The sequence below is a fragment of the Nocardiopsis flavescens genome (assembly GCF_900141985.1).
Classification (GTDB): domain Bacteria; phylum Actinomycetota; class Actinomycetes; order Streptosporangiales; family Streptosporangiaceae; genus Nocardiopsis; species Nocardiopsis flavescens.
The window spans coordinates 1-53,888 of record NZ_FQZK01000012.1 but is presented as its reverse complement, the minus strand read 5'-3'; the positions used below and the strand labels follow the sequence as shown (position 1 = coordinate 53,888).

58 protein-coding genes and 1 tRNA gene (1 of these 59 running past the window's edge) are annotated in these 53,888 nt (G+C 72.8%); 32 read left to right on the top strand and 27 right to left on the bottom strand.

Annotated elements, in window-relative coordinates; all coding sequences use genetic code 11:
- Positions 1 to 985: the 3' portion of a winged helix DNA-binding domain-containing protein gene (locus BUE45_RS19225; protein ID WP_073380751.1), read on the top strand. It extends 107 nt beyond the left edge of the window; 985 of the gene's 1,092 nt are visible here — the last part of the coding sequence; its start codon lies off the left edge, out of view; it ends in the stop codon at positions 983 to 985.
- Between the two features lie 3 nt (positions 986 to 988).
- Here the strand turns inward: BUE45_RS19225 and BUE45_RS19220 are convergent, their stop codons facing one another.
- Both BUE45_RS19220 and BUE45_RS19215 read right to left on the bottom strand, forming a co-directional pair.
- Positions 989 to 2,248, bottom strand: a complete 1,260-nt coding sequence (locus BUE45_RS19220; RefSeq protein ID WP_073380750.1) for an FAD-binding protein — start codon at positions 2,246 to 2,248, stop codon at positions 989 to 991.
- 258 nt (positions 2,249 to 2,506) lie between these two features.
- A complete protein-coding gene (locus tag BUE45_RS19215) occupies positions 2,507 to 3,157 on the bottom strand; it encodes a DUF6928 family protein (protein WP_073380749.1) in 651 nt (216 codons plus the stop codon).
- 170 nt (positions 3,158 to 3,327) lie between these two features.
- Here BUE45_RS19215 and BUE45_RS19210 point away from each other — a divergent pair, with 170 nt between their 5' ends.
- Both BUE45_RS19210 and BUE45_RS19205 read left to right on the top strand, forming a co-directional pair.
- On the top strand, positions 3,328 to 3,990 hold the full coding sequence (locus BUE45_RS19210; protein ID WP_073380748.1) for a TetR/AcrR family transcriptional regulator: 663 nt from the start codon (positions 3,328 to 3,330) through the stop codon (positions 3,988 to 3,990).
- A 64-nt stretch (positions 3,991 to 4,054) separates the two neighbouring features.
- Entirely contained in the window at positions 4,055 to 6,508 is a 2,454-nt protein-coding gene (locus tag BUE45_RS19205) for an MMPL family transporter (RefSeq protein WP_073380747.1), read from the top strand.
- A gap of 73 nt (positions 6,509 to 6,581) precedes the next feature.
- Here the strand turns inward: BUE45_RS19205 and BUE45_RS19200 are convergent, their stop codons facing one another.
- Complete coding sequence (locus BUE45_RS19200) at positions 6,582 to 6,824, bottom strand: PLD nuclease N-terminal domain-containing protein (protein ID WP_073380746.1); 243 nt, start codon at positions 6,822 to 6,824, stop codon at positions 6,582 to 6,584.
- Positions 6,825 to 7,216: 392 nt separating this feature from the next.
- Positions 7,217 to 8,074, bottom strand: a complete 858-nt coding sequence (locus BUE45_RS19195) for a Rieske (2Fe-2S) protein (protein ID WP_073380745.1) — start codon at positions 8,072 to 8,074, stop codon at positions 7,217 to 7,219.
- Positions 8,075 to 8,275: 201 nt separating this feature from the next.
- Here BUE45_RS19195 and BUE45_RS19190 point away from each other — a divergent pair, with 201 nt between their 5' ends.
- On the top strand, positions 8,276 to 8,761 hold the full coding sequence (locus tag BUE45_RS19190; RefSeq protein ID WP_073380744.1) for a YciE/YciF ferroxidase family protein: 486 nt from the start codon (positions 8,276 to 8,278) through the stop codon (positions 8,759 to 8,761).
- 124 nt (positions 8,762 to 8,885) lie between these two features.
- Here the strand turns inward: BUE45_RS19190 and BUE45_RS19185 are convergent, their stop codons facing one another.
- Together BUE45_RS19185 and BUE45_RS19180 are read right to left on the bottom strand one after the other, a co-directional pair.
- Entirely contained in the window at positions 8,886 to 9,146 is a 261-nt protein-coding gene (locus tag BUE45_RS19185) for a hypothetical protein (protein ID WP_073380743.1), read from the bottom strand.
- 160 nt (positions 9,147 to 9,306) lie between these two features.
- Positions 9,307 to 10,236, bottom strand: a complete 930-nt coding sequence (locus BUE45_RS19180; protein ID WP_073380742.1) for a LysR family transcriptional regulator — start codon at positions 10,234 to 10,236, stop codon at positions 9,307 to 9,309.
- Positions 10,237 to 10,307: 71 nt separating this feature from the next.
- Between BUE45_RS19180 and BUE45_RS19175 the strand changes: the two genes are divergently transcribed.
- Positions 10,308 to 11,165: a dihydrodipicolinate synthase family protein gene (locus tag BUE45_RS19175; RefSeq protein WP_073380741.1), complete on the top strand. Its 858-nt coding sequence runs from the start codon at positions 10,308 to 10,310 to the stop codon at positions 11,163 to 11,165.
- A gap of 18 nt (positions 11,166 to 11,183) precedes the next feature.
- Here the strand turns inward: BUE45_RS19175 and BUE45_RS19170 are convergent, their stop codons facing one another.
- Positions 11,184 to 11,882 carry an NAD(P)-dependent oxidoreductase gene (locus tag BUE45_RS19170; protein WP_073380740.1) on the bottom strand — a complete coding sequence of 233 codons (699 nt, stop codon included), beginning with the start codon at positions 11,880 to 11,882 and terminating at the stop codon, positions 11,184 to 11,186.
- 80 nt (positions 11,883 to 11,962) lie between these two features.
- On the opposite strand from BUE45_RS19170, the gene BUE45_RS19165 reads away from it, so the two are divergent.
- Complete coding sequence (locus BUE45_RS19165) at positions 11,963 to 12,637, top strand: TetR/AcrR family transcriptional regulator (protein ID WP_073380739.1); 675 nt, start codon at positions 11,963 to 11,965, stop codon at positions 12,635 to 12,637.
- Between the two features lie 150 nt (positions 12,638 to 12,787).
- Here BUE45_RS19165 and BUE45_RS19160 read toward each other — a convergent pair whose 3' ends face one another.
- The 3 genes from BUE45_RS19160 to BUE45_RS19150 are packed head-to-tail and all read right to left on the bottom strand — an operon-like array spanning position 12,788 to position 15,074.
- Positions 12,788 to 13,555 (bottom strand): hypothetical protein, encoded by a 768-nt coding sequence (locus BUE45_RS19160; RefSeq protein WP_073380738.1) that lies wholly within the window; start codon positions 13,553 to 13,555, stop codon positions 12,788 to 12,790.
- Entirely contained in the window at positions 13,552 to 14,340 is a 789-nt protein-coding gene (locus BUE45_RS33890) for an ABC transporter permease (protein ID WP_073380737.1), read from the bottom strand. Before BUE45_RS33890 ends, BUE45_RS19160 begins: the two co-directional genes overlap by 4 nt.
- Positions 14,337 to 15,074, bottom strand: coding sequence for an ABC transporter ATP-binding protein (locus BUE45_RS19150; protein WP_073380736.1), 738 nt, complete (start codon positions 15,072 to 15,074; stop codon positions 14,337 to 14,339). Before BUE45_RS19150 ends, BUE45_RS33890 begins: the two co-directional genes overlap by 4 nt.
- Positions 15,075 to 15,207: 133 nt before the next feature.
- On the opposite strand from BUE45_RS19150, the gene BUE45_RS19145 reads away from it, so the two are divergent.
- Together BUE45_RS19145 and BUE45_RS19140 are read left to right on the top strand one after the other, a co-directional pair.
- Complete coding sequence (locus tag BUE45_RS19145; protein ID WP_084737514.1) at positions 15,208 to 16,140, top strand: sensor histidine kinase; 933 nt, start codon at positions 15,208 to 15,210, stop codon at positions 16,138 to 16,140.
- Positions 16,137 to 16,823 carry a response regulator gene (locus tag BUE45_RS19140; protein WP_073380735.1) on the top strand — a complete coding sequence of 229 codons (687 nt, stop codon included), beginning with the start codon at positions 16,137 to 16,139 and terminating at the stop codon, positions 16,821 to 16,823. Before BUE45_RS19145 ends, BUE45_RS19140 begins: the two co-directional genes overlap by 4 nt.
- 25 nt (positions 16,824 to 16,848) lie before the next feature.
- Here BUE45_RS19140 and BUE45_RS19135 read toward each other — a convergent pair whose 3' ends face one another.
- Entirely contained in the window at positions 16,849 to 18,003 is a 1,155-nt protein-coding gene (locus tag BUE45_RS19135; RefSeq protein ID WP_073380734.1) for an FHA domain-containing protein, read from the bottom strand.
- Positions 18,004 to 18,137: 134 nt separating this feature from the next.
- Here BUE45_RS19135 and BUE45_RS19130 point away from each other — a divergent pair, with 134 nt between their 5' ends.
- The gene (locus BUE45_RS19130; RefSeq protein WP_178378581.1) at positions 18,138 to 18,575 is read left to right on the top strand and encodes an NUDIX domain-containing protein; all 438 of its coding nucleotides are present in this window, start codon (positions 18,138 to 18,140) and stop codon (positions 18,573 to 18,575) included.
- Positions 18,576 to 18,591: 16 nt separating this feature from the next.
- Here the strand turns inward: BUE45_RS19130 and BUE45_RS19125 are convergent, their stop codons facing one another.
- Positions 18,592 to 19,437: a DUF1206 domain-containing protein gene (locus BUE45_RS19125; RefSeq protein ID WP_084737509.1), complete on the bottom strand. Its 846-nt coding sequence runs from the start codon at positions 19,435 to 19,437 to the stop codon at positions 18,592 to 18,594.
- A gap of 295 nt (positions 19,438 to 19,732) precedes the next feature.
- Here BUE45_RS19125 and BUE45_RS19120 point away from each other — a divergent pair, with 295 nt between their 5' ends.
- The 3 genes from BUE45_RS19120 to BUE45_RS19110 all read left to right on the top strand — a co-directional run bounded on the left by BUE45_RS19120 (position 19,733) and on the right by BUE45_RS19110 (position 23,029).
- Positions 19,733 to 20,362: an RNA polymerase sigma factor gene (locus tag BUE45_RS19120; protein WP_218619569.1), complete on the top strand. Its 630-nt coding sequence runs from the start codon at positions 19,733 to 19,735 to the stop codon at positions 20,360 to 20,362.
- Positions 20,362 to 21,387 (top strand): CU044_5270 family protein, encoded by a 1,026-nt coding sequence (locus BUE45_RS19115; protein ID WP_073380731.1) that lies wholly within the window; start codon positions 20,362 to 20,364, stop codon positions 21,385 to 21,387. The genes BUE45_RS19120 and BUE45_RS19115 overlap by 1 nt, the downstream gene beginning before the upstream one ends.
- Before the next feature lie 418 nt (positions 21,388 to 21,805).
- Positions 21,806 to 23,029 carry a DUF418 domain-containing protein gene (locus BUE45_RS19110; RefSeq protein ID WP_143173413.1) on the top strand — a complete coding sequence of 408 codons (1,224 nt, stop codon included), beginning with the start codon at positions 21,806 to 21,808 and terminating at the stop codon, positions 23,027 to 23,029.
- Positions 23,030 to 23,071: 42 nt separating this feature from the next.
- On the opposite strand, the gene BUE45_RS19105 is transcribed toward BUE45_RS19110, so the two are convergent.
- Together BUE45_RS19105 and BUE45_RS19100 are read right to left on the bottom strand one after the other, a co-directional pair.
- Positions 23,072 to 23,632: a nuclear transport factor 2 family protein gene (locus BUE45_RS19105; protein ID WP_073380730.1), complete on the bottom strand. Its 561-nt coding sequence runs from the start codon at positions 23,630 to 23,632 to the stop codon at positions 23,072 to 23,074.
- Positions 23,633 to 23,710: 78 nt separating this feature from the next.
- Positions 23,711 to 24,046, bottom strand: coding sequence for a hypothetical protein (locus tag BUE45_RS19100; protein WP_073380729.1), 336 nt, complete (start codon positions 24,044 to 24,046; stop codon positions 23,711 to 23,713).
- A 158-nt stretch (positions 24,047 to 24,204) separates the two neighbouring features.
- Here BUE45_RS19100 and BUE45_RS19095 point away from each other — a divergent pair, with 158 nt between their 5' ends.
- Positions 24,205 to 25,002, top strand: coding sequence for a helix-turn-helix transcriptional regulator (locus BUE45_RS19095; RefSeq protein WP_073380728.1), 798 nt, complete (start codon positions 24,205 to 24,207; stop codon positions 25,000 to 25,002).
- Between the two features lie 172 nt (positions 25,003 to 25,174).
- Here BUE45_RS19095 and BUE45_RS19090 read toward each other — a convergent pair whose 3' ends face one another.
- From BUE45_RS19090 to BUE45_RS19080, 3 genes are all read right to left on the bottom strand, one after another.
- Positions 25,175 to 27,475 carry a hypothetical protein gene (locus tag BUE45_RS19090; protein ID WP_143173412.1) on the bottom strand — a complete coding sequence of 767 codons (2,301 nt, stop codon included), beginning with the start codon at positions 27,473 to 27,475 and terminating at the stop codon, positions 25,175 to 25,177.
- 148 nt (positions 27,476 to 27,623) lie between these two features.
- Positions 27,624 to 28,148, bottom strand: coding sequence for a GNAT family N-acetyltransferase (locus BUE45_RS19085; RefSeq protein WP_073380726.1), 525 nt, complete (start codon positions 28,146 to 28,148; stop codon positions 27,624 to 27,626).
- A 305-nt stretch (positions 28,149 to 28,453) separates the two neighbouring features.
- Positions 28,454 to 29,113 (bottom strand): DUF6357 family protein, encoded by a 660-nt coding sequence (locus BUE45_RS19080; RefSeq protein ID WP_073380725.1) that lies wholly within the window; start codon positions 29,111 to 29,113, stop codon positions 28,454 to 28,456.
- 1,344 nt (positions 29,114 to 30,457) lie between these two features.
- On the opposite strand from BUE45_RS19080, the gene BUE45_RS19070 reads away from it, so the two are divergent.
- The 3 genes from BUE45_RS19070 to BUE45_RS31915 are packed head-to-tail and all read left to right on the top strand — an operon-like array spanning position 30,458 to position 33,570.
- Positions 30,458 to 30,874: a hypothetical protein gene (locus BUE45_RS19070; protein WP_073380723.1), complete on the top strand. Its 417-nt coding sequence runs from the start codon at positions 30,458 to 30,460 to the stop codon at positions 30,872 to 30,874.
- Positions 30,874 to 32,844 carry a hypothetical protein gene (locus tag BUE45_RS31920; RefSeq protein WP_143173411.1) on the top strand — a complete coding sequence of 657 codons (1,971 nt, stop codon included), beginning with the start codon at positions 30,874 to 30,876 and terminating at the stop codon, positions 32,842 to 32,844. Before BUE45_RS19070 ends, BUE45_RS31920 begins: the two co-directional genes overlap by 1 nt.
- Before the next feature lie 27 nt (positions 32,845 to 32,871).
- Entirely contained in the window at positions 32,872 to 33,570 is a 699-nt protein-coding gene (locus BUE45_RS31915; protein ID WP_143173410.1) for a hypothetical protein, read from the top strand.
- A 192-nt stretch (positions 33,571 to 33,762) separates the two neighbouring features.
- Here the strand turns inward: BUE45_RS31915 and BUE45_RS19060 are convergent, their stop codons facing one another.
- From BUE45_RS19060 to BUE45_RS32600, 6 genes are all read right to left on the bottom strand, one after another.
- Positions 33,763 to 34,599 (bottom strand): phosphotransferase, encoded by an 837-nt coding sequence (locus tag BUE45_RS19060; protein ID WP_073380721.1) that lies wholly within the window; start codon positions 34,597 to 34,599, stop codon positions 33,763 to 33,765.
- Complete coding sequence (locus BUE45_RS19055) at positions 34,574 to 35,482, bottom strand: aldo/keto reductase (protein ID WP_073380720.1); 909 nt, start codon at positions 35,480 to 35,482, stop codon at positions 34,574 to 34,576. Before BUE45_RS19055 ends, BUE45_RS19060 begins: the two co-directional genes overlap by 26 nt.
- On the bottom strand, positions 35,479 to 36,663 hold the full coding sequence (locus BUE45_RS19050; protein ID WP_073380719.1) for a cupin domain-containing protein: 1,185 nt from the start codon (positions 36,661 to 36,663) through the stop codon (positions 35,479 to 35,481). The genes BUE45_RS19055 and BUE45_RS19050 overlap by 4 nt, the downstream gene beginning before the upstream one ends.
- A 20-nt stretch (positions 36,664 to 36,683) precedes the next feature.
- On the bottom strand, positions 36,684 to 36,842 hold the full coding sequence (locus BUE45_RS32605) for a hypothetical protein (protein ID WP_178378580.1): 159 nt from the start codon (positions 36,840 to 36,842) through the stop codon (positions 36,684 to 36,686).
- A 138-nt stretch (positions 36,843 to 36,980) separates the two neighbouring features.
- Complete coding sequence (locus BUE45_RS19045; protein WP_178378579.1) at positions 36,981 to 37,400, bottom strand: ATP-binding protein; 420 nt, start codon at positions 37,398 to 37,400, stop codon at positions 36,981 to 36,983.
- Positions 37,394 to 37,657, bottom strand: a complete 264-nt coding sequence (locus tag BUE45_RS32600) for a hypothetical protein (protein ID WP_073380718.1) — start codon at positions 37,655 to 37,657, stop codon at positions 37,394 to 37,396. The genes BUE45_RS19045 and BUE45_RS32600 overlap by 7 nt, the downstream gene beginning before the upstream one ends.
- A gap of 224 nt (positions 37,658 to 37,881) precedes the next feature.
- On the opposite strand from BUE45_RS32600, the gene BUE45_RS19030 reads away from it, so the two are divergent.
- The 3 genes from BUE45_RS19030 (at position 37,882) to BUE45_RS19020 (ending at position 39,309) form a co-directional block, all read left to right on the top strand.
- Entirely contained in the window at positions 37,882 to 38,706 is an 825-nt protein-coding gene (locus BUE45_RS19030) for a helix-turn-helix domain-containing protein (protein ID WP_084737503.1), read from the top strand.
- A complete protein-coding gene (locus BUE45_RS19025; protein WP_073380717.1) occupies positions 38,703 to 38,873 on the top strand; it encodes a DUF397 domain-containing protein in 171 nt (56 codons plus the stop codon). The genes BUE45_RS19030 and BUE45_RS19025 overlap by 4 nt, the downstream gene beginning before the upstream one ends.
- Positions 38,874 to 39,105: 232 nt before the next feature.
- Positions 39,106 to 39,309 (top strand): DUF397 domain-containing protein, encoded by a 204-nt coding sequence (locus BUE45_RS19020; protein ID WP_073380716.1) that lies wholly within the window; start codon positions 39,106 to 39,108, stop codon positions 39,307 to 39,309.
- A 346-nt stretch (positions 39,310 to 39,655) separates the two neighbouring features.
- Here the strand turns inward: BUE45_RS19020 and BUE45_RS19015 are convergent.
- Positions 39,656 to 39,728, bottom strand: a tRNA-Lys gene (locus BUE45_RS19015).
- 392 nt (positions 39,729 to 40,120) lie between these two features.
- Here BUE45_RS19015 and BUE45_RS19010 point away from each other — a divergent pair.
- From BUE45_RS19010 to BUE45_RS18970, 9 genes are all read left to right on the top strand, one after another.
- Positions 40,121 to 40,990 (top strand): MerR family transcriptional regulator, encoded by an 870-nt coding sequence (locus tag BUE45_RS19010; RefSeq protein WP_073380715.1) that lies wholly within the window; start codon positions 40,121 to 40,123, stop codon positions 40,988 to 40,990.
- Between the two features lie 105 nt (positions 40,991 to 41,095).
- A complete protein-coding gene (locus BUE45_RS19005; RefSeq protein ID WP_073380714.1) occupies positions 41,096 to 41,614 on the top strand; it encodes a DinB family protein in 519 nt (172 codons plus the stop codon).
- A gap of 541 nt (positions 41,615 to 42,155) precedes the next feature.
- A complete protein-coding gene (locus tag BUE45_RS19000) occupies positions 42,156 to 42,587 on the top strand; it encodes a hypothetical protein (protein ID WP_073380713.1) in 432 nt (143 codons plus the stop codon).
- 300 nt (positions 42,588 to 42,887) lie between these two features.
- Entirely contained in the window at positions 42,888 to 43,703 is an 816-nt protein-coding gene (locus BUE45_RS18995; RefSeq protein WP_073380712.1) for an ABC transporter ATP-binding protein, read from the top strand.
- A 14-nt stretch (positions 43,704 to 43,717) separates the two neighbouring features.
- The gene (locus tag BUE45_RS18990; RefSeq protein ID WP_073380891.1) at positions 43,718 to 44,629 is read left to right on the top strand and encodes an ABC transporter permease; all 912 of its coding nucleotides are present in this window, start codon (positions 43,718 to 43,720) and stop codon (positions 44,627 to 44,629) included.
- A complete protein-coding gene (locus BUE45_RS18985; protein ID WP_073380711.1) occupies positions 44,626 to 45,747 on the top strand; it encodes an ABC transporter substrate-binding protein in 1,122 nt (373 codons plus the stop codon). The genes BUE45_RS18990 and BUE45_RS18985 overlap by 4 nt, the downstream gene beginning before the upstream one ends.
- Before the next feature lie 87 nt (positions 45,748 to 45,834).
- Positions 45,835 to 46,923, top strand: coding sequence for an LLM class flavin-dependent oxidoreductase (locus BUE45_RS18980; RefSeq protein WP_073380710.1), 1,089 nt, complete (start codon positions 45,835 to 45,837; stop codon positions 46,921 to 46,923).
- On the top strand, positions 46,920 to 47,582 hold the full coding sequence (locus tag BUE45_RS18975; RefSeq protein WP_084737500.1) for a cysteine hydrolase family protein: 663 nt from the start codon (positions 46,920 to 46,922) through the stop codon (positions 47,580 to 47,582). The genes BUE45_RS18980 and BUE45_RS18975 overlap by 4 nt, the downstream gene beginning before the upstream one ends.
- 67 nt (positions 47,583 to 47,649) lie before the next feature.
- Positions 47,650 to 47,901, top strand: coding sequence for a DUF2795 domain-containing protein (locus BUE45_RS18970; RefSeq protein WP_073380709.1), 252 nt, complete (start codon positions 47,650 to 47,652; stop codon positions 47,899 to 47,901).
- A 52-nt stretch (positions 47,902 to 47,953) separates the two neighbouring features.
- On the opposite strand, the gene BUE45_RS18965 is transcribed toward BUE45_RS18970, so the two are convergent.
- The gene (locus tag BUE45_RS18965; protein WP_073380708.1) at positions 47,954 to 48,217 is read right to left on the bottom strand and encodes a type II toxin-antitoxin system RelE family toxin; all 264 of its coding nucleotides are present in this window, start codon (positions 48,215 to 48,217) and stop codon (positions 47,954 to 47,956) included.
- Complete coding sequence (locus BUE45_RS18960) at positions 48,214 to 48,480, bottom strand: type II toxin-antitoxin system prevent-host-death family antitoxin (RefSeq protein WP_073380707.1); 267 nt, start codon at positions 48,478 to 48,480, stop codon at positions 48,214 to 48,216. The genes BUE45_RS18965 and BUE45_RS18960 overlap by 4 nt, the downstream gene beginning before the upstream one ends.
- A gap of 126 nt (positions 48,481 to 48,606) precedes the next feature.
- Here BUE45_RS18960 and BUE45_RS18955 point away from each other — a divergent pair, with 126 nt between their 5' ends.
- Entirely contained in the window at positions 48,607 to 49,524 is a 918-nt protein-coding gene (locus tag BUE45_RS18955) for an aminoglycoside phosphotransferase family protein (RefSeq protein ID WP_073380706.1), read from the top strand.
- A 103-nt stretch (positions 49,525 to 49,627) separates the two neighbouring features.
- Here BUE45_RS18955 and BUE45_RS18950 read toward each other — a convergent pair whose 3' ends face one another.
- Positions 49,628 to 50,518 (bottom strand): alpha/beta fold hydrolase, encoded by an 891-nt coding sequence (locus BUE45_RS18950; RefSeq protein WP_073380705.1) that lies wholly within the window; start codon positions 50,516 to 50,518, stop codon positions 49,628 to 49,630.
- Between the two features lie 230 nt (positions 50,519 to 50,748).
- Between BUE45_RS18950 and nhaA the strand changes: the two genes are divergently transcribed.
- From nhaA to BUE45_RS18935, 3 genes are all read left to right on the top strand, one after another.
- Positions 50,749 to 52,020, top strand: coding sequence for a Na+/H+ antiporter NhaA (gene nhaA / locus BUE45_RS18945; protein WP_073380704.1), 1,272 nt, complete (start codon positions 50,749 to 50,751; stop codon positions 52,018 to 52,020).
- Between the two features lie 248 nt (positions 52,021 to 52,268).
- Complete coding sequence (locus tag BUE45_RS18940; RefSeq protein ID WP_073380703.1) at positions 52,269 to 52,472, top strand: cold-shock protein; 204 nt, start codon at positions 52,269 to 52,271, stop codon at positions 52,470 to 52,472.
- A gap of 232 nt (positions 52,473 to 52,704) precedes the next feature.
- A partial coding sequence (locus BUE45_RS18935) for a DEAD/DEAH box helicase (RefSeq protein WP_073380702.1) occupies positions 52,705 to 53,888 on the top strand: 1,184 nt, incomplete at its 3' end.

The following is a 53,888-nucleotide window of genomic DNA, read 5'->3' as shown; positions in this document are numbered from 1 at the left end:
GCTCCAGGCGCAGGAGCCGCAGGAGCCGTTCGTCGGGCTGTGGACCCGGATGCGCGGGTTCGAGGCGTCGGAGCTGTCGGACCTGCTGACCGGGCGCCGCGTGGTGCGGGTCCACCTCATGCGCCGCACCGTCCACCTGGTGGCCACGGAGGACGCGCTGGCCTGGCGCTCCCGGTTCGGCGCCATGCTGCGCCAGAAGGTCGCCGCCACCTACCGCCGGGAACTGGAGGGCGTCGACCTGGACGAGCTGGACGCGGCGGGCCGCGCGGTGCTGGCCGACGGCGAGCCGCGCACCATGGCCGAACTCGTGGAGGCCGTCGCCGACCGCTGGCCCGGCACCTACCGGCGGGCCCTGGGCGAGATGCTGGTCTCCGCCCTCATCCCGGTCGTACAGACGCCGCCGCGCGGGCTGTGGCGCACCCGCGGCGGGGTGCGCAACGCCCCGCTGGAGGCCTGGACCGGCCGCGGGCCCGCCCCGCACGACCCGGACGGCACCGACCCGGTCGGCCGCGCGCTGGTCCGGCGCTACCTCGCCGCCTACGGCCCCGCCACCTCCACCGACCTGCGGTCCTGGTGCGGCCTGGCCGGGCTCCCCGCGGCGGTGGCCGCGGTCCGCGGGGAGCTGGTGTCCTTCCGCGACGCGCACGGCCGGGAGCTGCTGGACCTGCCCGGCGCGCCGCGCCCGGACCCCGGCACGCCCGCCCCCGTGCGCTTCCTCCCCGCGTTCGACAACGCCGTGCTCGGCTACCACCACCGCGGCCGGATCATCGACGACGCGCACCGCGGCCTCTCCGTCGAGGGCGCGCGGATGGTGCTGGTGGACGGCCGGGTCGCCGCGACCTGGACGGCCGCGGACGGCACCGTGTCCGTCGCCCCGCTGCGCCCGTTCACCGGGGCGGAGCGGGACGCCGTGGCCGCGGGCGCGGAGGACCTGTCGGCGTTCCTGTCCGACGGCGGCTCCCGACGCGTCCGCATCGACGGCTGAGGGTCAGTCGCGGGGGAAGTACAGGTCCGCGAAGGCGTTGCGGAACTTCCCCCGCGGGTCGAACCGCTCCAGCAGGTCGGCGAAGTCGGCGGCCCGCTCGTAGGAGGCGGCAACCTCCTGCGGGGGCAGCGTGGCGAGCTTGCCCCAGTGCGGGAGCGCCCCCAGGGGGGCCAGCCGCTCCTCGACCGCCGCGAGCACCGGGGCCACCGCCTCCGGGTCCCGCCGCCAGGTGAAGTGGAAGGCGATCGAGTCGCGCCCGTACGCCGGGCTCAGCCACAGGTCGTCGCCGCGGACCGTGCGCACCTCGGAGACGTACAGCACCGGGGCGATGCGGTCGCCCAGCCCGCGCAGGGCGGCGAAGGCCGCCGCGGCGGCGGACCGGGGCAGGTAGAACTCCGACTGCAACTCCTCCCCCGCACTCGGCGTGAACCCGGGCCGGAAGTGCGGCAGCCGCTCGAACCACGGGCCGGGCGCGCCCAGCTGCTCGGTGGCGGGCCCGGCCGGCATCCCCGGCACCGGGTGCTGCGGGGTGTCCGCCGGACGCCCGCCGGACCACCCGCCCGCCGGGTCGCCCTCGCGGTGCTTGAGCCAGACCCGGCCGGCGTCCCCGTTCCAGTCGGTGAACAGGCTGACGCTGTACGCGGAGCCGAACACGGCGTCGGCGTCCGCGGCGACCTCCTCCAGCGGCACGTCGAGCCGGACCCGCTGGGAGACCTCGAAGGCGGGCTCCACCTCCAGGGTGAGGCGGGTGACCACGCCGAGCAGGCCCAGCGCCACCACCGCGCCGGGCAGGACGTCCGGGTCGGTGTCGCGGGCCAGCCGCACCGCCTCCCCGTCGGGCCCCAGGAGCTCGATCCCGCGGACGGCGGCGGCCAGGCAGCGCAGCCCGTTCCCGGAGCCGTGGGTGCCGGTGGCGCAGGACCCGGCCACCGAGATGTGCGGCAGCGAGGCCAGGTTGGCCAGGGCGAGCCCCCGCCGGTGCAGCTCGGCGGCGAGGTCGGCGTAGCGGGTCCCGGCGGAGACGGTGACGGTGGAGGACTCCCGGTCGACCGCGACCTCCCGCGGGAGCCCGTCCAGGCGCACGAGGTCGTGGTCGGAGTCGGCGACCCGGTTGAACGAGTGGCCGCTGCCCAGCGCCCGGATGCGCGGGGTGTCGCGGACCAGGGCGGCCAGGGCCCCGTGGTCGGCGGGCCGGTGGATGCGGGGGCTGGCGTAGGTGAGGTTCCCGGCCCAGTTGCGGACCGGCGCGGGCGAGGCGGACATGGGCCCTCCAGGGGGTGCGGCCGGGGGCCAACGCTACCGAACCGCCCCCTTCCGCGGGGAGCCCGCGCCGTGCGGCGGACGGGGCCGCGCGAGGCGGACGGGGCCGCGCGAGGCGGACGGGGCCGCGCGAGGAGGGCAGGAACGCGCGAGGCGGACGGGCGGACCGCGCGGACCACCCCACCGGGGTCCGCCGTGCCGTCACCGGGGCGGCGCCGGGACCCGCGCACGGGCGCGGCGGGCGCGGGGCGGCCCCGTCCCCTATCCGGCGCCGGGGACCCGGTAGCGGCGCAGGCCCACCGCGTCGGAGTCCGCGTCCCCCGGGTCGGGGACGCCCTCCAGGACGAATCCGCACAGGGCGCGCAGCGCGTCCTCTCCCAGCTCCAGCGGGTGGAAGGGCAGGGGGTAGGGCCGCGGCTCCTCCCCGGGCCAGGGCGCGGCGTCGACGGCGCGCTCCCCGGCCAGGTAGGGGGCCTCGAACGGCAGCGGCTCGCCGAGGTCCTCCTCCACGCCCCCGTCCGGGGACAGGCTGAGGGAGCGCACCAGGCGGCCGTCCTCCCAGACGGCGAAGGCCAGCCAGTCCACCACGCTGTGCATGGCGTGCAGGACGAGCCGCCGCCCCGCGCCCGCGGCGAGCAGGCGGGCGGGCAGCTCCGAGGGCCGGTCGATCATGAACCCCTGGTCGGCGACCACCTCCACCCCGGGCCAGGCCCCAGCGCACACGGTGCCCGGCGGCGGGTACACGCCCTCGCCCAGCACGGCCCGCCCGGCCGGTTCGACCGCGGCCCCCGGGTACAGGCGCCGCACCAGGGCGTCCGTCGGGTCCCGGTCGGGCATACCCGGGGGCACCCCCCGCAGCAGTTCCGCGGTGTCGCCGTCCGCGTACACCAGCAGGCCCGTCTTCGCTCCCATGCCGCCTCCTCCGCTCGCCCCGTGTCCTTTCCCGGAAGGCTAGGGGCGGGCACCGACAGCGGGGAGAACGTATGCCGCACACCTCGCGTCAAGCCCGAATCCGGCGAATGTGACATGGTGCACTCAGTGCGTCGTTGCACTCAGTGCACCCGGGTGCCTAGCGTGGAACCGTGAAAGTTCGTCCCGACCCACCCCCGGCCGACCGGCGCGAGGCCCTCAAGTCCCGCCACCGCCGGGCCATCGTCGACGCCGCCGCCGCGCTGACGGCCGAGCGCGGGGACACCGGGTTCACCGTCGACCGGCTCGCCGAGCGCGCCGACGTCTCCCGGCGGACCGTGTTCAACCACTTCCGCTCGCTGGACGACATCCTCCTCGAGGTGTTCGGCCGCATGCTGGAGGAGATCGTCGACGGCATCGGCGCCAATCTCGACGCGGCGCCGGACGGCGACGACGACGCGGCGAACATCTTCGACTCACTGGCCGACGCCATCCGCGGCACCGACCTGCTCACCCCCATCACCCGGCTCAAACACTTCGTCCGGCAGGGGGGCGACACGCCCTCGGCCAGCCGGGCGGCGCTGTTCGAACTGGCGATGACCGACGTGGGCACCCGGCTGTCGGCCATCGTGCTGCGCCGCCACCCGCAGGCCGACCCCCTCGTGGTCGACCTCATGTGCGGCGCGATCATCGGCGGCGGCGCGGTCATCGTCGGCCACTGGGAGCAGATCACCGGCGGCTCCCTGGACGACGAATCACGCCGGGTCTGGTCCGCGCTCCTGGAGCGCATCCTCTCCGTCACCCGCGACGGCTACGGCTCGATCCGCACGGCCTGAGCGCACCGCGCTCCTCCCCCCGGGCCCCCTCCCTGCTCTCCTCACCTTCGGCGAAGGCACATTCATGGCTGAACTGCTCTACAGACTCGGGCGGGCGAGCGCACACCGCGCCCGCACCGTCATCGCGATCTGGGTGTCACTGCTCGTGGCGTCCGGCGCCGCGTTCTTCCTCTTCTCCGGCGAGCTGGAGGGTGGCTTCTCCATCCCCGGCACGCCCACCGACGAGGTGACCCAGCTCCTGGCACAGGAGTTCTCCGGCATGGACGGCGGCTCGGGGGCCGTGGTCTACCGGACCGAGGACGGCTCGGAGCTCACCGACGAGCAGCGGGAGGCGATCGTCGACCGCGCGGAGCGGGCGGCCGACCTGCCGGGCGTCTCCGAGGCGGTCGACCCGTTCGCCACCGAGGTCGAGCGCGCCGAGGGCGCCGCCGAGCTCGAAGAGGGCCGCGAGGAGGCCGAGGCCGGGCAGGAGCTGCTCGACGCGGCCCGCGCCGCGGCCGAGGCCGACGGGACCCTGGAGCAGACCGCCGGCGCGTTCGAGGGCCAGCAGGCCGAGCTCGACGCGGGCATGGAGAGGATCGAGCAGGGCGAGGCCCTGATGGAGATGTCCTCCGAGCTGGGCATGGTGTCCGAGGACGGCGACACCGCCATGGTGATGATCGCGTTCACCGACCAGCAGATGGACGTCCCCCAGGAGACCCGCGACGCCGTGATGGCGGTCTTCGAGGGCGACCCGGTCCCCGGCACCACCGTGGACTTCAACAGCGACCTGGCCCAGAGCCTGCCCACCCTGTTCGGCCCGGCCGAGGTGGTCGGCGTGGTCGTGGCCGCCGTCGTCCTGGTGGTGATGCTGGGGACCCTGGTGGGCGCGGGGCTGCCGCTGCTGACCGCGCTGGTCGGCGTCGGCATCGCCACCCTGGTCGCGATGTCCCTGTCCGGGGTGCTGGAGATGGCGTCCGTGACGCCGATCCTGGGCCTGATGCTGGGCCTGGCCGTGGGCATCGACTACGCGCTGTTCATCATCAACCGCCACCGGCGCCAGCTCAAGCAGGGCGTGGAGGTCCAGGAGTCCATCGGCCTGGCCAACGGGACCGCGGGCAACGCGGTGGTGTTCGCCGGGACGACCGTTCTCATCGCGCTGCTGGGCCTGAACCTCACCGGCATCGGCTTCCTGGGGCTCATGGGCACCATGGGTGCCGTGGCCATCGCCATCGCCGTCATCGTCGCGGTCACCCTGGTCCCGGCGCTGCTGTCGCTGATCGGCGCGAGCATCCTGTCGCGCCGCGAGCGCGCCCGCCTCGCCGAGCGCGCGTCCGCGGGCGGGGCGACCGCGGCGGAGGCGGTGCGGCCGATGTCGAACGGCTCCGCCCTGCTGCGGGCCGCCGTCGCCGTGGCCGCCCTGGTGGTCGTCGCCCTGCCCGCCCTCGACCTGCGGCTGGGCATGCCCGACGGCTCCTCCGAGCCCACCGACTCCACCCAGTACCGGGCGCACACCATCGTGGAGGAGGAGTTCAACGCCGGGAGCAACGGCACCCTGCTGGTGATCGGGCGCCTCACCGGCGGCCCCGACGAGGAGTCCGCCGAGCTGAACGCCGAGCGGGACCAGGCGCTGATCGCCGAGGAGATCTACGCCTTCGACGACGTGGCGGCCGTGGCGCCGATCGCGACCTCCGACGACTTCGCCTACGCCGCCTTCCAGGTGGTCCCGGTGGACGGGCCCACCAGCGAGTCCACCGAGCGGCTCGTGCACAACCTGCGGGAACTGGAGCCGATCAAGGGCACCGGGGTGCTGGGGGTCGCCGGTGTGGCCAGCGGGAACATCGACATCTCCGAGACCCTCAACGACGCGCTGCCGACCTACCTGACCGTGGTCGTGGGCATGTCGCTGGTGATCCTGCTGCTGGTGTTCCGGTCGGTGTTCGTGCCGGTCGTGGCCACGCTCGGGTTCATCCTGTCGTTCTTCGCGTCGCTGGGCGGCGTGGTGGCCGTCTACCAGTGGGGGTGGCTGGGCGGCCTCATCGGGCTGGAGAACAGCGGTCCGGTGCTGAACTTCCTGCCCACCATCCTGGCCGGCATCCTGTTCGGCCTGGCGATGGACTACATGCTCTTCATCGGCACGGGCATGCGCGAGGCGTTCGTGCACGGCGCGCCCTCCCGCACCGCCGTGGTGCAGGGCTTCCGGGCCGGGCGCTCGGTGGTGACGGCCGCGGCGATCATCATGATCTCGGTGTTCGGCGGGTTCGTGTTCTCGCACTCGGTGATGATCAGCTCGATCGGCTTCGCGCTCGCCTTCGGCGTGCTCATCGACGCGTTCGTCGTGCGGATGCTGCTGGTCCCGGCGCTCATGCACCTGGCGGGCGACGCCGCCTGGTGGCTGCCCCGCTGGCTGGACCGGCTGCTGCCCGACATCGACGTGGAGGGCGCCTCCCTGGAGAACCGCCACCTGCACGCGCAGGAGGCGGAGAAGGGGACCGAGTCCGAGCCGGAGCTGGCCGACAGCACCGCCGAGCGGAGCTGACGCACCGCGCGCGAAGGCCCGGACACGCCGCCCCCGAGGGGCGTGTCCGGGCCTTCGCCGTGGGTCGGGGCGGTCAGGCGGGCACCCGGCCGCGGCCCACGAGGAACCAGAGGATGGACCCGATGAAGGGCGCGATGACGACGAAGACCAGCCAGACGAACTTCATCCCCAGGTCCAGCCGGGAGGCGACGATGCTGATGACCGCCGCGATGACGAACACGGCCGCGGCCACCGCCACCACCAGGACCGCCGTGAGTCCGAACGCGGCGAGCGCCGTCTCCCCGGGGGTCGCCTGTGCGAGCGTGAGCAGGTCCATGTCCGTTCCCTTCCGTCCGCCGCGACCGCGCTCGGTGCCCGGCCGCCGTCCCGCCGCCCAAGCACCGGAACACCTCCGATGCTAGGTTCGCGACCTGCGCCGGCACATCCGTCCACGGGACGCTTCGCGGCGTCGCCTTCGACGGCACCGGGTCGCCGGACCCGTGATTTTCGTCGGTCGCACGGCCGACTTTCGTCGGTGCCGGAGGGGGCCGGTGCCGGTGCCGGGCCGGGGACCGCCGCGGCCGGACGGCGCGGTGGCCGCGGCCTCCACCGCGGGCAGGGTCCGGCGGGGCTCCGCGGGGCGCGGCGCCGGGGCGGAGCCACGGTCCGCCGACGGGCCGGCCCCGGCCCCGGGGCCTGCGGCGCCGCGGCGTATCCGCGGAGTGCGCTCTAGTAGTGGGCCGCGGGCGCGCGGACCATGAGCCGGCCGTCCACCACGGACGTCTCCAGGACCTCGGGCGGAGCGGTGGCGGGACCGCGCACGACGCTCCCGTCGTCCACGCGGAACTCGCTGCCGTGCCAGGGGCAGCGCACGCACCCGTCGACCAGGTCGCCCTCCGCCAGGGGCGCTCCCATGTGGGGGCACGTGCCCAGCAGCGCGGACACCCCCTCCCCGGTGCGCACGACCACGACGGGGACGCCGCCGGCGTCCGCCCGCCCCGGGCTCCCCTGCGGGAACGCCTCCAACGGGCCCAGGTCGCTCCAGCCCCCGGGCACCAGGTCGATGAGGTGGTCGGCGCTGTTGGCTCCGCCCGCGCGGTGGTAGGAGATGTGGCCGCCGAGCATCCCGCCGACGCCGACGGCGCCCGTCGCCGCCAGGGCCAGGGCCCTGCCCCACCCCTGGCGGCCACGGGTGCGGGCCAGCCAGGAGGCCCCGAACAGCAGGGTGCCGACGCCGTTGGCGGCGGCGTGGACCACTCCCGTGCGCCGCTGCCGCTCGTGCATCCGCGACCAGTCGGCCAGGCCGGCGACCGCGGCGGGCGCGGCGCTCAGCAGGCCCAGCCCGATCAGCAGGCGCGACTCCCGCGCGTGCTCGCCGGGCAGCAGGTCGAGCAGGACCGCGGCCGTCCAGGTGCCGATCGGCAGGTGCACCATGATCGGGTGGACGGGATGGCCGAGCCAGACCCCGTGCAGCAGGTCGCGCACCCTCCCGGAGGGAAGGAGTCCGGCCGCCCCGTCCAGGCGGGCGACCGCCGGGTCCAGCCGGTCGTCGCGTTCGATCCTGCGGATGCGCTCACCGAGTCTCATGGGCGGGCGACTACCCTCCCGGTCCCGGCCCATACATGCCGGGGTCGCCGCGCCGCGGGCGGGCCCCGCGGCGCGGCGACCGCCCGGCCGGCCCCCGTCGCCGTGCGCGCACACCCCCTCACCAGGCGTCGTTTGCCGTGTACCGCCCCGGGTAGGCGCAGGCCCCGAAGGACGGGAGAAAACACGACAAGAGGAGATGCCATGACGAGCCGAGAACTGCTGATCGCCTGGCTCAACGACGCCTACGCGATGGAGCGCTCCCTGGAGGACACCCTGAAGAGGCACCTCAAGGACGCCGAGGGCGAGCCCGAGGTGCACGCCCGGATCCAGCGCCACATCGAGGAGACGCGGCGCCAGGCCGAGACGGTGCGGTCGTGTGTGGAGGCCCTCGGGGGCAAGGTCTCCAAGGTGAAAACCCTCTTCGCCGAGATGATGGGGACCGTCCAGGGCGTGGCGAACAAGCCCGCCGGCGACACCCTGGTCAAGAACGCCCTCGCCGACTATGCGGCCGAGCACTTCGAGATCGCGTCCTACCGGGCGCTCATCGCCGCCGCCCGCGCCCTGGGCGAGGAGGAGGTCGCGGTCCGGCTGACCGGCGTCCTGCGCGAGGAGGAGGACATGGCGCGCTTCCTGGAGGAGCGGCTCCCCCACGCCGTCCGCGCGGCCCTCGCCGACGCCGACAGGTAGGACCCCCGGCGGGGCTCGGCCGTGCTCGTCGAGCATGTGCGGCACCGCCTCCTCCGCTCCCCCTGGGCGGCGGGCTCCCCCGTGCGGACCCCGCCCCCCGGGTCGGGCAGCGCGTCCGCGACCGTCACCCCCCCCGCTCGTAGAGCCGGAAGGCCCCGGGGTCGATGTAGGACTCGCGCGCCACCGCCCCGGTGTCGCCGAGGCGGTGGGCCGCCTCGCGGACCACGTGGGCCTCGGGCCCGGAACCCGGCCCCCGGCGGCGGGGAGCGCGACCGCCGCGCCGACGGCGGCCGGGACGGTGGCGTGGCCGGGTGCGGAACTCCTTGACGGTGTGGTCCCGCCCGGCGACCTCGCGCAGGTGGGCGTTGAGGTCGTCGCCGCCCACGTCGTGCCGGCCGCCCCCGCCCGGTGGGCGAACAGGTCCTGTCCCGGGGAGCGGACGCGCTGGAGCCCGGTGACCACCCGGCGGCGCGCATCCGGCGGCGCCCGTCCGGCGTGCCGCGAACCCGGCGAACGTCAGCGGTCACCGCGCCGGAACCGGCCGGTCAGTCGGCGCCCGCGCCCGCCCCGGCCTCCAGGTGGGCGGCGGTCGCGGCGCGGACGGCCCGTACGCAGGCCGCGACCGCGGGGTGCCCGCCCGCCCCGCGCCGGTGGGCGATCCGGGTCCTGCGCCGCGCGGCCAGCGGCAGCAGGCGCACCCCGTCCGGGAGGCGGCCGACACCCAGCCGCGGTACCAGGGCCACGCCCCGGCCCGCCGCGACCAGCGTCAGCACGGCGGAGAAGTCGTCCACGCGGTGGCGTATCCGCGGCGCGAAACCCGCCGCCAGGCAGGCCCGCACGGCGACGGTGTGGCAGAGGGTGCCCGGCGACCCCACGATCCAGTCCGCGTCCCCGAACCCGGCGACCGGGTCCGCGGACGCCGCGGCGTCCCGCGCCGCGTCCTCCTCCGGGACCGCGAGGAAGACCGTCTCGTCCAGCAGGGGCGCGGAGTCCAGCGCCGGGTCGGGTTCAACGGGGGCCAGGTCGTAGTCGTGCAGCAGTGCGACGTCGAGCCGGTGCTCGCGCAGCGCTTCGGGGACCGCGGCCGGGTCGAGCTCGGTGACGGACAGGTCGAGCCCCGGGTGGTCGCGGCCCAGCGCGACCAGCGCCCCCGGGAGCAGGGTGTGCACGGCGGTCGGGAACGCGCCGATGCGCACGGTCCCGGTCAGGCCGGTCCGCGCCGCCGCGACGGTCGCCGAGGCCGCCTCCAGCGCCGCGAGCACGGCCTCGGTGTGCCCGGCGAGCGCGACGCCCACCGGGGTGAGCGCGACGCCGCGGCCCCGGCGCTCCAGCAGCGGGACCCCGGCCTCCCGCTGGAGCGCCGCGAGCTGCTGGGACACGGCGGACGGCGTGCAGGTGTGGGCCCGGGCCACGGCGGCGATGGTGCCGAGCCGGTCCAGGTCGCGGAGCAGCCGCAGGCGGCGGATGTCGAACATCAGCTCAGCTTACGTATGTCTTCAGCAATCGGAACTGGTGCTTCACTTTTCTCCGCGCCACGATGGCTGTCATGACACTCAACGGTCTCTTCGTCCCCCTGGTCACCCCGTTCACCGCCTCCGGCGGGGTGGCCGCCGACGCACTGGAGCGGCTGGCCCGGCGGCTGCTCGCGGACGGCGCCACCGGCCTGGTCGCGCTCGGCACCACGGGGGAGCCCGGCTCGCTGACGGACGCGGAGAAGGAGGCCGTGGTCGGGGTGGCGGCCCGGGTCTGCCGGGAGAACGGGGCGCCGCTGCTGGTGGGCGCGGACTCGGCCGGGGCGCTGCACCGGCTGGGCGGGCGGCCGGAGGTCGCCGCCGCGCTGGCGGTGGTCCCCCCGTTCGTCCGCCCCGGGGAGGCCGGGGTCCTCGCCCACTTCTCGCGCCTGGCCGCGCTGAGCCCGGTGCCCCTGGTCGTCTACGACATCCCCTACCGCACCGGCCAGCACCTGTCGGTCGGGGCCCTGCGCGGCCTCGCCGCGATCCCCGGCGTCGCCGGGCTCAAGTCCGCGACCGGCGGGATCGGCGCCGACATCGTGGAGCTGCTGGCCGACCCGCCCGCCGGGTTCTCGGTGCTGGGCGGAGACGACCCGTACATCTCGCCGCTGCTGGCGCTGGGCGCCCACGGCGGGATCCTGGCCGCGGCCCTGGTGGACACCGCCGGCTTCGCCCGGCTGGTGCCCGCCTGGCGGGACGGCGACGCCGCCGCGGCGCGCGCCCTCGGGCACCGCCTGGCCCCGCTCTCCCTGCGGCTGTTCGCGGAGCCCAACCCCACGGTGATCAAGGGGGTCCTGCACGCCAGGGGCGAGATCCCCACTCCGGACGTGCGGCTGCCCCTGCTGCCCGCCGCCCCGGAGTCGGTGGCGGCGGCGCTCTCGGCCGCCGGGTGAGCCGGCGCCCGGCCGCCGTTACGCGCGCCCGCCGGCCTCCCCGGCGTGGGCGAGGGCGCTGGGGGTGTCGCGGCCGACGATGGCCGGGGCCTCGCCCACCAGCGCATCGTCGGTGAGCGCCTCCACCATGAACAGCGCGAAGTCCACCCGGCGGGTCCTGTTGCTCGCGAGAACCGGGTCGCCCACGTGGCGGCTCCACACCGGGAGCCCCCGGCTCTCGCCCTCCTCCAGGTCGCTCCCCCGGACGAGGGTCCACCGCAGGCCGCTGGCGTAGATCCGCCGGGCGGCCTCCAGCTGGTCGTCGATCTCGACGGCGCGCACGAGCCGGGCCAGCCAGGCGGTCACGCGGACGGTCGCCCTGAACAGCCGGGTGTAGCGGTCCCGGTCGTCGCGGGGGACGTGCCAGCCGCACGAGAACACCAGCCGCGCACCGGGTTCGGCGTGGTCGAGCACGGCCTGCGCCGTGCCCGACGAGTACTGCCGCACCCCCCAGGGCGCCAGCACGGTCAGCACCCCGCCGCACCCGGCGACGGCCCGCCGGACCGCCTCGCGGTCGTCGGTGTCCCCCGGGACGACCGTGATGCGGTCGGCGAAGTCCGCGAGCTTGGGGACGCTGCGCTCGCGGCAGACGCCGACGACCTCGTATCCGCGGTCCAGCGCGTGCCGGACCATGTACCGCCCGAGTTTGCCCGAGGCACCGATGACGCACACCTTCATGTTCCCGCTCCCCTCACTTACTTACGCTGTAAGTCACGTTATACTTACCACGTAAGTTTCCACAAGGCCCGAGGAGACCCATGGCCGAACGCGGACGCCCCCGGCGCCCCCGGCTGGACCGCGACCGGGTGGTCGCCGCGGCGACCGCCCTGGCCGACGAACAGGGCGCGGCCGGGGTCACCATGCGGGCCGTCGCCAAGCGGCTGGGCGTCGAGGCGATGTCGCTCTACAACCACGTGGCCAACCGGGAGGCGCTCCTGGACGGGATGGTCGACGCGGTGTTCCGCGAGATCGACCTGCCCGCCCCCGCCGCCGACTGGAGGCCCGCGGTGCGCGACCACGCCCGCTCCGTGCGCGCCGCGCTGCGCCGCCACCCCTGGGCGGTGGGGCTGCTGGACTCGCGCGGCGACCCCGGCCCCGCGACCCTGCGCCGCCACGACACCCTCCTGGGCGTGCTGCGCTCCCGGGGGTTCTCCGTGCCCCTGGCCGTGCGCGCGCTGTCGGTGGTCGACGGCTACGTCTACGGGTTCGTCCTCCAGGAGCTGAGCCTGCCCTTCCCCGACGACGCGGGCATGCGCGAGGTCGCGGGCGACATCCTGGACTCCGGGCCCCTGGGCGCCTACCCCCACCTGGCCGAGGTCGTCGCCGCGCAGGGCTCCGGGCACCGGTACGACCCCGACGAGGGGTTCGCCTTCGGGCTCTCGCTCATCCTCGGCGCCCTGCGGCCCGACGAGGGGACGGCGGACCCGGAGTGAGGGAGCGGAGGCGGTGAGCACCGGATCCGTCCGTGCCGGGCCCGGCACGGACGGATCCGGGAACAGCGCCCGCCGCGGCCCGCGCCACCGCTGTCGCCGGTCCCCCGGCCGCGGGCACCGCGCGGCGCGGCCCCGGACCGGCGTCCCGGCTCAGGCGTCGGCGCGTGCGAACCGGACCGCGGCGGCGCAGCCGACCAGCGCGGTCCAGCCCAGTAGCACCAGCGCGCCCGTCCCCGCGGTGAGCACGGTGTCGGCCGGATCGTAGAGCAGCGCCCCCGCCCGGTCCGGGAGCCAGCGCGCGTGCTCGGTGAGCCCGCCCAGCAGCGGCGAGGCGATCAGCACCAGGGACAGCACCCCCACCAGGGCCGGGACCAGGTGGCGCAGCGCCAGCGCGACGGCGTGGGAGAACAGGCCGACCAGCGCCAGGTAGGCGACCGCCCCCGGGGCGGTCCAGGGCTCCGCCGCCTCCCGCACGGGCCCCGCCTCCAGGAGGAGCCGGACGGCGGCGGCCGACGCCGTCGCCGCGCCCACCGTCGCCGCCGCGGTCAGCGCCGACGCGACCAGCGCCGCCGCGGTCTTGGCCGCCAGCAGCAGCGCGCGGTCCGGGACCGCGGCCAGGGTCGTGCGGACCTGCACGCCCTCGTACTCGTGGGCGACGGCCAGCACCCCGACCAGCACCAGGCCCGCCTGCACGTACGGGACCGCCCGGACCAGCGCGGCGACCGCGGACACGGACTCCCCCGCGTCGACGGCCGACCACGCCAGGGCCGCGGAGACCACGGCGCCGGCCCCGGCCGTGGCGAGGACCGCGGCGACGGCGGACGGCAGAGTGGCGAGCTTGGCGAGTTCGGCGGCGGTGGCGCGGAGCAGGCGCGCCGCCGGGCGCGCCGGGGCGCGCACGGCCGCGGCCGGGCTCACGCGTCCCGCCGCGCGAACACCGCGGCGGCCACCGCCAGCAGGCCCGCCGTCCACACCGCCATCACGATCGCACCCGGCACCGTGTCCAGCCCGCCCTCGACGGTCCCCAGCCCGCCGAACAGCCGGCGGCCCGCCATGTCGGGCAGCCAGTGCGCCAGCGGGGTCACGTTCGTCAGCAGCAGCGAGAACGAGACCAGGGAGCTGTTCACGGTGAGCAGCACCAGCGGGACGATCCCGCTGCGGGTGAACACGGTGACGGCGAAGGCGATCAGCCCCGTGAGAGTCCAGTACAGCGCCGCCCCCAGGAAGCGGTGCAGCATCTCCTGCGGGCCGACGGTCTCGGGTGCGGCGTCGCCGACGACCAGGCGGGCGATGAGGACGCAGACGGGGATCGTCACCGCCGCCGTGGCGGCGACGGCCAGCACCACGGTCAGGGCCTTGGCCAGCAGCAGGCGCAGCCGGTGCGGGGAGGCGGCCAGCGTGGCGGTGATCTGGCGGCCCCCGCCCGCGTCGGCGCTGTTGGCGGTGTACTCGCTGCTCATCACGGTCACGCCCAGGACGACCGCGCCGACGGTGCCCAGCGGCACCGCCGCGTAGCCGAGTTCGAAGGGGGAGGTGAGGGACCCCGGCTCGGCGCGCCCGGCGTCGAGGGCGACCCGGGCGGAGACGGAGTTGAGCACCGTGACCAGGCTCGAACCCAGCAGCGCCACGGCCGCGGCCACGCCGCTCGCGGGCAGGGTGGCGGCCTTGCGCAGCTCGGCGGCGAAGGTGTTCCCGGGGCTCATCGCCCGGCCTCCTCCGCGCCGCCGGCACCGCCGGGGCCCGCGGCCCCGGTGAGGGAGAAGAAGGCGTCCTCCAGGCTCGGGTGCCCCGCAGTGACCTCGTCCAGCGTCCCGCGCGCGGCGATCCGGCCGCCAGCGATCACCACGAGGTCGTCGGCGATCCCGGCGACCTCGCCCATGAGGTGGCTGGACAGCAGCACCGTGCCCCCGGCGTCCGCGTGCCCGCGCAGCAGGCCGCGCATCCAGCGGATGCCCTCCGGGTCCAGGCCGTTGACCGGTTCGTCCAGCACCAGGGCCTCGGGCTCCCCCAGCAGCGCGGCGGCCAGGCCCAGGCGCTGCCCCATGCCCAGGGAGTACCGGCCGACCCTCCGGCGCCCGGCGTCGGCCAGGCCGACGCGTTCCAGCACCTCACCGACGCGGCCGCGGGGGATGCCGTTGCTGCGGGCGACCCACGCCACATGGGCGCGGGCCGTACGGGAGCGGTGCGCGCCGGAGCCGTCGAGCATGGAGCCGACCGTGCGCAGCGGGTCGCGCAGGCTCCGGTAGGGGCGGCCGCCGACCAGGGCGGTGCCGCCGTCGGCCCGGTCGAGGCCGAGCAGGACGCGCAGGGTCGAGGACTTGCCCGCGCCGTTGGGGCCCAGGAACGCCGTCACCCGGCCGGGGCGGGCCTCGAAGCCGACCCCGTCCAGGACGAGGCGCCCGCCCCGGCGCTTGGTGAGCTGTTCGATCGTGATCATGCCCGCCATTCCAGCGGCCGGGCCGGGCCCTGCCATCGGACCGGGGTCGGGTCCTGTCCGGGCGGGATCGGCCCCGGGTCCCTCCGACCGTGGTCGGATGTGCGGCGGCCCCGGAAAACCTAGACTCGGCCGGATGGAACCGACAGCGCGGGCCGCCCGGCCGGGTGACGTCACGGGGGCCGCGGTCGCGCACGCCGCGGACCGGCCCGTGCTGCGCTCCCGCGCGGGGGCGCTCGCCGCCGTCCTGCTGGCCCTGCTCGCCCTGGTCATGCTCACCACCGGCGCGGAGCCGCGCGCCCTCGCGGTCTCGGGGGCGGGTGCCGTCGCCCTGGCCGCCGCGGCGGTGATCGTGTGGGCCCTGCTGTACTCGCGGCGGCAGCGGCGCGCCCACGAGGACGCGCTGACCGTGTGGGCGGCCGAGCGCGCCGCCCAGGCCGAGCGGCTGCGCATCGCCCGCGACCTGCACGACCTCGCCTCCCACGGGCTCGGGCTGATCACGGTGCGCGCGGCCGCCGCGCGCACCACCGCCCCGGGGCCGGGCGGGGAGGCCGAGCGGGCGCGGGCTCTGGCCGACATCGAGCGGGCCGGCCGGGAGGCCACCGCCGAGCTGCGCCGCATGCTCACGGTGCTGCGGACCCCGGGAGAGGAGTCCGAACCGGCCCGGCTGCGACCGGCCGAGACCCTGCGCGACCTGCCCGCCCTGGTGTCGGCCGCCCGCGACGGCGGGGTCAGTGCCGCCCTGGACCTGGGCGAGGCCGGTGCCGTGTCCGCGGGCGCGCAGCTCACCGTGTGCGCCGTCGTGCGGGAGGGGCTGGCCAACACCGCCCGCCACGCGGGCCCGGTGGCCGCCCGCGTCACCGTGCGACACGAGGGCGGGACGGTGGCGGTCACGGTCGAGGACGACGGGCCGGCGCCGGGCTGGCGGCCCCAGCCGGGCACCGGCCAGGGGCTGACCGGCCTGCGCGAACGCCTCGCCCTGCTCGGCGGCGCGCTGGCGGCGGGCCCCCGGTCCTCCGGCCCCGGCTTCCGGCTGACCGCGACCGTCCCGGACGGCGGGGACCGGTGACCGGCCCGGTCCGCGTGCTCGTCGCGGACGACCAGCCGCTCATCCGCCACAGCCTGCGGCTGGTCATCGACGGCGCCCCGGGCCTGGCCGTGGCGGGCGAGGCCGGCACCGGGGAGGGCGCGTTCGAACGGGCCCTGGCACTGCGCCCGGACGTCGTGCTCATGGACATCCGCATGCCGGGCGGCGACGGCATCGAGGCGACCCGGCGCATCACCGGCCACCCGGACCTGGCCGCCACCCGCGTCCTGGTGCTCAGCATGTTCGAGCTGGACGAGTACGTGCGCGCCGCGCTGGGCGCGGGGGCGAGCGGGTTCCTGCTCAAGGACGCCGAGCCCGCCCGGCTGGTGGACGCCGTCGCGCGCACCCACGCGGGCGAGTCGCTGTTCGCCCCGGACATCCTCGGCCGGTTCGTGGCCCACTACCTGGAACGGCCCGCGCCACCGGCGGCACGGGGGCCGCGGGTGCTCACCGGCCGGGAGACGGAGGTGCTCACCCTGGTGGGGCGCGGACTGTCCAACCACGACATCGCGGCGGCGCTGACCATCTCCATCGGCACCGTCAAGACCCACATCGGGAACCTGCTCGCCAAGCTGCACGCCCGCGACCGGGCGCAGCTCGTCATCGCGGCCTACGAGCACGGCCTCGTGTCCGCCCGCTCCCGGGACCGGGACCGGCGCGGCTGAGCGGGGCGGGCGCCCGGGACCGGCGTCACCCGCCGCCGTCGGCGGGCGCCTCCCCGGCGCCGGTCCCCCGGGCCCGCCGCGCGGCGGCCTGCCAGGCGCGGACCGGCTCCGGCGGGTACCGGCGGGCGCCGCGGGTCAGGGCGACCGCCGAGACCAGCTCGACCACGTCGTTGACGACCAGGACCCGGGGCCGGGACCCGCCGAGCCGCCGGAGGTCGACGGAGCCGCGGACGCGCAGGTAGGTGCCCTTCGCGCTGAGGTTGCGGACCAGGGCCTCACCGTCGCGCACCGTCACCTCCAGGTGGGCCCGGCTGACCCGGGCCGCCACGTCGGGGGGCAGGTGCGGGTGGAGGGGGATGCCGCCCTCCCCCGGGGCGCGCCCCACGACGACCGCGCCCTCCCGGTCCAGGGTGAACCGGTGCACGCACTCCCCGTCGACCAGCAGCTTCAGCTCCACGAGGGAGGCGCGGGGCCCCTCGTCGACCAGGTCCGCGCCGTGCTCCTCGCAGACGGGCCGGCCCCCGCGCAGCTCCGGAACCCGGTCCGGGGCGCCCCGGTCGCGGCCGTACAGGGCACAGCGCCGCCGGGGGCACCGCCAGGACCGCTGGAGCGCGCGGACCAGGGGCAGCCGCTCCCCGTCCGGGAGCGGCCGGGGTGCCCCGGGGCCGGGCTCGCCCGCCCGCGGGGGCCGCGCGCCGGGGGCGTGCACGCCCATGTCCCGGCGCCGCACGGAGACGCCCCCGCCGGACCGGCGGCGCACGCCGAGGAAGCGCCCGGTGTCCCCCTGGATCCAGGGGAACAGCTCCCGGTGCTCCTCGAACCCGTCGTCGGAGACCACCGGCAGGCCGGTCAGCTCGGCGAGTTCCAGCAGGGCCCCGCCCGCGTCGGGGAACTCCGCCACCAGCCCGCGGCCGACCCAGTCCGCCAGCAGCCGCGGGTGCTCCGCCGAGGGGTAGCCCCCGGCCGGACCGCCCAGGTCCGGGCGCGCCACGGCGTGGACCCGCACCCGCCGGTCGCCGGTGCGGCGGACCAGCGCCTCGACCACCGGGCCCAGGCGGTCCAGCGAGCGCGGGTGCGGTCCGCCGAAGCGGTCGTCGCACACCACGCCGGACAGGTCCACCAGGGCGTCGGCCGAGGCGGGGTCCGGTTCCAGGTGCTCCTGGGCCTCGCGGGCGTTCACGGCTCTCCGAGTGTTTCGTTGGCGGGATCCGGGAATTCTAGGCGTTCCCACCGTCGAAATCGCTTTCTGGCCGTACCAGGCCATCCCGCCCGCGGCACGGGCGGGCGGCCCTCCCCGGCGGCTAGGGTCCGGTCATGGACGTACGGGTGACCGGCCTGCTGGTGGAGGACGGAAAGGTCCTGGTCCTGGACCAGGACACCGGCGGCCCGCGCCGCTGGAGCCTGCCCGGGGGGCGGGTCGAGGAGGGCGAGCCGCTGCGGGACGCGCTGGTGCGCGAGATGCGCGAGGAAACGGGGCTGGAGGTCGAGGTGGACCGGCTCCTGTACGTGTGCGACCGCATCGGCCCCGGCCGGGGCCCGCACGTCGTCCACATGACCTTCGAGGTGCGGCGGACCGGGGGGACGCTCGGCGCCGGCGGCGCGCCCGACACCCGGCCCATCCGGGGCGTCGCCTTCGCGGGGACCGGCGACCTGGTCGGCCTCGGCTTCGGCGCGCGGTTCGCGCGGCTGGTGGAGGAGGGCTTCCCCGGGGCGGGCTCCTATGCGGGCCCCGTATCGGCCATCGGCCTGTGACCGGTCCCCGCGCGGGTCAGTCGCGCTGCCAGCGGGCCTGGCAGAAGCAGAAGGCGCCGTACAGGACCACGCCGGCGGCGACCGCGACCAGCGCGTAGGGCCCGGCGGCGGTCTCGGAGAAGGAGCGCAGGACCCCGTCCAGCCCCTGCGCCTCGTCCTCGTCGAAGGTCCACGCGGCCTGGATGAAGAAGGCCCCGGCGGTGCCCAGGACCAGGCCGTGGGTGGTGATGCCCGCGGTCCCGGTCCACACGACCGCCGTGCGCACGGCGCGGGAGGCGCCGTTGAAGGCGAGGTCGCGGGTGAACCGCCGGGTCACGCCCTTCCAGACCTGGTAGCCGCCCACGCCGATGACGGCGAGGCCGACCAGGGCCACCACCCAGCGGCCGAACGGCAGCGACATCAGCTGTGCGGTGAGCGACTCGGCCTGCCCGTCCTGGCTCCGCGGGGAGCCCTGGCCGAGCAGGAAGGTGACGATGGTCGAGGTCAGCACGGCGCAGGTGAGGGCCTGCGCAGCGGCGGCGGCCCGCTTCCCGGCCCGGCTCTTCACCAGCAGTGCGAGCAGGGCCTGCCACACGGTGAGGGCGCCCAGCCCGGCGGCGACCACCCACAGGACGACCATCCCCGCGTCGCCCTGGGCGATGAGCTGGAGGGCGCCGCTGTTGTCGGCCTCCCGGCCGCCGGAGTCGCCGAAGGCGATCCGCAGGGCGAGGTAGCCGATGGTGAGGTAGATGAGGCCCTTGGCGGCGTACCCGAGGCCCGCCAGGAACCGGAGCGGTCTGCTGCGCGCCGCCCGCCGTCCGGCGCGCTCGCCGTCCGACTTCGCCCTGCGCGCCGAGCGCCGTGCCTTCGAGGAACCCTTCATGGCGCACCATTGCCCCGTTAAAAACGGAGAAAACTACACCAAAAGGACATCCACCTCATCGGTCCAGGTCAGCACGGGTACGCCCGGACCCAGGCCCGCACCCGCGCACGGCCGCCGGACGGCTTCCGGGGTCCCTCCGACCCGGGGCCGGGGCGCCCGCTCCCCCACCCCCGGTGTCCGCAGCCCCGCTGTCGTCTGATGGGGTCGGGGCCTACGGGAACGGGGCGGGGTCACGACATACCCGTCCACGCGGACGGCGAACGCGCACCGCCGCGCCGGACAGAAGACAGGTGTGATGACACACTCGCGCTCACGCGTCCGCGACGGCGATCCCGCGGCGTTCTCCGAGCTCTTCGACGAACACGCCCGCTCGGTCTACAACCACGCCTGGCGTCTGACCGCCGACAGGTCCACGGCCGAGGACGTCATGTCGGCGACCTTCCTGGAGGCGTGGCGCCTGCACTCCCGCGTCGAGCCCGAGGGCGGCTCGCTCCGGCCCTGGCTGCTCGGCATCGCCACGAACGTCGCCCGCAACCACATGCGCGGCAACCGCCGCTACCGTGCCACGGTCACCGCCGCCACGGCCCACGCCCGCTCCGAACCCGACCACGCGGAGTCGGTCGCGGAGCGCCTCGACGACGCGGTGTCCCTGCACCGCGTTCTGCGCCTCCTGTCGCGGCTCAGCCGCAAGGAGCGCGAGGTGCTCACCCTGTGTCTGTGGGAGGAAATCGAGCACACCGAGGTGGCCAAAACACTCGGCATACCCGTGGGAACCGTGCGTTCTCGCCTGCACAGGGCCCGGAAACGCCTCCGGAAAGCCCTGGACGAGGAAGAAATTTTCATAGAAACGGAACGCACACCCCTCGCCGGACAGACAACAGGTGACCGGGCAACGCCGGTCCGGCTCACTCTGAAGGAGTCTTGATGAACACGGACGCACACGACCGCCGACCGGTCGCGTGGACCCAGGCGGAACGCCTCCTGGCCACCGTGGAACACGACCTCCCCGAGGGCCGCCGCCAGCACCACAAGGAGCGTTTGATGGCCCGCATCCACGACACCTCCCCCTCTCCGGCCCGCCGTCCGCTGCTGCGCCGCCCCGCCTTCGTCGTCCCGGCCGCCCTGGCGACCGTCGGCGCACTGTCCGCTGGGGCCCTCCTGCTCACCGGCCCCGACACCGGCGGCACCCCCGCGGACGCCGGCCTGACCACGGCCATCGGCACCGTCACGTCGACGGACGCCGCCCCGTTCCTGACCGAGATCTCCCTGGCCGCGGCCGAGGCCTCCGACGAACACCCCGCGCCGGACCAGTACGTGTACACCGAGACCGTGACCGCGGGGATCGTCCCCACCTACGAGGACGGCGAAATCGAGATGCGCCCCCACGGGCCCGGCACCCGCCGGTCTTGGACCTCCCCCGACGGCGAGGAGGCCTGGTACACGGACGACAGCTCCCCGGAGGGGAGCTTCATCGACAACACCGATGTCGAGGTGGGCATCCTCTACCCCTCGGACGAGTTCCTGCGGACCCTGACCACCGACCCCGAGGAGCTGCTGGCCCTCGTCTACGAGGCCACCGAGGGCATGGGCAACAGCCCGGACCAGCAGGCCTTCGACCAGCTCGGATCGCTGCTGGTGGAGTCGCGCCCCTCTCCGGAGCTGACCTCGGCCGTCTACCGGGCGGTCGCGCTCATCCCCGACGTGCAGCTGGTGGACAGCGCCGTCGACGCCGCCGGACGCGAGGGGGTGGCGGTCACCCACCTGGACGAGCGCTCCGGCCTGCGCTCGGAGTGGATCTTCGACGAGGACACCGACCGGTTCCTGGGCTCCCGCACCGTCGTGGCCGAGGACAAGGGCGATGAAGGCTACGAGGTGGGCATGGTCCTGTCCACCTCCGCGGTCACGGACTCGGGTATCGCCGATGAGATCGGCGAGATCCCCGCGGGCTGACCGCCGCTTTGAGCGCCCCCGGGCCGGACGCGTCCGGTCCGGGGGCTCGTCCGGCCCGAATCCGCGGCGGCCCCTGGGCGTTACGGGGGCGTGCGGGGGCCGCGCCGTGTCCGACAGCCCCGGCCCCCGTGGCCCGCTCCCTCTCCGGGCGCCCCGCACGCCGATCCGGCAGCGGCGCACACGCCCTCCCGGGAGGCGGGCCCGCCCGCCGCCGCGTGGCCCCGGCCCGCGTCCACGGGTCGTGCGGCTCCCCGGGGCGGAGCGGTCCCGACCACAGGAGTCCCCGGCCGCCGGACGCGGCGCGGTGCCGCACACGGGGCGGGGGCGACCGATGGACCCCGGAGCTGCGACTTTCGTCGGCAGACCCGGAACGCCCGTCCGATGCGCGCCGCCGATCGGACTCACTAGCGTCGCGTTCATGCCCGGTTCCCGTGAAGACGCGTCCACGCCCCCTCGACCCGCGGGCGGACAGGCCGCACCGACACCCGCCGCGGAGCGCCTGCTGGCCCCGGACCTGGCGCGGGGGATGATGCTGCTGCTCATCGCCCTGGCCCACTCCCGGATGCTGCACGCCGGCGGCAACGCGTTCACCGAGCCCGCGGGCGGCACCGCGCTGGACGTCGCCGTCCAGTGGCTGCTGACGTCGTTCGTCGACGCGCGCTCCGCCCCGCTGTTCGGGCTGCTGTTCGGCTACGGCCTCGTGCAGATGACCCGGCGCCGTTCCGGTCCCGGCGGGGACCCGGCGGCGGCGCGGCGGCTGATCCGCCGGCGCGGGGCCTGGCTGGTCGTGTTCGGCGCCGCCCACGTCGTCCTGCTCTACGGCGGGGACGTGATCGGCGCCTACGGCATGTTCTCCCTGCTGCTCGCCGGGGCGGTGGCCTGGTCCGGCCGCCGGCTGTGGACGATCGCCGCGGTCACCCTGGCGGTCGGCGTCGTGCTCTCCGTGCTGCTCCAGATCGCCGCCGGGATGGGCTCCTCCCTGGCGGTGGGGCCCACCCTCCTGGACAGCGCGCTGCTGCGGGCCATGGCGCTCCCGCTGCTGCCGGTCGCCGCCCTGTCGGTGGCGCCCTCGGCCCTGATCGGCATCTGGGCCGGCCAGGCGCGGATCCTCGAACAGCCCGACCTCTACCGGCCGCTGCTGCGCCGGGTGGTCCTGATCGGGTTCCCGGTGTCGGTGCTGGGGGCGCAGCCCGTCGCCCTCCAGGCCGCGGGCGTGTGGACCCCCGGCACCGCCGGGGCGGACGCCCTCGCCGGGGCGGTGTTCTCCGCGACCGGCATCGCGGGCGGGCTCGCCTTCGCGGCGGCCATCGCGCTCGTGGCCACCCGCATCGGCGACCGGCGCGGCCCGGTGACGAACGCGCTGGTGGCGTGCGGGCGCCGGTCGATGACCTTCTACATCGCCCAGTCGCCGGTGTGGCTGGTGGCCACCGAGCCGTCGCTGCTGAACCTGGGCGGCCAGCTGGGCGCCGCGGCGGCGGCCGGGGTCTCCGCCGCCACCTGGGCGGTCACCGTCGTCATCGCCGGCCTCCTGGGCCGCACGGGGCGGCGCGGACCGGCCGAGGCCCTGCTCCGGCGCCTGACCTACGGGCCCCCGAAACGCCCCCTCGAACCGGCCGGGCCGCAGGCTGGCCCCCGCGCCTGACGGTGACTCCCGCCCCCGGCCCGGTCGGGCCAGGGGCGGGAGTCACCGGCCCGACCGGGCGGAGAGCCGCGGCGAGAACATGCGCCCGACCGCGCGGAGCAGGGACCGGAACTCGGCCCCGTTCGGGCGGACCCCCAGGCCGGCGTACATGAGCGCGTTCCCGTACTCGGCCATGAGGACGATCCGGCCGTCCTCGACGTCGAACCGCGTCACGTAGGTGTTGCGGTAGGGCTGGCCGGTACGGGCGACGACCATGTCGCCGACGCCGTAGAAGTAGAGCTCGCGGCCGTCCGGGGAGAGGCGCCACTCCTGGCCGCGCCACCGCAGCGGATCGAACTTGACGAACAGCGCCCCCGTGTAGGCGAGCACCTCGTCCTTGCCCTTGACGTCGGCGACGCAGATGCCCCGCCTGCGGCCCGCGATGACGTCCGCGACGCCCTCGGGGGTGGTGGCGGCCGTGCCGACGTGCATGAAGAGCTGACGGGCGTCGTCGGCCAGGGTCCGGGACACGGCTTCGATGTCCTTCGCCTCGACGGCGCGGATGAACTCCTGGGCGACGCCGAGTTCGGTGTGGGCGGCGGGGGCGGGCTTCTGGTCGTTCATGACGGTGTCCTCTCGTGGTGTGCTGCGGGTGCGGGGTGTTCTCGGGTGCGGGGTGTTCTGCGGGTGCGGACGCGGTACTCAGGCGTCCCACGACAGCAGGGGCTCGCCGACAGACCGGGGAAGGCCGAAGGACCCGAACCGGGGCGTCCACCAGCGGGTGAACTCGGACTCGTAGGCCAGGAGCCGCTCGGAGAAGTCGGCCACGCCGACGCCCTCGTCGAATTCGAGGTAGACGATGAGTTCGGCGCTGCCGTCGTCGTTGGGCTGGAGCCAGATCCGCTCCCGGTGGTAGCCGATCTCCCGGGCCCGGGCCGCGAGGCCGGGGATGTGGTCCCTGTTCAGGTCGGCGAGGAGGTCCTCGAACTCCCGGACGCGGTTCTCCGGGATCGAGAAGGTCCACGCTGTGCTGGTCATGCCGTCTCCTCTTGGCCGTTGGCGGTCCCGGCGAACCGGGTACGGCCTCGATGATCCGGGGCGCCGGGCGTGGGAAGAAGACCGCGCCGAGCCTGGTACCGGCAGGGCCAGGCTGCCCGCCGCCCGGTGCAGGGCGCGGCGGCGGGGAGAATGGGGGCATGTCGAGCAGCGATCGGACCGAGTTCGGGGAGTACCTGAAGCGGCGCAGGGCCGCGATGAGCCCTCCGGACACCCGGGGAGGTGTGCGGGCGTCCCGTCGGCGGGTCCCGGGGCTGCGCCGCCAGGAGGTGTCCGACATCGCGGGGATCTCCGTGGAGTACTACACGCGCCTCGAACAGGGGAGGGCCCCGCGGCCCTCGCGCGAGATCCTCGCCGCGCTGGCCCGCGCGTTCGGGCTCTCGGACGCCGAGCGCGACCACCTCTTCCGGCTGGGCGGCGAACAGCCGCCGGAACCGGCCTCCCCCGCCTCCGTCATCCGGCCCGGCCTGCTGCGCCTGCTGCGGGGCCTGGACGACACGATGCCGGTCACCGTGCACGACGGGCGGCTCGACCTCCTCGCCCGCAACAGGCCCGCCGAGGAACTGCTCGGGCACCTGACCGGCGACGGCCCGTTCGAGCGCAACATCGCCTACCAGGCCTTCACGACGGACGTGCTGCCGCGCCTGCTCGGCGAAGAGGGCGCGGACCGGTTCCTGCGGGTCGCGGCCTCGGAGCTGCGCGTCGCGCTCAGCCGGTACCCCGGGGACGCCTACCTCCGCGCCCTGCTCGCCGAGCTGACCGAGAACAGCCGGAGTTTTCGCGACCACTGGGAGCACGGGGAGGTCGGCGCCTCGAAGTCCGCGCTCAAGGAGATGCGCCACCCCACCCGGGGCTGGGCCCGCTTCGAGATCGAGGTGCTCCACGACCCGGAGCGGGACCACTGGATCATGCTCTACACGCCCCGGGACGACGCGTAGCCCCGCACCGGCCGGGACGCCGGAGGTGGAGGCGCGGGCACGCCGGCCCCGGCGGGCGCCCCGGCACGGACATCCGCTCCGGGACGCTGACCGGCCCGGCCGCGGTGCCCGGCGCCCCCTCCCGGCGGAAGGGCCGCCGGGCACCGGATCCCCGACCGGGCGCGGCGGGGTCCTAGGCCCCCCACCAGGGGAGCAGGTCCGCGAGCAGGGGGTCCTGCCCCTTCCTGTCCTTGACGCCCTTGGTGAAGTGCTCCGTAGTGATCCCGGCGATCCGCTCGGCGGAGAGGAAGGCGGCGGGGTCGCCCACCAGGGACTCCTTACGGATCTTCTCCCGCATCGCGGAGCCGCACAGCCCGGCGACGCTCCTGGCGGTCCGGGAGAGCACCCCGTCCGTGGCCATGTACGCGGCCTCGTAGAAGGAGGCGTCCTCGTAGAACCCCTCCGACGTCTCGGGCGACAGCTCGGCTCCCTCGTTCAGCAGGCCGAGGACCTTGTACAGGTCCCCCTTGGGGCAGAGCAGCTGGGCGAGGTTGCTGATGTCCACGTCCAGGCAGAGGGGGCCGTCCCCGGCGGGGCCGGTGTGCTCCTGGCGCTCGGAGGGGCGGTCCAACGGTCCCCACTCGTTGGAGTCGCGTGGACCGGAGTTGAAGTTGCGCCCGGAGAAGGACCCCGTGTAGGAGTCGCTGGCCCACCCGTGGTCGAGGAAGACCTTCCAGCTCGCGAACGCGCGGCGGATGACCGCGAACGCCAGGAGGGTGCGCTCCTCCAGGAACGCGACGCGCGCGGCCACCTCCCCCACCGACCCGTACCGGCCGATCTCGCGCACCGTCGTCCCGGCGTACGGGGAGTCGTAACGCTCGACGATGTGCGCGGCGAGTGCGGCGGCCTCCTTCCGGACGGCGTCCCGGACGGACGCGGGCAGGGAGTCCGTGCGGTAGCAGCGGCTGAGTTCGGCCACGTCCAACCGGAGGTGGCCCAGGTCGTAGTCCTGCTTGCCGCCGTCCTTGCTGAACCGCAGGCTCGTCTCCACCGGTGAGGCCGTCACCACCTGGGCCGGGTAGCCGACGGCACGGCCGTCGACGGCCCACAGGAGGTCGGGCATCCGCACCCGGTTGCGCTCCAGGGAGCTGATCTCCACGCAGGCCAGCGCGGCGACGAACCCGTTGTCCTCGCGGAGCCACGCGCTCTCCCGCGCCCAGCCGTGCAGGGTGTTGAAGTTCGCGAAGTCGGTGGCGGCGGCCTCGTCGCCCTCGTAGGCGGACCCGAAGCCGATGTTGCGCCAGCTCCCGGCGTTCTCGTTGTCGGAGTCCCCCTGGGGCGGGTAGGTGAAGGGGAACAGGCCCTCGGCGGTGGGTCCCGCCGTGAACCTCTTCTGGAACGCGCCCACGAACAGGTGCTCCTTGATGCTCGCACCGATGAGGGCCGGGTCGCAGCCGACGCCCTTGGTGCAGAACACGAGGGGCGTGTCCGCGGGTTCCCCAGGGGCCGGAACGAGGGTGAGGAAGTCGTCGCGGCCGTGCGCCTTGGAGCGGTGCAGGTAGATGCCCGGGGAGACGTAGGTGCGGTCGCCGTAGGGGCGGGGGACCACCTCATAGGCCTGGAAGCCGTCCGGGCGGTGCCGGAAGAGGCCGTCCGCCATCCCCAGGCCGCCGGACAGGTGCCGGACCCAGGCGTCGTCCCGGCCGCCGGGCTCGGGGGTGTAGAACCCCCGGTCGCCGTTGTGCAGCGGCGAGACCAGGAACAGGCCCCAGGAGCCGGGGTGGGCCTGGACGCCGTCCGGGACGGCCCGGCCGTCCCACAGGAGCACCTTGCCCAGGGTCACGTGCGCGGCACGGCGCACCCCGGGCAGGCGACCGTCGTTCCAGGCGGGGAAGAGGTCCCCGTGGTCCCGGGCGAACAGGATGCCGGGGTCGCGCCCCAAGAGGTGGGTGTAGAGGGCGCTCTCGCGGGCGGTGAGGGCGGGCAGGGGATCGCCCGGGGCCTGCCGCGGGTTCACGAGGGAGCGGAGCCAGAGGACCTTGAGCACCTCCTCGTAGTCCTGGGAGTCCCCGAGGTCGGCGCCCTGGTGGTGTTCGAGCCAGAGCACCGCCGCGTTGTGCAGGAGGAAGCGGTTCCCGCGGTCGGCGGCCAGGAGCCCGTGCTTGTCCGCGAGGGCGGTCCCGGGCGAGGTGACCTCCGCGAGGAAGGTCCTCCCGATGTCGAGGTAGGCCGCGAAGCCCTTCTGGTAGGCACCCCACTTCTCCGGGTACGCGTCCCGGTACCACGCCCGGTCCTCGGCGAACTCCTTGTGGCGGGTTTCGAAGAGGTACCGGGCGGCCGGAGCGGGGGCCTTAGTATAGGCCTGGTGAAGCTGTGGCTCCTGAACCTTCTCGGTGAAAGAAAAGCCGTACGGGGATTCCTTGAGCCCGTCCAGCACGGCGACCCACTCTTTGTTCTCGGTCGCCCACGCAGAGTACTTTTTGTACCCACCCATTTCTTTCCCTCATTTCAGTCGCCCGACTGGATGAGGAGAAAATTATCACCGCAGGTCAGCAGCCGATATATCCAAAAAGACACATTCCCCTGAGGCGACTTTCAGGCACACCCGAAAAGGGTCGGCAGCGCATCCGACAAAAGGTCGATTACCGGCCATCGAGCGCAGAGAGGTCCATCCGCCACACGTTCGAGCGGATGAAGTGCCCCTTGGGGTACTCGAACTCGCACTCCTCGACGAGCGAGAAGCCGGATTTGCGGCAGACCGCATTCGACGCGCGGTGGTGGACGGAGGGGAAGGCGTACAGCGCGCGGTGTCCGCCCTCGGCTCTCGCCCGGTCGACGACCGCCAGGGTCGCGGCGACCGCCAGGCCGCGTCCCTGGAACTCCGGCAGGATCGCGTAGCCCGTCTCGTAGGCCGGCTCGCCGCCCCACGCATGGTCCCAGAAGCCGGTCGATCCCACGGCGGGACCCCCGGGCTGCGGCACGACCCGGAACATGGTCCCGTTGGCGCCGGGGTCGAGGTAGCGCCGGTGCCGGTCGGCCAGCTGCTCCTCGGTCTCCGGACCACCCAGGTGCGCGGTCATCTCGGGGGTGTTCGCCCTGCGGAGCAGGTCGAGGTCGCCTTCGGACCAGGGTTCGAGGAGCACGCGGGGCGCAGGGGTCGGTGTCATGGCGCCACGGTACGGGCGCGGTCCGACCATCCGGCGGGGAAGGGCCCGGGCCGGGGGCCTTCTCCGACGTGCGGCCCCCGGCGGATCCGCGCAGGCGGGCACGGCCGGGCCGGGAGTCCACTCTCCGGCACACCTCGAAGACGCCCCGCGTCCACCGCACCGGCACGGTCGACCGCACAGGCTCCGGCCACCGCGTGGTCCCGTCTCCCCCGCACGCGAAGAGACCGTGGGGGTCCGGTCCGCACCTCGCCCCGCACCCGCGGCGGGTGCAGCAACGGTATGGCGGGCACCCTCGCAACGCCTGTTCAGGCCCACCGCGCGAATTCGGCGTCGAGGCGCTCTTCGGTGCGCACCCAGACTTCGCCGTCTGCGGCCCCGGGCGGCGCGTCAACGCGTTCGAGGCCCAGGAAGGCGATCAGCTTCAGCAGGACGGCCCGGTCGGCCCGGTCCTCGTCGGCGCCATGGGCGTCGAAGAAGACGTAGTAGCGGTCGCTCGGGTCCACGATCCCCGAATCCGCCCAGATCCGGGCGACTTCCCCGACCGCAGCGGCCTCGGTCGTGATCGCGGCGGCACGGGCGGCACCGCGGGCCTCCGGCGGCATGTCGAGGTCGGCCGGGTCAGAGAACCACTGGCCGAAGCGGTCGAGGCCGGCGTGCCCGTTCTCGAAGAAGAGCATGGCGCTCGGCATATAGCGATTGCCCCCGTCGACCTTGAGGTATTCGACCCGGGGGTTCTCCTTCCCCTTGATCCGCGCTATCAGCCCTCGCCCGGGCATGAGCACCAGGCTTTGGCCGGCCGGTTCGTCCTCGATGGAGTAGGCGTCGGAATCCCGGCCGTGAAAGAACTCGGAGAACGCGACGTACGCCTCCTGGGGGTCTTCCACGGAAACGCGCAGGCCTTCATCGGCACCGTCGCCGGCGCCGAAGACGAACTGTTTCGGTCCCGGGTCGTAGGGGCGGGCCATGTGCTTCTCCTTCGTTCGAGCGCGGTTTCCGCCTCAGCGTAGCCATCCGCCCGGACGTTTCCCCCGGTCACCGCCACAGGGCCTCCAGGCACGAGAGCGGTGGCCGGGGCGCTCCCGCCCCCGTCGGCGAACCGCGGCCGGTTCGACGCCCTCCCGGACCTCGCCGCCCGTCCGCGGGGCGACCTGCCCGCCGAGGTTCCTGTCGCCCCTCCCCGCCCGAGCCGGTACACACCGGAACCCCCACCACACCCGGCACAAAACAGTGGACGCCGACTCCGACCAGATCACCAGAGCCTTGGTGCGCCCCTACCTCGACCTCGCCGCAGTTCCCCGTCCGTGTCCGGCCGAGCCGAGCGACCACCCGGCCACGCCCTCGACTATGGAGCCCGAACCAGGGGAGGACGAGTTTGCCGAGCTGGCCGACCGCATTCGCACATACCTTGCCATAAGAAACTGAAACGCCCTTTTTCGGGGGTGGGCCTGTGACTCAGCCGGAGACTCCGCCTGTGCCTGGACCTTCCAGAGGGCCTGTGACTCCGCCTGCGCACGGGCCCATTAGACCGGCCCACCCCCTGCGCGTTATCAGTGCAGGTCAAAGCCGATTCGGGTGGGCCTTTCGCAATCCAGACACATACCCAAGTGGGCAGTTCCTCTTCACATAGGGCGGGGCGGGCCCCGGCGGGAAAGCGCCCGCCCCGCACTCGATGACGCCAACGGCAGCGACTCCGGCCGGGCGACTTACGGCATTCAGCGGGCCCACACGTCCGCCACCCACCAACCAGACGACCAGCGGGTGTTCAGCGGCGCAGCGGGGCACTGGTGGGCGCGCACGGGACCGGGACGGGAACGGCGCAGCGACACCCAGCGAAGGGCGCGGGACGAAGATGCTCGGGAGGTGGGAGGCACGGTCAAGACAAAAGAGCGAGCTCCGAGCAAGCAACAGGCTCTTGGAACGAGAAAAACCCAGGCCTGCGACCTTGAAAAGGGCCTTTGACCTGGGCTTTTATGGGTAGGCCCCCAGGGGCTCGAACCCTGAACCCACGGATTAAAAGCCCGTTCCTGTCGCGCCAATACGCCCCACTACGCCCCCATAAATCCCCCACCGCCCCGCACCGCCGACACCACACAGGACCACCCGGCACCACCGAAGACCACCTCGTCCCCCAGCCACAGAGCAACTACCGATCAATCACCCCACCTCCCGAGCCATGGATCAAACCCGTTGGCAACTCAATTTGACCGCCCGCTGTCAGCTGAAAGCGGTTTGAAAGCACATGCCGGGATCCTTGTGCGTAGATTGCCCGACCCTCCTTCGGGGGCACGGTGGATGCGTGGGAGGTACTGGTGAGTTCACCGACGGAGATCGCCACCCTGGCGGCCAGTGCTGTCGTCGGCGCGATGGCAAACGGCACTTGGTCCTATCTCCGGGGCCGCTGCACTGAACTGCTCGAGAAACACATACCCGACGGAGTTGAGTCTCTTCTCGGACGGTTCGACTCCTACGAGGAGACTCTTGAGGATACCGAGCCAGAGAATCGGCAGGTCGTGACATCGACCCTCACCAGGGTCGCGGCTCGCGACCTGGCTGATGTCGCTGGCCGGTCGCCTGACGCTGCGGAGGACATTCGCGCCTTGGCCGATGCCGCGGCGTCCGTCTCCGGCGGGGAGATCGTCAACATCGGTACCACTTTCAAGAACATCGAGGTTGGCGGCGACTTCAACGTTAGCGGCCGGGATAACAATATCACGAAGGGCGCGTGATGAATTCCGAAACAGCAAGCACGAATGAGCGTGACACGCCCGAGAAAACGGTTGTCGAAGGCGATCTGTACTACGCGCATCGGGACAACAACTTCATCACGAACTACATCACGGGTCTGACGTACCTGCGTCCTCATGCCGTCGAACGGAGAACCATCCTCTCCGATAAACTCTTCGTCTCGTCTTTTCCTGTCAAGCCCGTCGAGGGCGGCGTGTGCGTTCTGGTCGGAGCACCAGACTCGGGGCGCCGTACCGCCGGACTTAAGATCCTCGACCAGATGCCACCGGGTGCTCCGATCTTCGAACTCTTTCCGGACTGGGAGGAGCCGGACGCGGAGCGCATCCCCAGCGAGAAGAACACTGGATATCTGCTCAACCTCACAGGTGTGCACGAGACTCTTAACGAGGAATTCCGCCAACAGTTGTCCGTCTATGCCTCTAAAGCTCAGAAACGCGGCACCCAGCTGATCATCATCGCAGGTGAGCACGTTTGGCCGATCAGGGATAGCGAATGGTGGCAGTTTCGAACCGATGTGAGAAAGCACGTCCGTCCGAATCCTCACGACATCGCCCGCCAGCGAATCAAGGAGAATAATGAGTCGCGGGCGGAGTGGTTGGAGGAGGGCAAGAGTGATTTCGCGAAGCTTCTGACAACGGATTCCTCGCCTGCCCGAGCAGTCGAGCTTGCTGAAATCGTTCTGGCAGCGGAAGGCCCGAACGATGCTGAGGCCCGTGACCGATTTAACGGATGGAAATCCCAAATCGAGGAGTGGTTCGTTAAAAAGGCGTCCGGGAAGGAGGAGGTGGAGTCCAGAGCATTGCAGATCTCCGCGGCCTTCCTGGATGGATCACCCGCAGGTACAGTCTTGGCGGCGGCAGACGAGCTTTTGAAAGACTCAAGGCTGAACTGGCCTGAACTGGAAGGCGGCGCGTTAGCCTCCCCCGATGACAAACACCGGTGTGACGCAGCCAAGCTTGACTTCTCGGACGGAGCCGTTTCGATCACCGTATCCCGGCCTGGTATAGACCAGGCTCTGATCCGCTATGTCTGGGGGAATCGTCCGCGTTTAGTTCCTGTTGTGACGACTTGGCTGACCACCATCAGTGCGCCGGAGGGGGTGGCGGCGAACTCTCTGAAGAGGTTGGCTGATGTGCTGAGCGACGTCGCCATGACGGCAGGTCCGGACGCGATTATGGGCTTGGCGGCGAGATGGCTCAAGGACGGACAGAAACGGCGCGCCGACCTCGCAGTAGACGTACTAGAGCAACTTGCCGTACACCCTGTCCTTGGAGCTCAAATCCGCAGGGATCTCAGTGGTTGGGCCAAGGGGAATACCGAGGTCGAACGTCAGAGGGCCGTTGTCGCTGTCTGCCGGGGGCGACTCGGAAAAGAGTATCCACAGATCGCCCTGACCCGGCTGAGGTACGTGCTCGACAGGGCAAAAAGTGAAAGCCCCCGGACCGAAGCAATCACTGCTCTGAGGGTTCTACTTGCCGATCCGGGTAAGTCGGCAGTCGTTCTCAAGACCCTTGTCGATTGGGCGCAGGGCAACGAGTCTGGGGCATTCAGCGGCCGGGCTTTCCTCGAACTGCTAAGGGAACCAGTTCCGCCAGGCGAGGGTCATGGCGTCGCCCAACACATTCTCACCTTGGAAGAGGAGTCTGCTGGGGCCATCCGACAGCTGTTCCGGGACGGCTGGCTGGCGTCCTGCGAGCGCGAGGGGATGCGGCCTGCAGTGGCGCAGGCGCTATCGAACTGGTGCGATGCCGTGCGAGACGAAGTGCTCCCAGCCGAGGCCGTCGGCGAAATCATTCCTGGGGTGTTCCCGCAGATCGCGAGTGCGACAGACAGAGACTTCAGCAAAATCTTCGGAAACTCCGATCCGTTCCGGGCGGAGATGACGGAAAAGTTCTTCGAGTACGTCCGTGATGCTCTGAATCAGGGACGGGGCACGGCGGAAGACGCATAGATGTGGTTGTTCCGCCGCAGAAAAGTAATGGATAACGCGCACAGGACAGGGGACCCGAACCGCAAGTTCTCCATCCTGATCGAGAGCGCCGACCGGGGCCTTTACTTCGAAGCAAAATTCGACTACGAATGGCGAATCAGAGAGGAAAATCAGGACAAGATCCTCAACCCCGACGCCGTGGCACGGAGCCTGCTGGCAGACGCGGTAAGGGGAAAGGTGGCCGCCCATCCGGTGCTCCATACGAATGAGGCTGAATGGGCGGCTAACCGCCAACTCTCAAAGCCGATCGTCACCGATGAGCGGCTACTTATCACAGGCCAAGTCCGGTTGTGGACACCCCCGACCGTCGCGGAGGAGGCTCGAGTTCGGACCGCTGCGGCCAACCGTGTCCGTCTCCAGGAAGCCGCAGAGACAGCGCGCCTCGACGCACTTAGAGATCGGTTATTCTCCCAAGATCTGGGTCTGGTGTGGTGGATCGACCGGTACGCGGACTCACAGTTCACGGATGGCGATCCGGCAGAGAAGACCGCATCGGCAGTGAGGGCCTTCAAGACGCTAACTCATGCTCTGCGTCAGGACTCCATGCGGGAAAATCCGAACGACACGGCGCTACTCCGAGCGCGCATGGAAGAGCTGATAACCGTTCTCGAGAACCCAAAACTCGCATCTATTCTAGAGGAGCTCATCGCCTTTCTAGCAAGGCGACAGGAAGCAGAAGTCAAGTGAATCGTTTCGGAACAGGGAGACCGTGGACGGAAAGTTTTCTTCGCTGCAAGTGCAAGAATTTGAAAGGAATACACGACCAACGGATTGAGCAAGTCAGCCCGCGGTGAATGCACTTGCACGGAGTGTCTCGTTCCGGTTGTGATGGAGACTCTGGTGTGTGCCGAGTTTCGGACCACTCTCGACTGCTACCGGTCACGAGATGAGAAGCTCTTCGGCCAAACGTTGAACATGAGGCTTGAGGGGGGCGTGGAGGGGGTCCCGATCAGCCGCCTGGATGATCTCGGCGCAGATCACCCACTGCGCGAGCCGCCCAGCCGGGTTGTCGAGCACGTCGGCGAACACTTCGCGCACCCGTACCGCGGTCGCGGGTTCGGTGAGGGAGTAGGCGTGCAGGACCGCGGCATCGTACCCAACCGGGGCACTCCCCCAGCCTTCCCAATCGATGATCTGGAGCGGGTCGGTGGTGAGGTTAGCCCAGTGCAGGTCCCCGTGGGAGGTCTCCCACCGCCCCACGGTCAGATCCCGGCCGTGGAGGGCGGGGATGAAGCGGGGAATGCGGTCGATGTAGTCCTGCGTCATCACCTGGCGTCCCGCCGGGGCCGATGTCCGGTGCAGGTGGTCCAGCGCGATACGCAGGTCGTTCCACCACCGGTCGGTCACCGGAGCCGGAGCGGTCAAGTTAGGCGTCGGGGAGAGTTCTCGTCCTTGGAGGCGCTCCCACAGGTGAGCCTGGAACACAAGGCCGTTCTCGTCATTCCAGGCGAGCTCGCCGAGCAGGGCGGGTCGAGGGATCTCCTCCGCCAGGAGGACATCGGCCAGGTTCGCGCCCTCCCAGATCTTGCCGCCCGGCCGGGGCGCGGCCATGACCCGCAACCACCCCTGCACATCTTTTACGGTGACCGGGCCCCCGAGGGTTCTACCGCCTGTCCCCGCCCGCAACAGCCCTTCGGGCGCGGGGGTCGCGGCGAGTTCGCGGGCGGCCCGGTGCCAGGGCCCGGTCAGGTCAGGTGACGGGTTGGAGGAGGTCACAGATGTCCTTGAGTCGAAGCGGCGGCAGGCGTTGGCCGGTGACCGTCGCGGCGGCTTGGCGCCAGTGGTTCGTGTTGGCGGTGCTGAGCAGGACCCCGCTGAGGCCGGGGGTGGAGGTCGCGACCAGCAACGCCGCTCGCACCGGGTCGGTGCCGGTGGCGATGTAGTCGGCCAGGTGGTCGGTGATGCGGGCGGGCAGCTCTCCGCCGTGCAGCGGCGCCGATCCCCACACCTCCCATCCTGCAACGCGAGCGGCAGGGATCGGGCCTGTTCCAGTGAGGGCTTGGCGGATCGGGTCGATCTCCACCATGGACACCGGCAATTGCACCGCTGTCAGCCCGGTGTTCGGGCTGCCCGCTGCTTCCTCGGCGAGGCGGGCCAGATCGGGGACAGTGAACGCGCCGTCACGGAACCCGGACCAGGTGGCGACCCCGTACCCGAGCAGGAGGCCTTCGGCGCGGGCTTCCTCCAGGGCGGTGAACGCCTCCCGGATCCGGGCATGCAGCCCCTGTCGATCTCCGGTGTGGTGGTCGGGGTTGTGCAGGTACACCAGGTCCAGCAAGGGGCGCTGGAGTTCGACCCGGCTCATCCCCACCTGGTAGCGCACATAGGCCGGAGCGATGCTGTGCCGGGCGGCGGCCTCGCCCTCGGTGAGCACCCCACTGAGCAGAGCGGCTCGGGCCTGGCCGGCGGTCATATGCCCGACCTTGGTCGCGATCCGTACCCTGGGGTGTTCTTTGAGAACCGGGGCCAGGGCCGCCTGGTGGGTGCCCTTGCCGTAGGCGGGGGCCGTGTCGATGAGGGGGCACCCGGCCGCAGCCGCGATGGTCGCCGAGGTGACAACGTCGCGGCTGCGGTAGGTGCCCAGGCCCAGCAGGGTCATTCCGCTTCGCCTTCCCCCACCAGGGCTCCGTCCTCCAGCAGCCTGCACAGCAGATCGCCCAGGGCGTCCCGCGGGACGGCGGGGACGAGCTGGGCCAGTTCCTTGACCGTGGCCGTGCCGGTGTCGGCCAGGTAGGTGAGCACCGGTGCGGCTGCGGGGGCGATGCGCCAGCGGCGCCCCTGGGCGGCGTAGACGGCCTCGCCCCGGCCGGTGGTGAGGGTTCCGCGCCGAGTGGCCAGACGCAGCAGAGAGGTGTCGGTGAGGTGCCCTGTCACGGCCATGGGAAGGCTGAACGCCATCCGGGCCGTGGCGGTCTCGTTGCCGTCCCGCCAGTACTCGCCCACCACAGCCGGGTCCTGGAGGCGGGCGGTGAGTAGTTCGCTCATCCGGTACGACCAGTCCGCGAACGCGGCCGGGTCCCGAGGCACGTCGATGCGGACCTGTTCGTGTTCGACCATACGGGCGGTGAGCCAGGACAGGAAGTCGGCCCCGGTGGTGGTGTTCAGCCCGCAGGTCAGGTGCAGGCTGGGTTCGCCCTCGGAGGCGGCGACCGCGTGCCAGCACCCGCGGGGGACGTGGAGAACGTCGCCGGGTTCCATGACGAACTCATCGATCGGTTCGGTGGGCGGGTCCTCGTCGAACTCGACGTCGTGGTGCAGGGGTGCGGTGCGGGTGGTGCCGTAGATGCGCCACCGCTTGCGGCCCAAGACCTGGAGCACGATGACGTCGTGGTCGTCCCAGTGCACGCCGAACCCCTCCTTGGGGGTCCAGCTCGCGTAGGCGTTGGTCTGAATGCCGGTGCCCAGCCAGGCCTCCATGCCCGCGACCAGGTCGCCGATGGGCGGGTGCATCTCGTCGATCGCGTCCACCACCAGGGTGGCGCCCTCGCGGAGCCGGCGGTGGAGCAGGTGGGGGACGGGGGCGTTCCAGTCGGGCATGCGCCGGTACCGGCGCCGCCGGGTGTAGTGGCCGACGTCGATGGCCTCTCCGGCCGAGAGCCGCACGCGGGGGGTGTCGATGCGGTGGGTGGCCAGGAGTCGGTTCAGGTCCTGCCAGGTAAGCAGGTCGGCGAAGACGTTCGGGTTGTTGTCGGGGGCGGGGTAGCGCTGGTGGTGGCGGCCGAGGACCTGGGCGGGGAAGGTGTCCCCGCCCAGGCGGCCGCTGATCAGATCAGCGGACAAGGGTGCTCCTCAGGGGGTTCCTAGTGGAAGCCGTCGTTGGTGTCAGAGCGGCCGGTGCCGCCGCCGTCGGAGGGCTGGTCGCCGCGCGAGCGCAGGGCGGCGATGTCCTCGACCGCGATGAGCAGGCCGTTGTCGGGGGCCGTCCGCGGGGCGGGGGCCTGGGTGGTGTCCGTTGCCATCAGGGGTTCACTCCTTGGATGAGGATTCGGTTCCTGTCGGGTCGGTAGCGCCGGAAGGGGGGTGCTCGGGCCATGGCCATGGGTGACGGCTTTCTCATCGCGGGAGGTCTTGTGAACTCCGGTGGCGGTTGCCCCGACTCAGCGGGCGAGCTCCGCGTACACTCCGGTGCCGACTGTCAGCGCTCCCCACTCCAGGCACAGGGCCTCGACCAGGAGGAGACCGCGGCCGTGGGTCGATGAGGCGTTCCGGGGGCGAAGCCTGGGGGCGCGGCCGGGTTTGGGGCCGGCGTCCTTGACCGCAACCCTGATGCGGTCCTCGTGGGCGTAGAGGCGGAGGGTGACGTTCTCGCCGGGCAGGCCGCTGCGGGTGTGGGTGAGAGCGTTCGTGACCAGCTCCGAGGTCACGAGGGGCAGCATGTCGGGGACCGCGATGTCCCAGGTGCGAAGGGTGGACTCGACCCAGGTGCGGGCGAGCGCGACCGTGGTGAGGGCTTCTCCCGGGAAGGTGCGCCGCGCCTGGTGGAGCGCTTGCCGAACCGGGGCCGTCGCGATCACCACCCTGCCCGCTCTCGGTACGCGAACTCCGCGGCCGGCGAGAGTTCGAGAGCGGCCACGGTCGGCGCGAAGAGCGCGACTCGGAAACCGCAGGTGATCTCCTCCGCGGTGAGCAGTGCCCGGTCGTAAGCGGCCCACTGCCTTTCGGGAACGGCGTGGGGCAGAACGCGCACCACCCATCCGAGATGGAGGAGACCGACGATGCGGGTCAATGTGCGCAGCCCTGGAGGGACGGCGTCCAGGACGGTAGAATTCGGCATGTTCTCACCTCTGGCGTAGGGGTGAGGGCCGTACCCGGAGCTGGTCGCACAGCTGCCGGGTCCCTTATTGCACCCTCACCGAGAAGCGATTCCGTGGCGCTTTCGTGCCACTCGGTACGCACACCCTCGCTGACCAGCACAGCAGCGTCCAGAGATGTGCCATTTCTGGAGAGCGAATCGCACAAGCACTACCAAGCTGCTTGCGTTTGTGGTTTCTTGGTGCCATGACTGGAAAACCGAAGATCGTTGATGAAGTCGCCCAGGAAGAGTTTGCCCGCGAATTGATACGTTTGAGAACAGAGGCCGATTTGTCCCAGCGGGAGCTGGGGAGACTCACAGGCACCTCGGGCCAGCAGATCGGGGCCATCGAACGACTTCAGCGCCGCCCTTCCAAGGAGTTCACCGTCGCCGCCGACAAGGCACTCGGTGCCAACGGTCGGCTACGAAATCTGTGGCCACAAGGTCGGGCAGCACCATCCCGTTGGCTTCAGAAGTACGTTGACATTGAGGCGAAAGCCCTGGTCATCCAGCAGTTCCAAGCTCAGGTCGTTCCAGCGCTCGTGCAATCAGAGCCCTATGCACGAGCGACACTGGAAGCGGCCTATCCTCCAAGCCCGCCAGAGAAACTCCACGACCTGCTGCAATCACGCCTACAACGGCAGAAACTGCTGGACCGGAGCACACCTCCGCTGGTCCAGTACGTCATCGATGAAGCGACGCTGCATCGGACCATCGGTGGCCTTGACGTCATGAGGGAACAGTTCCAGCGGATCGTTGATGTCGTGACGAGCAAGCCCTTCGTCACGGTCCAGGTACTGCCCTATGGACGCGGAGCACACTGCGCGCTGGAGGGGAGCTTCACCCTGCTCGGCATGGCCCCGAGCGAGTACCTTGTGTACAGCGAAGGCGCTGGACGTGGCACCCTCTACACCGAACCTGATCTAGTTGCAGCGAACACCCTCAGGTTCGGCGCTCTACGGTCGCTTGCACTGACACCGGCCGAAAGCGTGCAGATGATCCAGTCACTGGCGGAAAGGGGAGCAGCATGAGCTCCGTCCCTTGGCACAAGTCCAGCTACAGCGGCAACACGGGCGAGTGCGTGGAAGTCTCGGAGGGCCCGGAGACGCGCGTCCGAGACACCCAGCACAGGGACCTAGGACTCCTCTCCGTGTCGGCTGCAGAGTGGTCGGCGTTGATCAACGCCATTACCAAGTAGGGCCACGACCTGACGAGGGTCGGTCCCGCACCGGGCGCAGTGGTGCAGGACCGATCCGCATCCGAACCGTCTCGGGCCGTCCAGCGCGAGCTTGGGTCTTGAGGCGGCACGCGCGGTCGGATTTCGATCACTTCGTCGGCCCTCGGCCGCGAACGCGAAGATAAGCCAGAGCCTCACCGCCGCAGTGCATGATGTCGCCATACCTCCGTGATGAGCAGAAGGGGTTGGAGCGATGAACAAGTCACCGGTGTCGCCTGGCACGGACTGGCACAAGAGCAGTTTCAGCAACGGGGGCACCAACTGCGTCGAGGCGCGCGAAGGCTCGCAGGGAGCCGACCTGCGCGACTCGCAGAACCCCCTCCTGGGTCAACTGAGTTTCGCCTCCCCGGAGTGGGCCGGGCTCCTCCAGGGCATTAAGTCCGGCCACCTGGCCTGACCCACCGCACACTCACCACCAAGCCCCGGAACCACCGTTTCCGGGGCTCCTCCGACCTTGCTCCCCTTTCACGCGGTGGCATATCTGACCTGCGGGGATGAAGTAACGGATTATACGTCCGTTGGAAGTCGGCACCGACCAACGGATTTCCCGAGGAGCGGGGCGAAAGCTCCCGAATCATCCGGTTTTGGAAGGCGCCGAACAGGGGTGTTGCTCCGGCTTGCCCGGCAAGGTAGGAGACACGGCGAAGGCAACAGAGTGCGTTCGGGGCGACCGGCGGGTGCCGCGAACGGGAAAACCCCGGATCGGGGACCGAAACCGGGGCTTTGACCTGGGATTTCACGGGTAGGCCCCCAGGGGCTCGAACCCTGAACCCACGGATTAAAAGTCCGTTGCTCTGCCAATTGAGCTAGAGGCCCGTGGCAGGCCCGTGTGAGCAGGGCCGACGCCACCGAGGCCAGAGTCTACCGGATACGCCCGCGGGCACGCAGTCGAGTATGCGCCGGGGGTCGCCGGCGGCACGGTGACCCCTCCCGGGGGACGGGACCGCCCAGGGGACGGCCGTCCGGATCGACGCCCCGGCACCGGGTGGACGGCGGCGTCGCGCCGCGCCGAGACGGCCGCAGGGCGGCGCGCGGCGGCGGAGCGTCACCGCACCGGCACACCGGCCCCACGGGAGCCCCTGTGCTTCTCTGGAAGCGCATCCGCGCCCCACCCGGCGCACCGGTGCCCCGGCGGGCGCGGCCCCCTCGACGTTCCCCACCCGTCCCCTTGACCCTGACACCGTGTCAGGCCCGAACGTGGAGGTGTCATGTTCACCATCGGAGAGTTCGCCTCGATCGGGCGGGTGAGCGTGCGGATGCTCCGGCACTACGACCGGATCGGTCTGCTCGCCCCCGCCCGGGTCGACCCCGACACCGGCTACCGCTTCTACGAGGTCGGGCAGCTCACGCGGCTGAGCCGCATCGTGCAGCTGCGCGGCTTCGGCCTGGGGCTGGAGGACATCGCACGGATCGTGTGCGGTGACCCCGACCCCGCGCGGGAGCGGGAGATCCTGGAGGCGGCCGGCGCCGGCCTGCGCCGGGAGATCGCCGAGAGCCGTGCCCGGCTGAGCCGGATCGAGGCCTACCTCCGCCGCAGGGAAGGGGTTCCCGTCATGTCCACCTCCGACACCATCGCCGCCGAGCTGCGCCGGGTGGAACCGCAGCGGATCGCCGTGCTCATCCGCCCGGCCCCCGGCGCGGGGCCCGAGAACGTCGGCCCCGTGATCGGCCCGATGTTCCCCGAGGCGGCCGGGCTCCTGGCCGCCGCCGGGGTCGGCGACCACGGTCCGGCGATCGCCTTCTACACCTACGACGAGTCCCCCGGGGCGGACGGGGACCCGGCCGACCCCTCCTGCGGGGACGGCCTCACCGTGACCGCGGGCTTCGTGGTCCCCTCGCGGGTCCGGGAGGTGCCCGGGCTGGAGGTGTCCGACCTGCCCGGCGGCGAGGCGGCCGTCACCACCCACCGGGGCGAGGTCTCCGGGATCGGGGAGACCTGGGCCGCCCTGGTCGACCGGGTCCGGGAACAGGGCATGGAGCTGGCCGGCGTCTGCCGCGAGGTCTACTGGACGCCGGGCGACCGGCCGCAGCAGGAGTGGGTGACCGACCTGGTGCAGCCGGTGCGCCGGGTGTCCTGACCCCGGCCCCCGGCTCCGGCACCTCCCGGCCCCGACTCCGCCCGGCCCTGGCGCCGCCGCGAAAACCGCTGGTCGGCGCCGGGGCGCTGTGCCAGGCTGCCGCCCATGAGCGACGACACCCGTATCGGCCTGCTGCGCCGCCAGTTCGACCTCACCTGGGGTCTGCTGGAGTACCACCTGGACCGCCTGGTCCCCGAGGACGTCCTGTGGAAGCCCGCCGACCCGTGCTGGACGATGCACCGGTCCGGGGACGGCTGGGTCCCCGACTGGTCCGACACCGAGCCCGACCCGGTCCCCGTGCCCGACGTCGGCTGGGTCACCTGGCACATCGGCTGGTGGTGGGGCGTGACCCTGGACCACCTGTCCGGCCGCGAGCCCCGCGACCGGGAGGCCGTGGCCTGGCCCGGCCCCGAGGGGGTGGTGGAGTGGCTGAACGCTCTGCGCCGTGAGTGGGTCTCCGTCCTGCCGACCGCCCCCCTCGACGACCCCGCGCCGTTCCCGTGGCCGGAGGGCTCAGGGATGACGGTGGCGGACACGGCGGCGTGGGTCAACGCCGAGCTGATGAAGAACGCCGCGGAACTGGGCCAGCTGCGGCTGCTGCGGGCGGCCTCCGCGGCCCCCTGACCCGCCCGGCCGCCGGGCCCCCGGGGCCGCCGTCGCCGATCGCGACGGCGGCCCTTTTCATCACTTCCACCTCATCCATCTCTTTAGTCACACGCGCACCATCCGCGAATACGGAGGGGCGCCGCGGGCCAGCGCCCCTTCCCGGAAATCGCTCCCGGGATTGCGCCCCGCCGGCCGTGTCCGCCCCTCTCCGGCGGGGCCGCGGAAGGCTCCGGCTCACCGCCTCCCGGCGCCCGCCCCTCCCCCGGCGATTACGCCATAACGACGGGGAAACCTTTTTGTTCGATTTTCAACCTCTCCAGGAAAACAGCCGTACAAAACCGGCGAAGCGCACAGGCGTACGCATCCGGACCCCCCTCGATTCACCCCCCGGAACGGGGCTCCGGAAGGGGTCCGCCCCATTCCCAGCCAGTGTGATACGCGTCACATTCACCCTTCCGGAAAAGCGCAGGTCGATACATCGGACCCACCTCTGAGCAGAGCGGACAAAGGTTGAAAGGAGAAGGTCACTGGGACCCTTGTGCACTAAGGTCTTCGTCCCATGAGGGAAACAGCGGTACGTGAACCCGCGGACACCCTCGCCCGGCGACCCGACAACACCGAACTGTCCCGGGCGCTGTCCGCACAGCTCGGCATTGACCTGGCACCGCGCGAGTTCACTCTCGCCGACGGGGTCCGGATCGGCGTGGACTGCGCCGACGGCGACCCCCCGGGCCTGCTGGTGCAGTGCTCGCCCTTCGCCGGCCAGGTGAAGTCGTCCCAGCGGAACAAGGTGATCGCCGACGCTTTCAAGCTCGCCTGGCTGCGGGACGTCCACTTCCCGCGGGCCCGGGTCCTCCTGGTCCTGGGAGAACCGCTGTCCAGGCTGTTCGGCCGGGGCGCCTGGCTGCCCAGCGCGTTCGCGACCCAGAGGATCACCGTTGCCCTGCTCGACGCGGACCTACGCCTCCGCGTCCTCGATATCGGTACGTGACAGAGCCTTCATCCAGAGTTAATACCGGCTCCCTAACGTCTCACCCCGTCACACAACCCCGCGGGCCGTCGATCCTTCGGTCTTCCACCCGCTCTCCAACCGCCAGCCCCCGGTCCGTCGTACCCGGGGGGCGCCAGGAGGGTGCGCCCGTGGACTTCTCTTTCGTGATCCCTTTCATCACCGCCGGAACTCCCGGCGACCGTTTCCTCACCCCGACGGCCTGATCGCCGTGCGCGCGCTCGCCCCACCACGAGCGATGACCCTGTGCAACCATGTGTTCACACAGAATGAGGAGCGGGTATGACACACGCCCCGGACGACCTCGGCATCCGCATCCGCGGCCTCACCAAGACCTACGACGGCGGCGATCCCGCGCGTCCGGCCCTGGAGTCCGTCGACCTGGACGTCGGACCGCGCCGCTTCGTCAGCCTCATCGGACCGAGCGGCTGCGGAAAGTCCACCCTGCTGCGGGTGATCGCGGGGCTGGAGGACCACGACACCGGGGAGGTCTCCCTCTTCGGCTCCAGCCCGCGCGCCCTGTGCGCCGCCAAGGGGGTGGGCCTGGTCCCCCAGACCCCGGCCCTGCTGCCCTGGCAGACCGTGCGCCGCAACATCGGCCTGCCCCGGCGGGTCAACCGCCGTGCGGGGACCGGCGGCGAGGACCCCGACGAGCTGCTGCGGGCGGTCGGCCTGTCCGACGTCGCCCACCGGTACCCGCACGAACTCTCCGGCGGGCAGCGGCAGCGGGTGGCGATCGCCCGGGCCTTCGGCCTGGGCCCCCGGCTGCTGCTCATGGACGAGCCGTTCTCGGCCCTGGACGAGTTCACCCGCGAAGCCCTGCGGTTGCAGCTCCTGGGCCTGTGGCAGCGGCGGGCGACGACGGTCGTCTTCGTCACCCACTCCGTGCGCGAGGCGGTCACCCTCTCCGACGAGGTCGTGGTGATGTCCGCCCGCCCCGGACGCGTCCACGAGGTGGTGCGGGTCGACCTGCCCCGCCCCCGGGACGCCGCGGTCGTGACCGGGCCGCACATGCACGCCATGGAGGACCGCGTCCGCGCGTCCCTCCAGTCCGCCTGGGAGACCGGAGCCGCCCCCGACGACCTCGTCACGCTATGAGCGAGAGCATCCACATGACCGCGACCGTTCCCCTGCGCCCCGCCCACGACCGTCCCGGCCCGGCGCCCGCACCCGCCCGCCCCGGGCGCCGCCGGCGCGACCTGCCGCGCGGCCCCCTGCACCCGGCGACCTGGGCCCCCACCGCCCTCGTCGTCCTGGTGCTGGCCGCCGGCTGGTCCGCGGTGGCCGCCGAGCACCCGTACATCCTCCCCCGGCTCTCCGACGTCGGCCTGGCCCTGGCCGACCGGCCCGAGGTCTTCCTCTCCAACGCCTGGAGCACGCTGTCCATCGCCCTGGTCGGGGTGGCCTGCGGGGCCGGCGTCGCGTTCGCCCTGGCCCTGGTGATGTCCGAGGTCCCGGTGGTGCGGCGCGCCCTGATGCCGCTGGCCGTGGTCCTCAACGTGACCCCGGTGGTCGCGCTGGCGCCCGGGCTGGTCGTCGCCTTCGGGTTCGGCATGGCCCCCAAGGTCATCGTCACCGCGATCATCACGTTCTTCCCCGTGCTGATCAACGTCACCACCGGGCTGCGGGCGGTGCCCGAACCCGTCCTGCACGTGTTCCAGACCCTGCACGCCTCCCGGGCCGAGGTGCTGTGGCGGCTGCGCATCCCCTACGGCCTGCCCTACACCCTGGCCGCGCTGCGGGTCACCATGCCGCTGTCCATCGTGGGCGCCGTGGTCGCCGAGTTCGTGGCCGCGGGCAGCAACGGCGGGCTCGGCACCCTGATCAGCACCTCCGCCTCGGCCGCCCGGCTCGATTCCGTGTACGCGGCGATCGCCTGCCTGGCGACCCTGGGCGTCCTCATGCTCGCGCTGGTCTCCGCCGTCGAGCGCCGGGCGCTCTTCTGGCACGAGTCGCAGCGCACCCATGCCTCCCGTCCCCGTAGATCCCACCCTGCCCAACGAACGGAAGAGCCCCCCAGATGACCACCCCCACCACCCCCCTGCCGCGGTACCTCGGTGCCGCGGCCCTGACGGCGGCCGTGCTGGCGACCGCCGCGTGCGGCGGCTCGGAGGCCGCCGACGAGGCCCCGGCGGCGTCAGCGCTCGCCGTCAACGACGAGCGGTGCACCACGAACCAGGACGCGGGCACCGTCACCTACATCTCCGGCTACTTCTACCAGGCCTCGGTGAGCCAGCTGGAGGTGTTCGCGGCCGAGGGCCTGGGCTTCTTCGACGCCGTCTGCCTGGACGTGGAGATCCAGGGCGGCACCGGAGACGTCATGGCCAGCTCGCAGCTGGTGTCGGCGGGCACCGCCCACTTCACCCCGGTGGCCAGCGAGGCCGAGATCGTGCAGGCCAACGAGCAGGACCACGAGGTCGTCGGCATCGCCACCTACGGGCACGTGCCGATCTCCTCCCTGCTGACCGGCCCCGAGGTCGAGGACCTCCAGGACCTGGAGGGCCAGACCCTCGGGCGGCCCGGCATGCTCGCCGCCCCGCTGGAGGCGATGCTGACCACCGCGGGCGTCGACGTCGACTCCATCGAGCAGGTCGACACCGGCTACGACCCCAGCATCCTGCCCCGCGACCAGGTGCAGGCGCTGGCGGCCTTCCGCTCCAACGAGCCCCACCAGCTCGACGCCATGGACGAGACGTACGTCGAGTGGCTGCCCGAGGACTTCGGCGTGGTCGGCTCCTTCGGCGTGATGGCCACCAACCCGGAGTGGGCCGCGCAGAACCGGACCGTGGTCGAGGACTTCCTGCGGGCCCTGGCCAGGGCGTTCGACTACTGCGAGGAGAACGGGCAGGAGTGCGTGGAGCAGGCCGCCGCCCTGGACCCGACCGGCGAGTTCGACGTCGACCACAACCTCAAGGTGTGGGAGGCCGAGAGCGAGCTGGTGCGCGCCTCCACCCCGGACGAGACCGGCTTCGGCTACATCGACCTCTCCCTGACCGAGGCCGAGACGCAGAACCTGGTCGACAGCGGCGCCCTCGACGAGGTGCCGGACCTGGAGCCGCTCTTCGAGCCGCACTACCTGGAGGCCGTGTACGTCGCCGGGAACGTGGTGTGGCCCGCCGAGGAGGAGCAGCAGCAGGAGTGACCCCTCCCGTCCCCGGGGGAACGGCCACGGGCACCGGGGCGACCGGCCCCGGTGCCCCCCACCAACACCGCGAGCGAGGAATCCGAGTTGTCAGAATCTGGCGGCACGACGGCCGCCGACACCGAGTACGGGGTCTTCCTGCCCATCGGCAGCGGCGGGTGGATCGTCTCCGACACCGCACCGCACCCGGAGGCGACCTACGCCTACAACCGCCGGGCCGCGGTCTTGGCCGAGCGGTACGGCCTGGACTTCGTCATGTCCATGGGCAAGTGGCGCGGGTACGGCGGCACCACCGACCACTGGGGCAGGACCCTGGAGTCGATCACGATGATGGCGGGCCTGGCCGAGGCCACCGAGCGGGTCAAGGTGTGGGCGACCGTCCACACCAACCTGTTCCACCCGGCGGTCACCGCGAAGATGTTCACCACCCTCCAGGAGATCGCGGGCGGCCGCGCCGGGATGAACATCGTGGTGGGCGCCTACGCCGAGGAGTTCTCCCAGATGGGGCTGTGGGACGGCGGCCTGTCCCACGCCGACCGGTACCGGTGGACCGAGGAGTGGACCTCGGTGCTGGAGCGGCTGTGGACGGAGCCGTCCGTGGACCACGACGGCGAGTACTTCCACCTGGACGACTGCCGTTCGCTGCCGCACCCGGCCCAGCGGCCGACGCTGATCGCCGCGGGGCGCTCCGAGGCCGGGCTGGAGTTCCAGTCCCGGCACTGCGACGGGTCGTTCCTCACCGCCCAGGACCTGCCGGGCCTGCGGGAGGCCAGCCACGACGTCAAGCTGCGCGCGGAGAAGCAGGGGCGGACCATCCGCACCTACTCGATGCTGACGGTCGTCATGGCCGACACCGACGAGGAGGCCGAGGCCCGCAGGACGGCGTACGGGCGCGGCGCGGACGTCGAGGCGCTCGTCAACATGAAGGTGTCCTGGGGACTGCCGCCGGAGCGGGCGCTGTCGCTGACGGCGGAGCGGCCCGAGGACGAGGCGTTCCAGACCCCGTTCGTCACCGGGTCCCCGGAGACCGTGGCGGAGCGCATCCGGGAGATCGTCGGGTTCGCCGAGCTGGACGGCCTGATGCTGATCTTCCCCGACTACCACGCGGACCTGGCGGACTTCGGGGAGCGGGTGATGCCGCTGCTGCGCCCGGCCGGGGCGGGGGCGGGGCCGTGACCGGCCCCTTCATCGACGTGGCGGGGCACCCGCGCCCGCTGCCCGGCCCGCCCGGGGAGGCCGCCGTGCTCGTGGTGGACACCCAGCGCGACTTCGGCGACCCGGAGCGGCTGCCGTGGCTGGACGCGGACGCCCGGGCGCGGGTGAGCGACGCGCTGGCCGGGACCCGGCTGCTGGTCGACCGGGCCCGGGCGGCGGGCGTCCCCGTGCTGTGGGCCCGCCTGGAGCAGGACCCGGACGAGCCGTGGGACTCCTCGCGGTGGCTGCGCGGGATGGCGCACCTGTCCGCCGCGGAGGCCGCCGCCAAGGAGCCGTGCCTGGTGGGCACCCCGGGTCCGGAGTGGTTCGGGGCGCACCCGCGCGCGGGGGAGGAGGTGGTGACCAAGCGCCGCTACTCGGCGTTCCACGGCACCGACCTGGCCCGCCTGCTGTACGTGTCGGACGTCTCCTGGCTGGTGGTCTGCGGGCTCACCGTGGACTGCTGCGTCGACGCCACCGCCCGGGACGCCTTCCAGCACGGGTTCCGGGTGGTGGTGGCGGCCGACGCCACCGCCACCTACGAGCGGGAGCGGCAGGACGCGGCGCTGGCCGCGCTGTCACGGCACGCCGCGGTGGTCGCGGCGGTCGACGCCGTCACGGCCCTGTGGTCCGGGGGTTGACGCTCCCGGCCGCCGGGTAGTCGCCCCGTGCGCCGGGGGAGGTGCCCGCGGCGCACGGGGAGGGGCCATGGGGGTCGAACGCGGACGGGCCGGACTGCGCCGAATCCTGGAGGGCGTCGCATTTCCCGCGGGCAGGGACCGCCTCGTCGCCGCCGCGCTGGAGGCGGACGGCGACGAGGAGCTCCTGAGCGCGCTGCGGGCGATGCCGCCCGCCGACTTCTACGAGGCGAACGAGGTCCTGCGGGCGGTCCCGCTGCCCGAGGACGAGCCGGACTCGCACACCGAGTCGGCGCGGTCCGGGGAGCGCCCGCAGCGCTGACGCCGCGGCCGGGCCCCGCCGCGCGGGGCCCGGCCGGGTCCACTGCGCATCCTCACGGCCGGTCGTAGACGCCGGAGCGGTGGCCCACGTGGACGACCCACACGATGAGGCGGTCGTGCTCCACGGTGTAGACGACCCGGTAGTCGCCCACTCGGAGGCGCCGCACCTCCGGGTCGCCTACCAGTGCGGTGGTGCCGAACCCGAGGGGGTCCGCCTCCAGCTCGGTCAGTTTGCGGAACACGTTCATGGCCACGGTCCGGGGGAGCTTGCGCAGCTCCTCCCTCGCCTCGGGGCGGAAGATCGTCCGGTAGGTCACTCCGGCCCTTCCAGGATCTCGGCCATGACCTGCTCCATCGGGATACCCGGGGCGGGGTCGGCCATGCGCTCCCTGACGAGGCGCAGGACCTCCTGCTCCTCCAGCAGCTGGTAGCGGCGGAGCATCTCGATGGGGACGACGGCCGCGACCTCCCGGCCCCGGCGGGTGATCACCGTGGGCGAGTCGTCTCTATCGGCTCTGTCGACGACGTCGGCGATGTGGTCGCGTACCTGGCGAATGGTCTCCACCTGAACCTCACTCATGAAAGCAAAGGTACCAGTCGTACCTTTGGTACACACGCCGCGCGGGGTCCGGGCCGGGCCGCGCCGCGCGGGGTCCGGGCCGGGGCGCGGTTCCGGGCACGGGCGGGGGTGCCCCAGGATGGGCGGATGGACATTCCCGAGGCCGAGGTGGACATCACCCCCGGGCTGGTCCGCCTGCTGCTGGCCGACCAGCACCCGGACCTGGCCGGCCTGCCCCTCTCCCCCGCCGTCCACGGGTGGGACAACGCCCTCCTGCGGCTGGGCGACGCGCTGGCCGTGCGCCTGCCCCGGCGGGAGCGGGCCGCCGGGCTCGCCCTCAACGAGCAGTCGCGGCTGGGGGAGATCGCCGCGCGCCTGGACACCCCGGTGCCCGCGCCGGTGCGGGTCGGCGTCCCCGGGCGCGGCTATCCCTGGCACTGGGCGGTCGTCCCCTGGTTCGAGGGGCGCCTCGCGGCCGAGGTCCCCGCCGCCGACCGGGACGCGCTGGCCGGGCCGCTGGCGGACTTCGCCGTCGGACTGCACGCCCCCGCTCCCGCCGACGCCCCCGTGAACCCGTTCCGGGGTGTGCCCCTGGCCGAGCGCTCCGCCGGGTTCCGCCTGCGGCTGGAGTCCGTGCCGGGCCTCGCGCACCGGGACCGGCTGGCCGGCGTGTGGGAGGGCGCCGCCGCCGCGCCGCCGTGGCCCGGGCCGCCGCTGTGGCTGCACGGCGACCTGCACCCCGCCAACATCCTGGCCCGCCCGGACGGGCACGGCCTGGCCGCGGTCCTCGACTTCGGCGACCTGACCTCCGGCGACCCCGCCACGGACCTGGCCGTCGCCTGGATGCTGTTCGGCCCGGCGGGACGGTCCGCGTTCCGCGCCCGGGTGGACGCGGCGGGCGCCGTCGACCCGCACGTGTGGACCCGCGCCCGGGCGTGGGCGCTGCTCTTCGGGGTGCTGCTGTCCGCCCACTCGGACGACTCCCCGCTGCTGGCCGGGATCGGGGCCCGCACCCTGGACCAGGTGCTCCTGGACGGGGACGCCCGGGAAACGGGCAGGGGCTGAACCGGGAAGGGCCCCACTCCCTCGACGGGTCCGTGCACGGCCCGGGCCCGTCGGCGCGCCGCTTCCCGGGCGCCGCAGGACGCCGGGGCCCGGCGGGCCGCGGTCAGTCCAGGGAGCGCACCAGTTCGTTGACCCGTTCGGGCTGTTCGTAGGGGGCCAGGTGTCCCGCCCCCTCCAGGACGGTGACCTCGGCGTCCAGCAGCCGGCGGGCCGGCCCGTGCAGGCGGGCGGGGGAGTAGAAGACGTCGTCGGAGCCGGTGGCCACGACCACCGGGGTGCCCTCCCAGGGGCGCAGGCACTCCATGGGCAGCGGCCCCGGGGCCAGGCTGGTCCGGCAGTGCCGCCCGACCAGGGTCATCCACGGGGCCAGCGGGTGCACCCGTGCGCCCCGCGCCGCGGAGGTGTACCCGGGGCCGCTCATGTGGTCGAGCAGGCGGGTGCTCTTGTCGTCGCGGGGCCCGATCATCCACGGCAGGGTGACCCGCATGAGGTCCGGGTTCACCGAGGCCGCGGTCAGGCCCGCCGGGCCGACCATCACGACGGCGCGGACGAGCTCGGAGGGCTTGGAGGACAGGGCCACGGCGGCGCCCAGCGAGTGCGCGAGCACGGTGGCCGGGCGCGCGGTGAGCAGCGGCAGGACCTCGTCGAACCAGGCGCCGTAGGCGACCGCCCGGCCCGACCGGGGCCGCAGGCCCTCGCTGAGCCCGGGCTGCCCGGGCAGGTCGACCAGGGTGACCGGGCGGTCGCGGGCCAGGACCCGGGCCAGCTCCACCGAGGTGGCGGAGTTGAAGTTGGTACCGCCCAGGACGATGACCGGAGGGGCGTCCCCGCCCGGGGCGGCGAAGGCGCGGGTGGCGCCCAGCCCGGTGCTCAGCACCGGCAGCGGGACGAGCGCGGGCCACGCCGCGATGCGCTCCCCGCACCAGTCCCGGATCTCACGGGCGCCGGTCCCGGAGCGGTAGACGTGCGTTCCGTGGAGGTGTGGGTCGGGCATCGGACACCTGCGTTTCCGGATGGGAGTTGTGCCACCGCCGACCAGTGTTCCCGGCACACCGGAGAACAAGCCTCTGCGACGCACCCGGACACCGAACGGATCAAACGGACGTATATGCTCTGCCCTGGACTTTCGCCCCGTACGCGGAGAGCACGGGGCATGACTCGCGAGTCCTAGGTGTGCCGGGAAGACTGGTCGGCGGTCCCACAGCCGTCTCCAGAAAGCCGCCCATGAGCATCGACCCGCCGGCACACTCCCCGTCCCGGGGACCCCTCTCGCGTCTGGCCGAAGCACTGCGCAGCGACACCGTCGGGGGCTTCCTCCTGATCGGCGCGGCGCTGGTCGCGATCGTCTGGATCAACTCGCCCCTGGGCGGTGTCTACGAGGACCTGCGCGCGGTGACGCTGGGCCCCGAGTCCCTGCACCTGAACCTGTCGCTGGAGACGTGGGCGGCCGACGCCCTGCTCGCCGTCTTCTTCTTCGTCGTGGGCAACGAGCTCAAGCAGGAGTTCGTCAACGGCGAGCTGCGCGACCCGCGCCGGGCGATGCTGCCGATCATCGCGGCGGTCTGCGGCATGGTCGTGCCCGCCGCGATCTACGCGGCGGTCAACTTCTCCTCCCCCGAGACGCTGCAGGGGTGGGGCATCCCGATGGCCACCGACATCGCCTTCGCGGTGGCCATCCTCGCGGTCATCGGGCGCCACCTGCCGCCCGCGCTGCGCACCTTCCTGCTGACCCTGGCGATCGTCGACGACCTGGGCGCGATCGTGGTCATCGCGGTGTTCTACACCTCCGGCATCGACCTGCTCATGCTGGCCGCCGCCCTGGTCGGCCTGGTCCTCTTCGGGTACCTCCAGCGGGGCCGGGGGCTCGCCGCCCGCCTCAACGCCTCCCGGCTGCCCAACTGGGCGGTGTACGTGCCGCTGGCGGTCGTGATCTGGGTGCTCATGCACGAGAGCGGCGTGCACGCCACCATCGCGGGCGTGGCCATGGGCCTGCTGATGCGCACCGCCAAGCTGCCCGGCGAGGCGCACGACCCCAGCCACGGCGTGGAACAGGTCCTGCGGCCCTGGTCGGCGGGCCTGGCCCTGCCGATCTTCGCCTTCTTCTCCGCGGGAGTGGTCATCGACGGGCTCGGCGCCGTCGTGCGCGACCCGGCGTCGCTCGGCATCATCCTGGGCCTGGTCGTCGGCAAGACCGTCGGCATCGCGGGCGGCTCGTGGCTGACCACGAAGGTCACCCGGGCGGAGCTGAACCCGAGCCTGAAGTGGATCGACATCGTGGGCATGTCCCAGCTCGCGGGGATCGGCTTCACGGTGTCGCTGCTGATCAGCGAACTCTCCTTCGCCGACTCCCCGGGGCACCTGGCGCACGCCAAGACCGGCGTGCTCGCGGCCTCGCTCATCGCCACCGCCCTGGCGGCGGTCGTGCTGGGGACGAGGTCGCGGCACTACCGGCGCCTGGCCGCGGACCGGGTCGGCCCGGAGGGCGGCGGGAGCTGAAAACCGCGCCACGCCGGGGTTCCGCGGTTTTGCGCGGGACCCCGACCCAATTCGCCGCCGTTTCGGTACCACATGCCCCGGTGCCGTGCGACACATCGAATTTCCGGGACAGCGTGATTCACGTGTGCTAGGTTCTAGGAAGTTGCAGTCGTGACTTCCGATGGATCCATGTCTTCGGGAGATCACCGCGGTGACGGGAAAATCGTCATCAGCGGTTTTCTTCATATCTTCCGACGAGAGGCATCCATATGGCGACCGGTACGGTCAAGTGGTTCAACAGCGAAAAGGGCTTCGGCTTCATCGAGCAGGACGGCGGCGGCCCCGACGTCTTCGCCCACTACTCGAACATCCAGGCCACGGGCTTCCGTGAGCTGGCCGAGGGCCAGGCCGTGCAGTTCGACGCCGTCGCCGGGGCCAAGGGCCCGCAGGCCGAGAACATCACCCTGCTCTAGCCTGATCCCGGGGGGCTCGCGCTCCCCCGCGACGGGGTCCGCCCTACGGGCGCCGGACCCCGTCGCTCTTGTTGTGCCGCCGGTTCTTCGGACGTCGTTCTCCGACCGGCCCCCGCGCCCCGGGAATCCCCGGGTGAGCGCGCACAGGTTTCATCCATCCGGCGTACCCGGTTTCCCCCTGTGAGGCCGCAAGGCCTCCCGCCCGGCGAGCGCCGTCGGCGAAAGGCCCCACATGAGTCATCCGTACCGCACCACCGGTACGAGCCGCAGCCGCCCCTCCCGGGGGTACGGCCGGCAGCGTCCCCGCACGCCCTCGCGTCCGCGCAGCGGCGGCCCCTCCGGCGAGTTCGCGCTCCCCGTCACCGTCACCCCGGCCCTGCCCGCCGCGGAGTCCTTCGCCGCGCTGGACATGCCCGAGGCGCTCAAGCGGACCCTGGCCCGCCAGGGCCTGACCACGCCGTCCGAGATCCAGGCGGCCACCCTGCCCAACTCCCTGGCCGGACGCGACGTCCTGGGCCGCAGCCGCACCGGCTCCGGCAAGACCCTCGCCTTCGGCCTGGCCCTGCTCGCCGGCATGGACGGACGCACCGCCGAACCCCGCCGCCCCCTGGCCGTGGTCCTGGCCCCCACCCGGGAACTGGCCCAGCAGGTCGCCGACTCCCTGGAGCCCTACGCCCGCTCGGTGGGGGTGCGCACCGCCACCGTCGTGGGCGGCATGCCCATCCACCGCCAGGCCCGCTCCCTGCGCCAGGGCGTCCACCTGGTCGTGGCCACCCCCGGACGCCTGCGCGACCTGATGGAACGCGGCGACTGCGTCCTGGACCGGGTGGAGTCCGCCGTCCTGGACGAGGCCGACCAGATGACCGACATGGGCTTCATGCCGCAGGTCACCGCCATCCTCCAAGAGGTCCCCGCGGGCGGGCGGCGCATGCTGTTCTCCGCCACCCTGGACCGCAACGTCGACACCCTGGTGCGCCGCTTCCTCAACGACCCGGTCGTGCACTCGGTCGACCTGTCCGAGGGCGCCGTCTCCACCATGGAGCACCACGTCGTGCACGTCTCCCCCGCGGAGAAGAAGGCCGTCGCGACCAGGATCGCCGCCCGCGAGGGCCGGGTGATCATGTTCCTGGACACCAAGCGCGCCGTGGACCGCATGGCCGAGCACCTGCTGGCCAGCGGGGTGCTGGCCGCGCCCCTGCACGGCGGGCGCAGCCAGCCCCAGCGCACCCGCACCCTGGACCAGTTCAAGCGCGGCGACGTCACCGCGCTGATCGCGACCAACGTGGCCGCCCGCGGCATCCACGTCGACGGGCTGGACCTGGTGGTCAACATCGACCCGCCCACCGACCACAAGGACTACCTGCACCGGGGCGGGCGCACCGCCCGCGCCGGCGAGTCCGGCAACGTCGTCACCCT

Excerpts from the sequence above, each read along its gene's own strand:
- BUE45_RS19090 (WP_143173412.1), bottom strand. The coding sequence starts at position 27,475 with ATGGGTGGGTACAAAAAGTACTCTGCGTGGGCGACCGAGAACAAAGAG.
- BUE45_RS18990 (WP_073380891.1), top strand. The coding sequence starts at position 43,718 with ATGACCGCGACCGTTCCCCTGCGCCCCGCCCACGACCGTCCCGGCCCG.
- BUE45_RS19145 (WP_084737514.1), top strand. The coding sequence starts at position 15,208 with ATGGAACCGACAGCGCGGGCCGCCCGGCCGGGTGACGTCACGGGGGCC.
- BUE45_RS19105 (WP_073380730.1), bottom strand. The coding sequence starts at position 23,632 with ATGAACGACCAGAAGCCCGCCCCCGCCGCCCACACCGAACTCGGCGTC.
- BUE45_RS19215 (WP_073380749.1), bottom strand. The coding sequence starts at position 3,157 with ATGGGAGCGAAGACGGGCCTGCTGGTGTACGCGGACGGCGACACCGCG.
- BUE45_RS19020 (WP_073380716.1), top strand. The coding sequence starts at position 39,106 with ATGAACAAGTCACCGGTGTCGCCTGGCACGGACTGGCACAAGAGCAGT.
- BUE45_RS18950 (WP_073380705.1), bottom strand. The coding sequence starts at position 50,518 with ATGCCCGACCCACACCTCCACGGAACGCACGTCTACCGCTCCGGGACC.
- BUE45_RS19120 (WP_218619569.1), top strand. The coding sequence starts at position 19,733 with ATGACACACTCGCGCTCACGCGTCCGCGACGGCGATCCCGCGGCGTTC.
- BUE45_RS32605 (WP_178378580.1), bottom strand. The coding sequence starts at position 36,842 with ATGGCAACGGACACCACCCAGGCCCCCGCCCCGCGGACGGCCCCCGAC.
- BUE45_RS18960 (WP_073380707.1), bottom strand. The coding sequence starts at position 48,480 with ATGAGTGAGGTTCAGGTGGAGACCATTCGCCAGGTACGCGACCACATC.
- nhaA (WP_073380704.1), top strand. The coding sequence starts at position 50,749 with ATGAGCATCGACCCGCCGGCACACTCCCCGTCCCGGGGACCCCTCTCG.
- BUE45_RS18970 (WP_073380709.1), top strand. The coding sequence starts at position 47,650 with ATGGGGGTCGAACGCGGACGGGCCGGACTGCGCCGAATCCTGGAGGGC.
- BUE45_RS31920 (WP_143173411.1), top strand. The coding sequence starts at position 30,874 with ATGAATTCCGAAACAGCAAGCACGAATGAGCGTGACACGCCCGAGAAA.
- BUE45_RS19175 (WP_073380741.1), top strand. The coding sequence starts at position 10,308 with ATGACACTCAACGGTCTCTTCGTCCCCCTGGTCACCCCGTTCACCGCC.
- BUE45_RS31915 (WP_143173410.1), top strand. The coding sequence starts at position 32,872 with ATGGATAACGCGCACAGGACAGGGGACCCGAACCGCAAGTTCTCCATC.
- BUE45_RS19100 (WP_073380729.1), bottom strand. The coding sequence starts at position 24,046 with ATGACCAGCACAGCGTGGACCTTCTCGATCCCGGAGAACCGCGTCCGG.
- BUE45_RS19025 (WP_073380717.1), top strand. The coding sequence starts at position 38,703 with ATGAGCTCCGTCCCTTGGCACAAGTCCAGCTACAGCGGCAACACGGGC.
- BUE45_RS19030 (WP_084737503.1), top strand. The coding sequence starts at position 37,882 with ATGACTGGAAAACCGAAGATCGTTGATGAAGTCGCCCAGGAAGAGTTT.
- BUE45_RS19180 (WP_073380742.1), bottom strand. The coding sequence starts at position 10,236 with ATGTTCGACATCCGCCGCCTGCGGCTGCTCCGCGACCTGGACCGGCTC.
- BUE45_RS33890 (WP_073380737.1), bottom strand. The coding sequence starts at position 14,340 with ATGAGCCCCGGGAACACCTTCGCCGCCGAGCTGCGCAAGGCCGCCACC.
- BUE45_RS19130 (WP_178378581.1), top strand. The coding sequence starts at position 18,138 with ATGGACGTACGGGTGACCGGCCTGCTGGTGGAGGACGGAAAGGTCCTG.
- BUE45_RS19000 (WP_073380713.1), top strand. The coding sequence starts at position 42,156 with ATGAGGGAAACAGCGGTACGTGAACCCGCGGACACCCTCGCCCGGCGA.
- BUE45_RS18940 (WP_073380703.1), top strand. The coding sequence starts at position 52,269 with ATGGCGACCGGTACGGTCAAGTGGTTCAACAGCGAAAAGGGCTTCGGC.
- BUE45_RS18985 (WP_073380711.1), top strand. The coding sequence starts at position 44,626 with ATGACCACCCCCACCACCCCCCTGCCGCGGTACCTCGGTGCCGCGGCC.
- BUE45_RS19195 (WP_073380745.1), bottom strand. The coding sequence starts at position 8,074 with ATGAGACTCGGTGAGCGCATCCGCAGGATCGAACGCGACGACCGGCTG.
- BUE45_RS18955 (WP_073380706.1), top strand. The coding sequence starts at position 48,607 with ATGGACATTCCCGAGGCCGAGGTGGACATCACCCCCGGGCTGGTCCGC.
- BUE45_RS19125 (WP_084737509.1), bottom strand. The coding sequence starts at position 19,437 with ATGAAGGGTTCCTCGAAGGCACGGCGCTCGGCGCGCAGGGCGAAGTCG.
- BUE45_RS19205 (WP_073380747.1), top strand. The coding sequence starts at position 4,055 with ATGGCTGAACTGCTCTACAGACTCGGGCGGGCGAGCGCACACCGCGCC.
- BUE45_RS19095 (WP_073380728.1), top strand. The coding sequence starts at position 24,205 with ATGTCGAGCAGCGATCGGACCGAGTTCGGGGAGTACCTGAAGCGGCGC.
- BUE45_RS19115 (WP_073380731.1), top strand. The coding sequence starts at position 20,362 with ATGAACACGGACGCACACGACCGCCGACCGGTCGCGTGGACCCAGGCG.
- BUE45_RS19200 (WP_073380746.1), bottom strand. The coding sequence starts at position 6,824 with ATGGACCTGCTCACGCTCGCACAGGCGACCCCCGGGGAGACGGCGCTC.
- BUE45_RS19220 (WP_073380750.1), bottom strand. The coding sequence starts at position 2,248 with ATGTCCGCCTCGCCCGCGCCGGTCCGCAACTGGGCCGGGAACCTCACC.
- BUE45_RS19150 (WP_073380736.1), bottom strand. The coding sequence starts at position 15,074 with ATGATCACGATCGAACAGCTCACCAAGCGCCGGGGCGGGCGCCTCGTC.
- BUE45_RS19055 (WP_073380720.1), bottom strand. The coding sequence starts at position 35,482 with ATGACCCTGCTGGGCCTGGGCACCTACCGCAGCCGCGACGTTGTCACC.
- BUE45_RS19170 (WP_073380740.1), bottom strand. The coding sequence starts at position 11,882 with ATGAAGGTGTGCGTCATCGGTGCCTCGGGCAAACTCGGGCGGTACATG.
- BUE45_RS19110 (WP_143173413.1), top strand. The coding sequence starts at position 21,806 with ATGCCCGGTTCCCGTGAAGACGCGTCCACGCCCCCTCGACCCGCGGGC.
- BUE45_RS19010 (WP_073380715.1), top strand. The coding sequence starts at position 40,121 with ATGTTCACCATCGGAGAGTTCGCCTCGATCGGGCGGGTGAGCGTGCGG.
- BUE45_RS19085 (WP_073380726.1), bottom strand. The coding sequence starts at position 28,148 with ATGACACCGACCCCTGCGCCCCGCGTGCTCCTCGAACCCTGGTCCGAA.
- BUE45_RS19190 (WP_073380744.1), top strand. The coding sequence starts at position 8,276 with ATGACGAGCCGAGAACTGCTGATCGCCTGGCTCAACGACGCCTACGCG.
- BUE45_RS32600 (WP_073380718.1), bottom strand. The coding sequence starts at position 37,657 with ATGCCGAATTCTACCGTCCTGGACGCCGTCCCTCCAGGGCTGCGCACA.
- BUE45_RS19165 (WP_073380739.1), top strand. The coding sequence starts at position 11,963 with ATGGCCGAACGCGGACGCCCCCGGCGCCCCCGGCTGGACCGCGACCGG.
- BUE45_RS18995 (WP_073380712.1), top strand. The coding sequence starts at position 42,888 with ATGACACACGCCCCGGACGACCTCGGCATCCGCATCCGCGGCCTCACC.
- BUE45_RS19080 (WP_073380725.1), bottom strand. The coding sequence starts at position 29,113 with ATGGCCCGCCCCTACGACCCGGGACCGAAACAGTTCGTCTTCGGCGCC.
- BUE45_RS19005 (WP_073380714.1), top strand. The coding sequence starts at position 41,096 with ATGAGCGACGACACCCGTATCGGCCTGCTGCGCCGCCAGTTCGACCTC.